The following is a 51,618-nucleotide window of genomic DNA, read 5'->3' on the forward strand; positions in this document are numbered from 1 at the left end:
CCCCCTCCTTCTCCCCCGCACCGTCCTTCTCCCCCGCCGCGGCGCTCGCGGCTCCGGCCGCCCCGAAGGCCCGCAGCGCGCCGATCTGCCACGGCCACGGGCGTTCGATGCCCGGGCGCAGCTGGTCGGCGGTTTCGCGGCCCTTGGTGGCGAACAGGAAATAGGCGATGGCGCAGACGAATACGATCGCCGAGGTGAAGGTGTTCACGCGCAGGCCGAGAATGTGGGTGGCCTCGTCGTCGCGCAGCAGCTCGACGAAGAAGCGGCCGAAGCAGTAGATCGCGACGTAGAGCGCGAACAGTCGGCCGTGGCCGATGCGGAACTTGCGGTCCAGGTAGAGCAGCGCGCCGACGCCGAGCAGGTTCCAGATCAGCTCGTAGAGGAAGGTCGGCTGCACGATGCGGATCGGCGCGCCGGCCGCGGTGCCGTTCATCATGTCCAGGCCGCCGCTGTGGTCGAAGCGCTGGTAGATCTCCAGACCCCACGGCATGGTGGTGGCGCGGCCGTAGAGCTCCTGGTTGAAGTAGTTGCCCAGCCGGCCGATGGCCTGGGCCAGCAGGATGCCCGGCGCGATGGCATCGCCGAAGGCGGGCAACGGGATCCGGTACACCCGGCAGCCGATCCACGCGCCGATGCCGCCGAGCAGCACCGCGCCCCAGATGCCGAGACCGCCCTCCCAGATCTTGAGCGCGTTCATCGGGTGACCGTCGGCGCCGAAGTACTTCTGCCAGTCGGTGGCCACGTGGTAGAGCCGACCGCCGATCAGACCGAACGGCACCGCGAACATGGCCACGTCCAGCACCATGCCGGACTGCCCGCCACGCGCCACCCAGCGCTTCTCCCCCAGCCAGATGGCCGCGATGATGCCGATGATGATGCAGATCGCGTACGCCCGCAGCGGGAACGGCCCGAGGTTCCACACCCCGCGCGGCGGGCTCGGGATATACGCCAGGACGTCAGCGCCGGTGCTTTCGGCAAGGGCTCGTAAGGTCACGAGTCCCCACCGTAGCCGAAACCGACGACGACGCGCCGTCGGAGGTCGACGCGCCGCGACCGGCCGGTAGTTTCGGCGACCGGTCCCGGTAACGCAAGGGATATACGAAAAGACCGGGAACGGAAATCGAAAAGAAAGGGCGCGTACCGAATTCGGTACGCGCCCTTTCGAAAGGTGTTTATTACGAGGAGACCGGGGCCGAGCGGACGCCCTGGGCGAGTTCCTCGGTCAGCTTCCGGACCGCGTCCAGGCCTTCGGCCGCGGCGGACACCAGGGCCGAGCCCACGATGACACCGTCGGCGTAGGAGGCGATTTCGGCCGCCTGCTCGCCGCTGCGGACGCCCAGGCCGACACCGATCGGAATATCGGAGTGGGCGCGGATGCGCGAGCACAGCGCGGGAGCCATGGACGAGACCGCGTCACGGGCGCCGGTGACGCCCATGGTGGAGGCCGCGTACACGAAGCCCTTCGACGCTTCCAGGGTCTTGACCAGCCGCTCCTCGGTGGAGGACGGGGCGACCAGGAAGATGCGGTCGAGGTTGTGGGTGGAGGACGCGACGAACCAGTCGTCAGCCTCCTCCGGGATCAGGTTGGGGGTGATCAGGCCCAGGCCACCGGCCGCCGCGAGATCGCGGGAGAAGGTGTCCACGCCGTACTTGAGCACCGGGTTCCAGTAGGTCATGACGACAGCCTTGCCGCCGGCCTGGGAGATGGCCTCCACGACCTTGAACACATCGCGCACCCGCACGCCGCCCGCCAGCGCCTGTTCGGCGGCGCGCTGGATGGTCGGGCCGTCCATCACCGGATCGGAGTAGGCGACGCCGACTTCGATGATGTCGCAACCGGATTCGACCATGGCGCGGCAGACGTCGATGGAGCCCTGCAGATCCGGGTATCCGGCGGGCAGGTAGCCGATCAGGGCCGCGCGGTTCTCCTCGCGGCAGGCCGCGAAGGTTCCGGCGAGACGGGACTGCTGGCTCACTTGTCTTCCCCCTCGGGCTTGTCGAACAGCCCGAACCACTGGGCGGCCGTGTCCATGTCCTTGTCACCGCGGCCGGACAGGTTCACCACGATGATCTTGCCCTCGCCGAGCTCCCGCCCGAGCTTGACCGCGCCCGCCACCGCGTGCGCGGACTCGATGGCCGGGATGATGCCCTCGGTGCGGCTCAGCAGCATGAGCGCGTCCATGGCCTCGGTATCGGTGATCGGGTAGTACTCGGCCCGGCCGGTGTCCTTGAGGTAGGCGTGCTCCGGGCCGACGCCCGGGTAGTCCAAACCCGCGGAGATGGAATGGGATTCGATGGTCTGACCGTCCTCGTCCTGCAGCAGGTACGAGTACGCGCCCTGGAACGCGCCCGGGGTGCCACCGGTGAAAGTGGCGGCGTGACGGCCGGTTTCGACGCCGTCGCCCGCGGCCTCGTAGCCGATCAGGCGCACGCCCGGATCGTCGATGAAGGCGTGGAAGATGCCGATCGCGTTGGAACCGCCACCGACACAGGCGGTTACCGCGTCCGGCAGCTGACCGGTGTGGGCCTGGATCTGCTGGCGCGCCTCCAGGCCGATGATGCGCTGGAAGTCGCGCACCATGAGCGGGAACGGGTGCGGGCCCGCGGCGGTGCCGAAGCAGTAGTAGGTGGCCTCGGCATTGGTGACCCAGTCGCGCAGCGCCTCGTTGATGGCGTCCTTGAGCGTCTGCGAACCCGTTGTCACACTGATGACTTCGGCCCCGAGCAGGCGCATGCGGGCGACGTTCAACTGCTGGCGCACGGTGTCGACCGCACCCATGTAGATGACGCATTCGATGCCCAGCAGCGCGCACGCGGTGGCGGTGGCGACGCCGTGCTGGCCCGCGCCGGTCTCGGCGATGACGCGGGTCTTGTTCATCCGCTTGGCCAGCAGCACCTGGCCCAGCACATTGTTGATTTTGTGAGAACCGGTGTGGTTCAGGTCTTCCCGCTTGAGGAAGATGCGCGCGCCACCGGCGTGCTTGGCCAGGTTCTTGCACTCGAACACCGGCGAGGGTCGCCCGGTGTAGTCGCGCTGCAGGCGGTCCAGCTCGTCGAGGAAGTTCGGGTCCACCCGGCACTTGTCGTATTCGGCGGTGACCTCTTCGATCACGGCCATCAGCGCCTCGGGCACGTGACGGCCGCCGTAGACGCCGAAGTGGCCGCCCAGATCCGGTTCGTGGCTCTTGTGCAGGATGCCGTCACTGGCCTCCGGTAGGCCGAGAACGTTTTTGCCAGAAAGCTTTTCAGTCTGAGTCATCGCTACTCTCACCGTCCCCGGCGAACCGGCTTCGGGCAGGACGGGTGGGTTCCGGCGGTCACCAGCTCGGCCACCGCGGCACGCGGATCGCCGCTGGTCACCAGGCCCTCACCGACCAGCACCGCGTCCGCGCCCGCACCGGCGTAGGCCAGCAGGTCCGCGGTGCCGCGAATGCCGGACTCGGCCACCCGGATCACTTCGCTGGGCAGGCCGGGGGCGATGCGCGCGAACACATCCCGGTCCACCTCGAGGGTCTTGAGGTTGCGGGCGTTCACGCCGATCACGCTGGCGCCGGCCTGCAGGGCCCGGTCGGCCTCCTCCTCGGTGTGCACCTCGACCAGCGCGGTCATGCCGAGCGATTCGGTGCGGTCGAGCAGGGAGGCCAGCACGTCCTGTTCCAGGGCGGCCACGATCAGCAGGATCACGTCCGCGCCGTGGGCGCGCGCCTCGTGGATCTGATACGGGCCCACGATGAAGTCCTTGCGCAGGACCGGGATGTCCACCGCGGCGCGGACCGCGTCCAGGTCCGCGAGGGAACCGTGGAAGCGACGCTGTTCGGTCAGCACGCTGATGATGCGCGCGCCGCCGTCCTCGTAGGCCCGGGCCAGGTCGGCGGGATTCGGGATGTCGGCGAGCTCGCCCTTGGAGGGGCTGGCCCGCTTCACCTCGGCGATCACACCGATTCCCTCCGCGTGCAACGCGGCCTTGGCGTCACGCGGGGACTTGGCCTTCGCGGCGGCTGCTTTCACGGCCTGGAAATCCAGGACTGCTTCGCGTGCGGCCACATCCGCGCGGACCCCGTCGAGAATCGAGTCGAGTACCGTCATCTGGCTCGAATCCTTTCTGGGGAGACGGACTTGCTGCCTGAGAATCCCCCCAGGCGCTGTCTCACCGCTGCTGATAAAGAGTAAATGGCTATGTTCCCGTGCTTGACAGCGGGGCTGGAACCGGCTGCGCTGCCGCTTCCCCACCCAGCTCAGTGGCGTTTGCCGTGCGATCCGTCGCTACCTGGATCATCGTGCGCGGCAGGCTGATTCGTTTCCTCGTCGGTCGGATCCACGCCCTCGTCGAGCGCATCCCACAGCACGCGGCCCGAAAGCTGCTCCTGCGGGGCGGTCTGTGATCCGGATTCCGCATCGCGGACCCGGGCGTGATGCGCGGCAACCTGCTCGGCCGCCGAGAGCTTCCGATTGGCCGGATTGTCGTACTTTCCGGACATGCGGGGGGCCTCGGCGGACTGCCGGACCAGCAGCAGGCCCGCCGCGAAGGCGGACACCGCTCCGGCCAGGGAGACCAGCGCGGGTAGCGCCGAGGTCGTCACCGCGCCCGCGTGGTCGCCGCCGTGTAGTTCGGCGAGCCGGGTCGCACGTTCGGTTGTGCCGTGGTGCGTGAGGAGGGCGTAGGCGGGGACGGCGGCCATGGCGGACACGACCGCGACGATCACGCCGACACCGCGCCGCCACCAGCCGTGGGTGGCGAAGACCGCCGCGATGGTGGCCAGGAAGACCAGGGCCAGCGGGGTCAGGGGGGCGAACCAGACGCCGCCGTCGAGGTCCTTCGTGCGGGGCAGGCCGTAATCGCTGGTGATCTCGATGGTCGCCCAGTTCATCCGCGAGGACGCCCAGAGCAGGACGGCCGCCAGCGCGAGCAGGGCCACCGCGGCCAGGGGCCGGCGGCGCTTGTCCGGGGCCGCCTCGGCGTCGGCCTCGGCCGCGGCGGCATTCGCCTCGGCCTCGGCCAGATCCGCGGCTATCGCGCGTTCGGCCGTGCCGGCGGCATCGTTGCCCGACGAATCAGGTTGCGCCGCCTGGTTTTCCCGTTCCGTTCCCGGTGCCCGATCGGGGTCCGGATCGCTCATCGGTCCGTACTCGGCCGGTAGGCGCGCACGGTTTCCGCGGCGGCGATCGCCTTGAGGACCGCCATCGCCTTGTTGCGGGATTCGACGTCCTCGTAGTCCGGATCCGAATCCGCGACGATGCCCGCACCCGCCTGGACGTAGGCCGTGCCGTCCTTGAGCAGGGCGGTGCGGATGGCGATCGCGGTATCGGCGTCACCGGCGAAGTCCAGGTAGCCGACCACGCCCGCGTAGACGCCGCGGCGGGTGGGCTCGAGCTCCTCGATGAGCTCCATGGCGCGGACCTTCGGAGCGCCGGACAGCGTGCCCGCGGGGAAGCACGCCTGCACGGCGTCGAGGGCGACCTTGCCGGGCTTGAGGCGGCCCGAGACCGTGGACACCAGGTGCATGACGTGCGAGTAGCGCTCGACGTGGCGGTACTCGGTGACCTTCACCGTGCCGGGCTCGCAGACGCGGCCCAGATCGTTGCGACCCAGATCGACGAGCATGAGGTGCTCGGCGTTCTCCTTTTCGTCTGCCAGCAGGCCCTTTTCGAGCAGGAGGTCGTCCTCCTCGGTGACCCCGCGCCAGCGGGTGCCCGCGATCGGGTGCGTGGTGGCCACGCCGTCCTTCACCGTCACCAGCGATTCGGGGCTGGAGCCGACGATGGAGAACGCGGTGCCGCCGTCGCTGTCCGGGATGTGCATGAGGTACATGTACGGGCTCGGGTTCGACGCCCGCAGCATGCGGTACAGGTCGATCGGCGACCCGTTGTAGTCCATCTCGAAGCGCTGCGAGAGCACCACCTGGAACGCCTCGCCCGCCTCGATCTCCTTGATCAGGCGGCGCACACCCGCGCCGAACTCGTCGGAGGTGCGCTGGCGGCGGAAGTTCGGCTCGGGGCGGTCGAAGACCGAGACGGTGGAGTCGGCGGGGGCGGCCAGGGCGTCGGTCATGCGGTCCAGGCGGGCCACCGCGTCGTCGTAGGCCTCGTCCACGCGCTCGTCGGTGCCGTTCCAGTTGACGGCATTGGCGATCAGGGTGATCGCGCCCTCGTGGTGGTCGAAGGCGGCCAGATCGGTGGCCAGCATCAGCACCATCTCCGGGACCTTCAGGTCGTCGGTGGCGAGTTGGGGCAGGCGTTCCATGCGGCGGACGATGTCGTAGCCGAGGTAGCCGACCAGACCGCCGGTCAAGGGCGGCAATCCGGGCAGGCGTTCGGTGCGCAGCACCTCGAGCGACTCGTGCAGCGCGGCCAGCGGGTCGCCGCCCACGGGAGCGTCGGCGGGGGTCTGGCCGATCCACGCGGCCTGGCCGTCCACGACGGTCAGCGCGCTGGGGCTGCCCGCGCCGATGAACGACCATCGCGACCAGGAGCGGCCGTTCTCCGCGGACTCCAGCAGGAAGGTGCCGGGCCGGTCCGCGGCCAGTTTGCGGTAGGCCGAGAGCGGAGTCTCCGAGTCCGCCAACACCTTTCGGACCACCGGAACCACCCGGTGGTCGGCCGCGAGCGCCCGGAACTGCTCCCGGGAGGTAGTGGTGTCGATAGCCGCGTTCAGAGGCAAACCATGCGCGCCGTGCATTCACCCATCATTCCAGGCCCGCCGATCGGTTCAGAAATCGCACTCGGCGGCCCAGCCGAGGCGGCACCTGCGGCGAATACCTGAAGCGGTCATCACTACACTCGCGGCGGTCGCACGCGGTATCCCCCTTTTCGAGAGGAGTTCAACACAGATGTACCCCTCGCAACCGGTAGCACCGGAGGGTCCACGGCACGCAGCTCCGCAGATGGCCCCGGGCACCATGCCCGGCCAGCCCCCTCGGATGATGAATATGAACACCGGCGGGAAGTACTCCGCCATCGCCTCGTTCGTCACGTATGTGAAGGCCCTGGAAGCGCTCGATCCGCACAGCTTCCCGGACGAGTACGCCGAGCACACCGACCGCATCCGGGAACTCAAGCCGTTCCTCCGCGCGCACGGCATCCTCGACGTCATGGATATCAAGAACCCCGAGGTCGCCGCCCTCATCGGGGTTTGAGCACGAACCGACACCACGTGTCGGGGGTGGTTGGGGCTCCGGGGGACACTCCCCCGGACCCCCAAGCAGATCAAGGAGATTCGGGGGTGTGAATTACCCGCCGAACCCGATGCCACGAGAGCGCTCGGCCCGAGCGGTCAGCCTGGTTCGCGGAGCCGGCGGGCCGACATGTTCACAATCCCCGGTGGACGGATCGCCGACCGAGCAGCCGCAGGCAGGAGTTCGATTGGGACGCAGCGCGGTTACCAATAGCTCGTGCGCGATGAATTGGGTAGGGTGCGGGTTATGAAGGCAGGTCAGCTCGCTCCCAACTTCGAGCTTTCGGATCAATCAGGCACCACACGTTCGCTCGAGTCGCTGCTCGCGGACGGACCGGTGGTGGTGTTCTTCTACCCCGCGGCCAACACGCCGGTGTGCACCGCCGAGGCGTGCCACTTCCGTGATCTGGCAACGGAATTCAAGGCCGCCGGGGCCACTTGCGTGGGGATCAGCGCGGACTCCGTGGAGGTCCAGTCCGGTTTCGCGGAGAAGCAGGGCCTGGGCTACCCGGTCCTGTCCGATCCCGGGGCCAAGGTGGCCGCCGAGTTCGGCGTGAAGCGGGGACTGCTGGGCGCGCTGGTTCCGGTGAAGCGGACGACCTTCGTGATCGACCCGGATCGGACTGTGGCCAAGGTGATCTCGAGTGAGATGCGGGCCAATGTGCACGCCGACGAGGCGCTGAAGTTCCTGCGGGAGCGCGGCTGATGGCGTTCGTGCGGCTGGCGTTCTTCCCCGACGGGACCGAGGCGCACTATCGGGCCCTGGGCGACGCGCTCGGGGATTACGAACCGCCGAAGGGGCGGGTGCTGTTCACGGCCGGTCCGGTCGAGGGCGGCTGGCAGGTCGTGCAGGTCTGGGAGCGCCGGGAACTGCTCGACGAGTTCAATCGGGCCGTGTTCTTTCCGGCCGTCGCCCGCCTGGGCGGGGGCGGATTCCCGCGGCCGCCGCAGGTCACCGACTTCGAATCGGCCGATCTGTTCGTCGCCGAGGGCTGAACGGCGGCGCGGCCGGAGCGTCGCTCCTTCGCGCGCCAGCGAATCGGACATACGCTGGGCCTATGACTACGCCCAGTACCGAGCAGTCGGAGCGAAAGCACTCGAGCTTCGTCACGTGGCGCAATCGAATCATCGCCGCGGTCATCGCGGTGGCGGTGCTGTGGGTGACGTATTTGATTCTGGCGTCATTTCTGCCGCGCTGGTGGGCGCAGCGGATCGGCGAAATGGTCAGCGGGAGTTTCGCAAAAGGGATCTGGTACGGCCTGATAATGGGCGCGGTATGTACGGCTGTGCCACTCTTCTTGTTGCTGCTGGCGGGGCTCCGCTGGCGCAAACGGGGCGGTAGGTTTATTGGCGGTGCCGCCGCGGTTCTTGCACTGGTCACCGCAATCCCGAATTTGTTGACACTGACCATCGTGTGGGGCAACTCGAATGCCGCACACGCCGGGGAGCGTGTTCTCGATGTCGACGCGCCGGGATTCCGCGGGGCCGCGCTGGCGGGTGCGATCGTGGCCGCGGTGCTGTTCCTGGGGGTGGCATTTCTCTTGGTGCGCAGGCGATTCCGCCGTCATCGTGCCGAGAAGCAGCGTGCCGAACAGGAAAAGCCTCGCGTGTCGCCGGAAACCCCGGTTAATCCTCCGGAAGTCGGCGCGAACTGATTCGACGCCGCGACACGCGTGATCGATGTCACGTCATTCAGCAACACCGTGACTGACGAGCGAAATCGTGGCAAACTTTGACGTGCGAGTGACTCGTTCGATGCGGTATCGCAGGCTCACTTACCGTTCCGCACAACGGGTCACTTGGCTGCTACGAGAGGGCGCGCACGGTGACCAAGTGGTTGAATCCCATGGAACAGCGAGCTTGGCGTACCCTTGTCGCGCTCACCACCAGATTGCCCGCCGCGTTGGATACTCAGCTGCAACGTGAGTCCGGGATAACCCATTTCGAATACTTCGTGATGACTCTGCTCTCCGAAGAACCGGGCCACCGGTTGCAACTGAGCGAGCTTGCGCAAAAGGCAAACGCATCGCTATCCCGGCTCTCGCATGTGGTCTCCAAGCTCGAGCGACTCGGCTGGGCGCAGCGCGTCACCATCACCGGCCGGCGTGGGGCGCAGGCGGTGCTCACCGACGCCGGATTCCGCAAGGTCACCGAGGCCACGCCCGGATATCTGGAGTGCGTGCGCGGGCTGGTCTTCGACGGCCTGGACGCGGAACAGACCAAGGACTTGCTCGCGCTCGGCGAGACGCTGGTGGAGCAGCTGGACAAGGGCATGTCCCGCGGACTCGGCCGCTCGGGGCGGCCGATCTCGCACGTCGATCTCAACGGGCACGAACCCGGCTAGAGCAGCGAATCGCCCTGAGACAGTAGGACGTCGGTGTCGAAGCAGGTGTGTGTGCCGGTGTGGCAGGCGGCGCCCTCCTGGTCGACGACCAGCAGTACGGTGTCGCCGTCGCAGTCGAGGCGGACCTCGTGCACGTACTGGGTGTGGCCGGAGGTCTCGCCCTTGACCCAGTACTGCTGGCGCGAGCGCGAATAGTAGGTGCCCTTGCGGGTTTCGAGGGTGCGGGCGAGGGCCTCGTCGTCCATCCAGGCCATCATGAGCACGTCGCCGGTGCTCTTTTCCTGCGCGATGGCCGCGAACAGGCCGTCGGAGTTGCGCTTGAGGCGGGCCGCGATGGCGGGATCGAGGGAGCTCATCGGACGGTGATTCCTTCCGTGCGCATGGCGTCCTTGACCTGGCCGATGGTCAGATCGCCGAAGTGGAACACGCTGGCGGCCAGCACCGCGTCGGCGCCGGACTGCACGGCGGGCGCGAAGTCCTCGACCTTGCCCGCGCCGCCGGAGGCGATGACCGGCACCGAGACCGCGGCGCGCACCGCACGGATCATGGGCAGGTCGAATCCGGCCTTGGTGCCGTCGGCGTCCATGGAGTTGAGCAGGATCTCGCCGACGCCCAATTCGGCTCCGCGCACGGCCCATTCGACGGCGTCGATGCCGGTGCCGCGCTTGCCGCCGTGGGTGGTGACCTCCCAGCCGGACGGGGTCGGGTCCTGGCCCTCGGGCACGGTGCGCGCGTCGACCGACAGCACGATGCACTGCGAGCCGAACCGCTCCGACATCTCGCGCAGCACCTCGGGCCGGGCGATGGCGGCGGTGTTCACCGACACCTTGTCCGCGCCCGCGCGCAGCAGCCGGTCCACGTCCTCGACGGTGCGCACGCCGCCGCCGACGGTGAGCGGGATGAAGATCTGCTCGGCGGTGCGGGTCACCACGTCGATCATGGTGCCGCGATCGCCGGTGGAGGCGGTGACGTCGAGGAAGGTCAGCTCGTCGGCGCCCTGGGCGTCGTAGGCGGCCGCCAGTTCGACGGGATCGCCCGCGTCCCTGAGGTTTTCGAAGTTGACGCCCTTGACCACGCGGCCGGCGTCGACATCCAGGCAGGGGATCACACGCACTGCCAAACTCATTGCTCCACCTCTCCTCGGACCCGATCGGCCGTATCGGCGATCAGGTCCAGTAGTTCCTCGTGCACGCCGGGCGCGGCGGCCAGCACCGAACCGGATTCGATGGTCCAGTCCCGGCCCAGCAGGTCGGTGACCACGCCGCCCGCGGCCCGCACCAGCGCCACGCCCGCCGCGTTGTCCCACGGGTGATGTCCGAACACCACGGCCCCGCCCAGGATTCCCGAGGCGGTGTAGGCCAGGTCGATGCCCGTCGACCCGTACATGCGCTGGCGGCCCGACAGCCGGCTCAGCGCGCCCAGCAGATTGAAGCGGAAGATGCCCGGAATGCGGCCCGCCCCATCGAGATTGAAGCTGCCGAAGCCGATCATGGCGGTGGCCAGCTTGGCCGGGGCCAGCGGCGGCAGCGGGTTTCCGTCCAGCAGCAGCGGCCCGCCCTCGATGGCGGCGTAGCGCTGGCCCAGGACCGGCAGCCAGGTCAGGCCGATCACCGGGACGCCGTCGCGCACCAGCGACAGCAGCATCCCGCACATGGGGCTGCCCGCCGAATAGTTGAACGTCCCGTCGATCGGGTCGAGCACCCAGGCGGTGCCCGAGGTCAGCTGCGGCCCGCCGAATTCCTCACCGTGCACCGGGATTCCGGTGCGCTGCCCCAGCAGCTCGGAGATGGTGCGCTCGAGTTCCAGGTCGAGTTCGGTGGCGAAGTCGTTGCGCCCCTTCTCGACCGCGCTCGGCGCGCCGATGCCCTCGACGAAACGCGGTGCGGCGGAGTCGAGTACCCCACTGGCGATGGTGAGCAGTTCGGCGAGTTCGGCGGCCATCGTGGCTATCGCACCGCGGCGAGCGCTTCGGGCAGGGTGAACCGCCCCGCGTACAGCGCCTTGCCGATGATCGCGCCCTCGACGCCCTCGTCCACCAGCGTCGCGATGGCGCGCAGATCGTCGAGCACCGAGATGCCGCCCGAGGCGATGACCGGGGCCTCGCAGGCATTGGCGACCTGGGCGAGCAGTTCCAGGTTGGGCCCGGTCAGCGTGCCGTCCTTGGAGACGTCGGTGACCACGTAGCGCGAGCAGCCGTCGCGCTCGAGCCGCTCGAGCACCTCCCACAGGTCGCCGCCGTCGGTGACCCAGCCGCGGCCGCGCAGCCGCCATTCGCCGTCGATGAGCTTCACGTCCAGGCCGACCGCGATCTTGTCGCCGTACTCGCCGATGGCGCGGGCGCACCAGTCCGGGTTCTCGATGGCCGCCGTGCCGATATTGACCCGCGCGCAGCCGGTGGACAGCGCCGCCTTCAGCGACTCATCGTCGCGGATCCCGCCCGACAGCTCGACCTTCACATCCAGCTCGCCGATGACCTCGGCCAGCAGTTCGTAATTGGAGCCCTTCCCGAACGCGGCGTCGAGATCGACCAGATGCACCCATTCGGCCCCGGCGTGCTGCCAAGCCAGGGCGGCGTCGCGCGGCGAACCGTAACTGGTTTCGCTGCCCGCCTCCCCCTGAACCAGGCGCACGGCCTCACCATTGGCGACATCGACGGCGGGTAGCAGCACAAGACTCACGCAAGCATCTTATTGGTTACCCTTCGCCCGCCCGGCGTCGGCCTGGCACGTGAGTTCGACGGCTTCCCTCCGCATTCGGTCCACCACGCTCGCGCCGGTGCCGCATGCTGTCCCGGATCGGACCTACGCCAGCCGCGATACCGGATGAAAGGGACCTCTTTGTTACGCAGCGCAGGGATCGTGATGACAGTGCTCGCCGCGGCCGCGGCACTGACGGGATGTGATGAGGCGGTGGGGCCCGCGCCGTCCACGACCGTGGCGGCGCCCACGTCGTCGGCCGCCGCCACCACGACGGCGACACCGGTGCCGACGACCGTGCCTGGGGCGGGGGCGAATGCGGATCAGGCGTGCAAGCCGGATCCGGCGGTGATCAGGAATGCGGCGGCGACCTTGGCGCCGGTGGAGGTGGCGCCCGGGAAGGTGTCGAAGTGGGCGTTGCCGGCGGTGGGGGCGAATCCGACGGTGAACGGGATCTGCTCGGGGTTGTCGGCGGCGTTGATCACCGTCGAAGGGGCCACGGGGAGTTCGCCGATGCAGGTGCTGCTGTTTCACCGGGGTGCGTATGTGGGGACGGCGGAACCAGGGTGGAGCAGCTTCATCTCACCGGATCCCGCGCATGTCACCGATGACAGCGTGGGGTTGCGATACAAGGTGCCGGGCAGTTGCAACGCGTGCGCGGACGCCACCTTCTATTGCGTCCAATACCGTTGGGACGGAGCGAAAATCGTCTCCTCCGGGCGGCCGCCGCGGGTGATCGGGACGACCGTGGAGCCCGGATCGGCCCGCTGCTGAAACGGGTCAGCGCGGGGCGTGCTGTTCCAGGATGCGGGTCAGGAGCAGCACGAAGTTGGCGCGTTCGGCGGTGCTGAAGTCCGGGAGCAGTTCGCGCTGGGCTGCTTCCAGACGGGTGTCGAGGTCCGCGAGATGGGCCCGGCCCGCGGCGGTGAGGGTGAGGATGTTGCGGCGGCGGTCGGCCGGGTCGGGCTCCCGGGTGACGAGGCCACGATCGGCGAGGTCGTTCACCGCCGCGACGACATCACTGCGATCGATCCCGGTCAGCCGCCCCGCCTCGGCCTGACTGAGCGACCCCTTCTCGTCGAGCGTGGCCAGCAGCGCGTAGTGGTAGCGCCGGGACCCGGTGGGCTCCAACGCTTTCTCGGTGCAGCGGTTGGCGATGATCGCGACCTGCCCGACGAGCCGGGTCGGAAGGGCACGCAGTCTGCCGGAAGCCGCTTCGGCCGCATTGTCCATGCAAGAAATCTAGCAAGGCTCGTTGGGAGCACCCACGATCAGGCGGGCTGCGGCCGCGCGGCGAGCGCCGAGGCCCGCGCCAGAATCCGCGCCCGATACCAAGCGAGGGCCGCCGCGGTCGCGAAGACGGCGGTGGCCAACGCCGCGGCGGTGCGCAGCCCCTGTCCGATGAGGAATTCCGTTGCCGCCCGGTTGATCTCGTCGAGGCTGTGGCGGTCCCGCTCGTCGAACAACACGGTCGCGCGCGGCCACTGATAAAGGATCGACAACAGGAACTGCCCCGAGATCAGGAACACCAGCGAGGCCGCGGTCCAGCCCCTACCCGTCCGATACCGCACCGCCACATACGCGGCCGGCAGCGCGCACAGCGTCAGCACCCCGCCCATCGGCCGCATGACATCCCCGACCGCGACCACACTCATGAACTGCTGCGTCTGCGCCAGCGACTCGGGAATATCACGAAAGATATTGGGATACAGCAGCATCGTCTCCGAAGCGGTGGCCGCGAACGCGAAACTCGCGACCACCGCATAGACCCCACTGATCCACAGCGGTACGGCACTGGTTTTCATGGCGACCTCCTGATCCAGTCAGGCTAGGTCGCCACTCCCCGGCAGCGGATCCGGAATCCGCCCGCATTACTGGTCCGGAATCCACCCCGATGAACAGCTCAGGGTCAGATCGAGTCGATCCAGTTGCGGAGGAGGTGGGCGCCTGCGTCGCCGGACTTTTCCGGGTGGAACTGGGTGGCGCTCAGGGGGCCGTTCTCGACTGCGGCGAGGAACGGGACTCCGTGTTCGGCCCAGGTTAGTTTGGCCGGGGCGATTTGGGAGTCGTTGTCGTTCCAGGCCCAGTGTTGGGCGGCGTAGGAGTGGACGAAGTAGAAGCGGGTTTCGGCGTCCATGCCGGCGAAGAGGACGCTGTCCTCGGGGGCCTTGACGGTGTTCCAGCCCATGTGCGGGAGGACGGGGGCGTCGAGGCGTTCGACGGTGCCGGGCCATTCGGCGCAGCCTTCGGTTTCGACGCCGAATTCGACGCCGCGCTCGAAGAGGATCTGCATGCCGACGCAGATGCCGAGGACGGGGCGGCCGCCGGAGAGGCGCTTGCCGATGATGCGTTCGCCGCGCACAGCGCGCAGGCCGGACATGCAGGCCGCGTAGGCGCCGACGCCGGGGACCACGAGACCGTCCGCGTTCAAGGCGGTTTCGGGGTCGGCGGTGATGGTGACCTCGGCGCCGGTGCGGGCCAGGGCGCGGCTGGCGGAGTGCAGGTTGCCGGAGCCGTAGTCGAGCAGGGCGATCTTCTTGGTCACAGCGAGCCCTTCGTCGACGGGACGCCGGTCACGCGCGGGTCGTATTCGACCGCCGCGCGCAAAGCCCGTGCCACGGCCTTGTATTCGGCCTCGGTGATGTGGTGCTGGTCGCGGCCGTAGAGCACCCGCACGTGCAGGGCGATGCGGGCGTTGAGCGCGATCGACTCGAAGACGTGGCGGTTGATGACCGTCGAGTAGGAGGCGGTCGGCGCGACGCTCGGAATGATGGTGTGCAGCATGTGATCCGGCTCGCCGGTGTGCACGCAGTACGGGCGGCCGGACACGTCGACCACCGCGTGCGCGAGGGTCTCGTCCATCGGGATGAAGCAGTCGCCGAAGCGGCGGATGCCCTTCTTGTCGCCGAGCGCCTGGCCCAGTGCCTGGCCGATGACGATGGCGGTGTCCTCGACGGTGTGGTGGGCCTCGATCTCGATGTCGCCCTTGGCCTGGACGGTGAGGTCGAAGCTGCCGTGCTGGCCGAAGGCGGTCAGCATGTGGTCGTAGAAGGGGACGCCGGTGGAGATGTCGGTCTTGCCGGAGCCGTCCAGGTTGAGCTCCACCACGATGCTGGATTCGCGGGTGGTGCGCTCGACGCGGGCGATCCGGTCGGCGGGACGTTCGGTGGTCATCGGGCGATCAGCTCCTCGGACGCCAGTTTCGCGCTGACGCGCAGGAATTCGTCGTTCTCGGCGGCCAGGCCGATGGTGGTGCGCAGGTAGCCGGGGATGCCGACATCGCGAATGAGCACGCCCTCGTCGAGGTAGTGCTGCCAGGCGCGCGGGGCGTCGGCGAAGCGGCCGAACAGCACGAAGTTGGCGTCGGACGGGATGACGTCGTAGCCGAGTTCGGCGAGCGCGGCCATGACCCGGTCGCGCTGCCGCGCCAATTCGTGGACGCTGCCCAGGGTTTCGTCCGCGTGCCGCAGCGCCGCCCGCGCCGCGGCCTGGGTGACCACGGACAGGTGGTACGGCAGGCGCACCAGGAACAGCGCGTCGACGATGGCGGGCGCGGCCGCCAGGTAGCCGAGCCGTCCGCCCGCGAAGGCGAACGCCTTGGACATGGTGCGGGTGACCACCAGCTTGGCCGGGTACTTGTCGATCAGCGTGATCGCGCTGGGGGCGTTGGAGAATTCGCCGTACGCCTCGTCGACCACCACGATGCCGGGCGCGGCGTCGAGGATGCGCTCCAGGTCCGGGATCGGAATGCTGTGCCCGGTCGGGTTATTGGGGCTGGTCACGAACACCACGTCGGGTTTCTTCTCCCCCACCGACATGACCGCGTAGTCGATGTCGAGGGAGAAGTCGCCATTGCGCTTGGCCTCGATCCACTCGGTGTCGATGCCCTCGGAGATGATCGGGTGCATCGAGTAGGAGGGCACGAAACCCAGTGCGCTGCGGCCGGGTCCGCCGAACGCCTGCAGCAGCTGCTGCAGGATCTCGTTGGAGCCGTTGGCGGCCCAGACGTTCGAGACGTCGAGGGCGACGCCGGTCTGGCGGGTCAGGTAGCCGGCCAGATCGACGCGCAACTCGACCGCGTCGCGATCCGGGTAGCGGTGCAGGTCCGCGGCCGCCGCGCGCACGGACTCGGCGACGTCGTCGACCAGAGCCTTGCTCGGCGGGTGCGGGTTCTCGTTGGTGTTGAGCTGAACAGGCACCGTCAATTGCGGTGCGCCGTACGGCTTCTTGCCACGCAGGTTGTCGCGAATCGGCAGGTCTTCAAGGGAGATGCCCGAGCCGGGCACGGTCACAGCATTCACCGCAGCTCTCCGAATCGCGCCTGCACGGCCTGACCGTGCGCGGGCAGATCCTCCGCATTGGCCAGCGCCACAACGTGTCCGGAGACATCCTTCAGCGCCGCCTCGGAGTACTCGACGACGTGAATCCCGCGCAGGAAGGTCTGCACGCTCAAACCCGAAGAGTGCCGGGCACATCCGGCGGTGGGCAGCACGTGATTGGAACCCGCGCAGTAGTCGCCGAGCGAGACCGGCGACCACGCGCCGACGAAAACCGCTCCGGCCGAACGCACCTGGGCCGCGACACCGGCGGCGTCGGCGGTCTGGATCTCCAGGTGCTCGGCCGCGTAGGCGTTCACCACGCGCAGTCCCTGGGCGATGTCGTCGACCAGCACGGTGCCGGACTGCTTGCCCGACAGGGCTTCCGCGACGCGATCGTGGTGCTTGACCACAGCCATCTGCGCGGTCAGCGCCGCGTCCACCGCATCGGCGAGCTCGACGCTGTCGGTCACCAGCACGCTGGCGGCCAGCACATCGTGCTCGGCCTGCGAGATCAGATCGGCCGCCACGTGCACCGGATCGGCGGTGGCGTCGGCCAGAATCGCGATCTCGGTCGGCCCGGCCTCGGCGTCGATACCGACCAGCCCGCGGCACAGCCGCTTGGCGGCGGTGACATAGATATTGCCCGGCCCGGTGATCATGTCGACCGGTTCCAGCTGCGCGCCATCGGTATCGGTGCCGCCGTAGGACAGCAGGGCCACGGCCTGCGCACCGCCGACCGCCCACACCTCGTCGACCCCCAGCAGCTTGGCCGCGGCCAGGATGGTCGGGTGCGGCAGACCGCCGAACTGGGCCTGCGGCGGCGAGGCGACGACGAGCGAGTCCACGCCCGCGGCCTGCGCCGGAACCACATTCATCACGACCGAGGACGGGTAGACGGCATTGCCGCCCGGCACGTACAGACCCACCCGCTCGACCGGAATCCACCGCTCGGTGACGGTGCCGCCGGGCACCACCTGGGTGGTCTTGTCGGTGCGGCGCTGATCGTTGTGCACCTTGCGGGTGCGCTCGATGGCGACCTCGAGGGCGGTGCGCACGGCCGGATCCAGCTCGGCCAGAGCCTTGTCCAGCTCGGCGGCGGGCACGCGCACCGAGGCGGGCCGCACACCGTCGAACTTCAGGCTGAATTCCTGCGCGGCCTCGACGCCCCGATCGCGAATCGCCTCCACGACCGGTCGCACATGATGCAGCACCGAGTCCACGTCGACGCCCCCACGCGGCAGAGCCGCGCGCAGTTCGGCAGCAGTGGGAGTACGTCCGCGCAGGTCCACGCGGGCGAGCTCGATGCGGCTGGTCATAGCGCTGTGCAGTCCTTTGTCTGTGCTTGTTCTTGGGATCCGCGACGCAGTCGAAACCGCGTGCGACCAGCTACCAGCCTATCGGGTCGCCGCCAGCGCTTTACTGCCCGGCCGAGGTCGCGCGCTCGATTGCGGCGCGTAAGCCGTCGGGGGTGAGGTTTTCCACGGTGGTATCGCCGACTTTCACCACGGGGACATGGGTCAAACCGCCGTCGATGGCCTTCTGACTGTGGGAGGCGACGAAACCCGCGTAGCGGCCGGAGTGAATGCACTCGGCGACGTCGGGGCCCGCGACGCCGGAGTCCGCGGCGATCTGGACGAGGGTGTCGTCGCTGAGGCCGGGGCCGCCCTCGGCGGGCTGGTTCTCGAACAGCCGCTTGCTGAATTCGAGCCAGGCGGGCTTGTTCGCCACGGCGACACAGGTTCCGGCATTGGCCGCGCGTGCGGAGTAGTCGTCCTTGGACAGGCCGCCGAGGACGGCGACCGTGTCGTATTCGGCGGAAACCGTGTTCGCGTTGACCATGTCGGTCAGGGTCGGGCCGGTCGTCGCCTCGAACTGGCGGCAGATCGGGCACTGGAAATCGGTGATGACCGTGACGACGGTGGCCGCGCTGCCGAAGTGCAGACGGCCGTCCGGGGTGAAGACCGCGGGTGGGGCGACCGCGGCGGCGGCCTCCTTCTTGTCGTGATCCTTGTGCAGGAAGCTCGCGGTGATGACACCGATGAGCGCGATGATGACGATTGCCGCGCCCACGGAAACCGGGTTGATGATGCGGCGCTGATTCGTCGCTCCCGCGACTTTCCGGCTGCTGCGATTCATGGTTAGCCATAATATTGCTGGCTGATTTTCGGAATGGCTTCGACACTCGAAATCCGAGCGGGGGCCGGGCTGCCTCGGTGCCGTATCGGGGTCGAGTAGGGGCCGAAGATGGGTGCGCTTCCGGATGTGCCGGGTGACGTGGCGTTTCTACTGTTTTCGGCATGGTGGTTGTGCGACGGTCGCGGTGGCGGCGAATTCTGTTGATTCTCGCCGGATTTGTGGCGGCGATAATGCTTGTGCTCGGCAGCGGGACGGTGTGGTTGTACGCGACGGCGGATGTATCCACGGTCGGGACAGTGGATTTCGATCGGGAGCTGACTATTCCTCCGCTTGCGGAATCACGGGTCGATTCGGAGGGGACCAGGGTGTTCGAGCTCGATATGCGCCCGGGGAAACAGGAATTCGAGCCGGGCAAGGTGACCGATACCTGGGGATTCAATGGCGACTATCTGGGCCCCACCCTGCGTGCGAAGCGAGGTGAGAAGGTTCGGGTACAGGTGCGCAATGGGCTCGATCAGGCTTCGACGGTGCACTGGCACGGCATGCATCTGCCCGCGGCGATGGATGGTGGGCCGCATCAGATGGTCGAGCCCGGGGCCACGTGGACGCCGGAGTGGACGGTGGATCAGCCCGCCGCCACGCTCTGGTATCACCCACATCCGCACGGGGCCACCGAAAGTCATGTGCGGCGCGGGCTCGCGGGCATGTTCCTGCTCGATGACGATGCCGCCTCGGCGCTGCCCCTGCCGCACACCTACGGGGTGGATGATCTGCCGCTCATCGTGCAGGACGTGAAGTTCCAGGGAAACCGATTCGCTTCCGGGCGTGGCATGTTCGCGGATGTCGGTTTTCTCGGAGATCGGACCATGGTCAATGGGACGCTCGCGCCGTTTCGCACCGTCGGTGACGAGCTGGTGCGGCTGCGGTTGCTCAATGCCTCGACCGCGCGGATCTACAGCTTCGGGTTCTCCGACGGTCGGACGTTCGCGCTGATCGGCACCGATGGCGGGCTGCTCGAACGGCCCGCCGATCTGAACCATGTGCAGTTGTCGCCGGGCGAGCGGGCCGAGATCGTGGTGCGGATGCGGCCGGGCGAGCGCGTGGTGCTGCGTAGCGATCGGGTCGATGCGGGACTGGATTTCTGGGGGCAGCGGTTCAACGGCGGCGATGACACCTTCGACGTGCTCGAGCTCCGGGCGGCCGGCACGTTGCGCCCATCGCCACGACTGCCCGGTGCCTTGGTCGCGCCGCAGACGGCGAAGGCCGCGGACTCGGTGCGGGAGCGCGATTTCGAGCTCGAGCTCGGGAAGATCAATGGTCGGGCCATGGTGATGGATCGCGTCGACGCCACGGTGGAGCGCGGCAGTACCGAGATCTGGACCGTGCACAACCGCGACGGGATGCCGCACAACTTCCATGTCCACGATGTCCAGTTCGGGGTGGTGGAGGTGAATGGGAAACGGCCGGGCGCCGCGTTGAGCGGGCCCAAGGACACCGTGTTCCTCGCGCCCGACGACACGGTGAAGCTGGTGCTGCGCTTCGACGGGCCCGCCGATCCGAACACGCCGTACATGTTCCACTGCCACCTGCTCTGGCACGAGGATCTGGGGATGATGGGGCAATTCGTGGTCGTCGAGCCGGGTGGACAGGCCGGTCAGCCGACCACCCCGCACGCGCATTCCGGGCACTGACCGCTCGGACGGCGCCCTTCGTCGATTCCTGTCCGAAATAGATTCGACACTCGAAAGTCAAGTCCTTCCGCGGTAAACGACCCGGAAAAATTATCCGCAGCGGACAAGCTGTAGCAGGTATCGGACGTGGGAAAACGGGCACTTTGTAATCCCGGTCACCTTGACCCGGTATTTCGTTCCTTCGGACCATCAGCGCATGAAATTCATCGGCAAGCTCGTGGTTTTCGCCGCCGTGGGTGTCTATGCCCTCGGCTCGGCACTCGGAATGCCGGTCACGAATAAGGCCGCCGCCGATCCGGTCCCCGCCGAGTGCGTCACCGATAACTCGGTGCCGAATCGCTCGACGCTCACCTGCCCGCCCGGAGCGGGCGCCGGATTGCACGCCTACATCCAGTGCCGCGATATCGGCGGCCTGCTGCACACCCGCATCGGCGCCACGCTCGGGGCCGAGGGCGGGGTCTCGGAGGCCGACTGCGCCTCCGGTGAGACCGGACCGGCTTGATCAACTCGATCGAAAGGTTCTCCCATGTCCGCAACGCTGGTACGAACCCGTACGACCAAACGTGGCGCTCGGCAGGCCAGGGACTGCAAGCGCAATCGACGCGGCCTCTACGCCGCGGCCGCCTTCGCCTCGCTGGCCACCGCCATGGTGGGCGGCCAGGCCGGGGCGCAGGCTCCGGCGCTGCCGGTGCCGCCCATCGATCTCGGCACCCGGCCCGCGATCGGTGACGCGCAACAGCCGGTGAATCCGCTCGGGGTGCCGCTGCCGCCGGAGATCGGGGCGGCCGTGCAGGACCTGGGCACCGGGGCGGGACCGAATCTCGGTGCGGCCGTCCAGGATCTGGGTGCGGCCGCGCAGGGGGCCGGGGTGCCGGTGCCGGATCTGGGTGCGCTGGGCCAGAATCTGGGTCCGGCCGCGCAGGGCATCATCGATCAGGCGGTGAACGCGCTGGGCGGCGCGGCGGCCGGGACCCCGGCGCAGCCGGGGCTGGCGCAGCTGCGGGATCTGTTCACACCGCCCGCGCAATCGCCCGGTGCCGCACCGGCTTCCGGCGGCGCGACGGTGGCCGGCGGCGCGCCGTTGGCCGAGGGTGCGACACCGGCGGCCGGGCTGCTCGGCCCCGCCTCCTCCCCGGTGGCGCAGCTGGCCGAGGTGGCCGCGCAGGTGGTCGGCTCGCGAATCGACCTGGGGCAGTTGGGTTCCTGGGCCGATCAGACCTTCCCCTCCGGACCGCTGCGGCAGCCGGTCGAGGATCTGCTGGCATTCGTCGGTCAGGCCCTCGAAGGTGTCGGATCGCGTCGCCGCGACCTGGCCGAGGATCCGGTGACGGCGCTGATCAACCAGGGTCGCGCCCTGTTCGGCTTCCCGAAGGACGCGGTCGGCACCGGTGACCCGTTGCAGCAGCTCGCCGAGACCGTGCGGGACCTGGTCACGAACCCGGGGGCCGGGCTGGACGCGCTCGGCGCGTCGGTGCTCGGCTTCGCGGCGCCGGCCATGGGTGCGCTGGCTCCCATGCTCGGATTCCTCACGCCGGTACTGGGATTGATCGCCGACCCCGGTGCGGCCGCCGCGCCGCTGCTGCACGAGTTGCGGGATATGATCATGGGCACCGGTGTGCGCCGGGATGCCGCGCTGCCATTGCTGGCGTTGCCCATCGTGGGCCTGTTCGCCATCGTGCCGCTGCTGTTCGCCGGTGCGCTCGCGATCGGTGCGATCGGCATAATCGGGGCGCTCGTGGTGGCCGCGATCGTGGCCGCGCCCTTGATCATCGGCGCGCTGGTGATCGGCGGCATCGTGCTCGCGGTGCTGGCCATCCCGGTGCTCGTGGTCCTGGCGATCATCGCGATTCCGGTGGCGCTGGTGGTGCTGCCACTGGCGTTCGTGGCCTTCCAGGTGCTGGCCCCGGTGATCCTGGTGGGCGGCATGATCGCCTTCGCCGCCATCGTGGTGGGCGGGATCGCGCTGGCCGCGGTGTTCCTGGGGCTGGGCGGTACGGCGCTGGCGGGCATTTTCGTGGCGACGCTGGCGGCCGGATTGCTTGCGACGGTGTTCATTCCGTTCCTGGGCCTGATCATCGCGCCGATCGCCTTCTCGGTGATCGCCCTCGGCACCCTGCTGTTCGGGTCGATCGCGCTGGCCGCGGTCGTGTTCGGCACGCTCGGTATCGCGGGTCTGGCCGCGGCCGCGCTGTTCGCGGCGCTGGTGGTGGCGTCGTTCTTCACGCCGTTCGGCCTGATCACATTGCCCGCCTTGGCGATTCTCGGGGTGGCGGCGCTGATCCTGTTCGGCGCGGCCGGATTGGCGGCGGGCGCGGTGATCGGCGCGCTGTTCGTGACCGGGCTGGCGGCGCTGTCGGTGGTCGGCTCGGCCGCCGTGATCGCGCTGCTCGTGCTGGCACTGGCGGCGACGGCGGTGCAGCTGGCCGCCATCGTGGCGCTCTGGTTCGGTGGCGCGGCCGCCGGGCTGATCCTCACCGCCGCCGGGGCCATCGCCGCGGCCGTGGCGGTCGTGGCCGGTCTGATCGCCACCGCCGCACTGGTTTTCGCGCTTCCGGTCGTCGGCCCGCTGCTGGCCCCGGTGTTCCTGGCGGTGCTGGTCGGCCTTCCGGCCGCGCTGGGGCTGCTGTTCCTGTTCGGTGGTCTCGGCTTCGCCGGGTTGCTGCTGGCGTTCTGCACCACGGCGCTGCTGAGCCTGGTGGTGACCTGGGCCTCGGTCACGGTGATCGCGGGCGGGCTGCTGATGCTGCTCATGCCCTACACGATTCCGTTCGTGCTGCCCGCGCTGATCGCCTTCGCCGCCATCGTGTCCGCGGCCGTGATGGGTTTGGCCGCACTCGATTTCGTGTTCACCTTCGCGCCCCTGGTGGTGCTGTTCGCCGGTGCGATCGCGCTCGCGCTGGCGGCGGTCGCGGCGGTGGCCGTGGGCGGGCTGGCCATCAATGTGCTCAGCTTCGGCATGCTGACGGTGACGCTGCTGGGCTTGATTCTCATCAACCCGCCGCTGGCCCTGCTGGCATTGCCGTTCCTGCTGGCCGCGCAGCTGTTCATCGTGCTCGGCGGCATCGGCGGCACCGCGATCGTGGCCGGACTGCTCGGCGGCCTGGTCGCCGCGCTGACGGTGGCGAGCGGAATTCCCATGGCGCTCACCGCTTTACTGATCATCGGCACCTTCGTCTACGCCTCGCTGCTGTTCCCGCCCTTCGCCCTGGTGGCGATTCCGGTGGCGATCGCGGCGACCGTGGCGGCGCTGGCGGCCATCAGCGCGGTCATCGCCGCCGGGCTCACCATCCTGGGTGCGGAGGCGATCGTCGGCACGGCGCTGGCGCTGGCGGTCGCGCTGGCCGCGACGGTGGCCATGATTCCGGTGGGCATCGCGGCGCTGGCCGTAGCCGTGGTGTTCTCGCTGCCGTTCCTGATCGTGGGCCCGTTCGCCCCGATCCTGTCCACCGCGATCTCGCCGATCATCGCGCTCGCGCTGGCCGCGGTGTGGTCGCCGTTCCTGGTGGCCGGGCTGGTCGTCGCGGCGGCGGCCCTGGGTATCAGCGCCTTCGGCCTGCTCGCGGTGCCGCTGTTCGCGCTGACGCTGTTCACCGGACTGTGGGTGGCGGCGAAGGGCCTGGTGCTGCTGGCCTTCCTGGCGACCCTGCCCTTCATCTTCTCGGCGCTCCCGTTCCTGGCCGCCGCGGCGGCGGTGGTCCTGGTGCCGCTGGCCTTGGCGGCCATCCCGGTCCTGGCCCTGGCGGCGCTGGGCGCGGCGGCGGTCGCGGCCGTAGTCGTGGCCGTGCCGTTGCTGGCGGTCGGCGCGGGCCTGGCGCTGGCCATAGGAATTCCGCTGCTGGCCATCGGGATTCCGCTGCTGGCCGTCGGCACACTGGCCGCCCTGGCCGCCTTGGCGGCGGTGGCGATCCCGCTCCTCGCCCTGGCCGCCCTGGGCGCGGCAGCGGCGGTGGCCGCACCGTTCCTGCTGGGCGGCGCGGTGCTCACGGCGGTGATCGGAATTCCGGCGCTGGGCATCGGCGTCCCGCTCGCCCTGATCGGCCTGGCCACCGTGGCGCTGCTCGCGCTGCTGCTGGTGGGCATCCCGGTCGGTGCGTTCCTCGCTGTCGGGCTGGCCGGGCTGGCCGCGGTCGCGGTCGGTGGCACGGCGGTGCTCGGCGTAGGAGCGGGCCTGGCGTTGCTCACCGCGATCGCCGTACCCGCCCTGGCCGTCGCGCTGCCGGTGCTGGCGCTGCTCGCCTTGGCGACGCTGGCGGCGCTGGTGTTGATTCCGCTGCTGCTCCTGCTGGATCCGGCGTTCCGGTCGTACATCATCTCCGCGATCCGGGCCGCGATGGATCCGGGCGCCACCGGTGGCGGTGCGGCCGCGACCGGGACGCAGTTCCTCGACAGCATCACCGATACGGCGAGCCTGGATCAGGTCATCGCCGGGCTGATGAAGCTGCTCGCGCCGGCGAATCAGCCCGCTGCCGCACCGGTCGCGCACGCCGAGATCCCGCTGGTCGGGGCCGAGGCGTCGGACGGGTTGCGGGACAGCGACTCTCGACGGCTGGTCTCTGTCGGAGTCTGACCCATCCACAGAAGCTTCACTCCCCCAATGGAATCCCATCAATCGAAGGAGATCGTCATGAGTATCGAAGCCAATGACCCCACCATCCCGTTCGCCACCGTCGATCCCGCGCTGCACCTGGAGTACCTGTACGGCCCGCAGTGGGCGAGCGTCATGCGGATCGTGGAGCGCGCCGCCCAGCTCACCGCCGAGGAGCGGGAGCGGATGAACGCAGAGGCCGGTAAGCGCATGCAGGACAGCATGAGCGCGCTCACCGGCGGCGGTGCGGGCGGGCTGGCCGGGCTGCTGTCGGGCCTGGGCCAGCAGCAGTCCGCGGATCCGCAGCCGTTGCAGATCGCGAGCGAGACCGCCAAGGAGTTCGGCCGCTCCCGCAATGTGCAGGTGGCGGGTTTGATTGCCGGGCAAGCGGTTTCGGCGACGCCGTCGACGGGTGGCGATATCGCCGGGCTGCTGCAGTCGCTGGGTTCGATCGGCACGCTGACCGTGGTCAGCCAGGCCGTGACGGCCGCCGTGCTGAGCGATCTGGTCGGCCGCGGCCGCTACACCCAGGAGGTCCACGACGCCCTGATGCAGCCGTGGACCGCGGTCATCTCCTGAACCCTTCGACGGCAGTGAGGAGTACGCCATGATCGAGACGAGATTCGCCACCGCCGGTGTCACCGATCCGCTCGGTGGCCTGCTCGACACCCGTTCCGCGCCGGTGGGTTACGGCTACTACGAGGAGAACGCCTCCGACGCCGAGACCCGTGAGCGCTGCCACGTCCCGCGGCGTGGCCCGGTCGGCTGGTGGAACCGCCATCGCACCGCGCGGCTGGGTGTCGGCCTGGCGCTCGCCGCGAATCTGGCCCTCCTGCCCGCGGTGCAGGACGCCGTGCTGACGGGGTTGTCCCATGTCGCTTAGCACGGGCCGGCGGGTGGCGACGGTCATCGTCGGTTGCGCGATGACCGTCGCCGCCCTGGCGGGCTGTTCGCGGCCGCCCGCGGACCCGCCCGCCGCCGACCCGGATACCGCGGACTGCGCCGGCGGCGGCCGGGTGATCGGCGGCCTGCAGGGCGCCTTCACCGCGCTCTCGACCGAACTCAACGGCATCGGCCCGGCCTCCGAGCGCGGTGACCTGGCCGAACTCGGAGCGCACGTGCGGGAGGCGGCACGCCTGGCGGCGCTCATCGACACCGATCTGGACGGCGCGGCGGGTACGATGACCTCGCCGCTGCCCCGGCGAGCCTTCACGGCCGTGGCCGATGCCGGAGCCGCACTGCACGACGCTTTGACGCAACTCGCTCAGACGGTCGAGGCTGGTTCGCCGCAAGCTGCGGTCGGGGCGAGTCCGCCGCAGCAGACAGTCGACTCGGTGCAACGCTCACTACACGCGCTCGACACATCGGTGGAGGGTATGCGGTTGTCCTGTTCCACGGTTTTCGCCGATTCCACGGTCGCGCCGACCGCCCCGGCCGGGCCGCGCGCCCCTGCCGCCCCACGGGTTCCAACTGCCCAGCGGGCCGCGGCCGGGCCGACCCTCGCACCGGTCGCCGGTCCGGGACCGCACCGGTAGGAGGCCGATGCCGGAGCGGGATGCCAAGCCGCCCAACCCTTCCGACTCCGGCGGGGCGGGCGGCCGCGCTCCCGAGGACCGCAGCGCGCCCGACAGTCACGCCGCCGGTGATCCCCGCGCCGCCTTCGCCGCCCGCCTGACCGCGCTGTTCGCGGCGGCGGGCCTGCCGCCGGTGAAACAGGTGATCCGCGCGGCCAATACGCGGCTGCGCCCGGGCTGCACGCCGATCACGGCGCAACGGATCAGCGATTGGCGGCTGGGCAATCGCACCCCCGCCACCTTCGAGGCGATCGTGCCGGTGCTGGAGGTCCTGATCCGGGACGCGCGGCAACGGCCGCCGGACCCCGACACCGACCCGACGCTGCTGGATCCCCGCCGCTGGCAGGCGGATTGGCAGGCGGCGAAGTCGGCCAAGGAGACGGCGGACACCGGCCGCCCGCCGTATCGCGGGATCGCGCCCTACCGCCCCGAGGACGCCGACCTGTTCTTCGGGCGCGCCGCCGCGGTGCAGCGGTTGTGGGATCTGATCGAAGCGGCCGAGGCGGGTCCGGGCCCGGCGCTGGTGCTGTTGCTCGGCGGGCGCGGGAGCGGCAAGTCCTCGCTGCTGGCCGCCGGTGTCCAGGCCGATCCGCGCGGGCGGGTGCCGGTGGTGGTGGCCCCGGGCGAGGACATCGCGGCGGCCCTCGCGCAGGCGGCTCCCGGCCCGCGGCTGCTACTGGTGGACAAGGGCCGCAGGCTGTTCACCCGCTGCACGCCGGAGGTCGCCGATCGATTCCTGAACGAGCTCGCCCGGGTGGCCGGGCCGGAGCAAACCCCGCGCACCACGGTCGTCTTGGCTTGTGACAACGGGGTTCTCACCGCCTTGCGCAATCACCCGGTCACCGCGGCCGCCCTGAGCAACCCGTCGATGTTGCTGGAGCCGATGACGGAAGCCGAACTGCGCGAGGCGATCACGCGCCCCGCCGCCGTCACCGGCCTGAAGGTCGAGGACAGCCTGATCGAGGTGGTGCTGCAGGAGCTCTCGCCGTTCGACCCGCACAGTCCGCTGCTGCTGCCCATGTTCTCCTATGTCCTGCTCGAGACCTGGGAGCACCGTCACGGCCGCACACTGACCCTCGACGCCTACCGCGAAACCGGTGGCGTGCACGCGGCTTTCGCCAAGGGCTGCGAGATCCTGTGGGCGGGTCTGGACGAGCGGCATCAGGCCGCGGTCCGCCACGTGCTGATGGCGCTGACCTTCATCGGTCCCACCTCGACCCAGCGCGACCGCCTCTCCCCCGACGTCCTGATCGAGGAGGCCGAGGACCCGGGCGTCACGCGCGCGGTCATCGCCTGGCTGATCCGCGCCCAGCTGGTGGTCCGCAACAAGGACCGCATCGAACTGGTCCACGACCTGCTGCTCACCGCGTGGCCGCGAATGAGCGAATGGATCGCGGAGGAACGGCAATTCGCGGCGCTGCGCCCGCACATCGAGGCCGACGCCCGCGAATGGGCGCGCCAGGACCGCCCCGCCCAACTCCTGTACTCGCGCACCCGCCTGGAGGACGCCAACACCTGGCTGCGGCGCACCGGCACCCCCAACCGGCTGGCCCGGGAGTTCTTGTCCGAGGCCACCGTTCGCCATCGCCGCCGGGTGCGCCGGGTGCGCACCCTCCAGGTGGCCATCGCCGCGCTCACCCTGCTGGCGGTGGTGCTCGCGGCCGCGCTGCTGGTCGGCCGCGCCTCGGTGGCCGAGGAACGCCGAGGTGCGTGGCTGGGCGAGATCATCGGCGAGTCCCAGCGCCTGGAGCAGATCGACCCGGGTCTGTCGGTGCAGTTGGCGCTGGCGGGGTATCGGATGAACGGCGACGATCCCGCCGCCCGGGCGAGATTGCTGGCGGCGCAGAGCCTTCCGCTGAATCTCGCCTCCACCGAGGCGCATGCCGGACGGGTCGCCAGCCTGGCCGCCGCACCCGCCCGGGGGCTGGTGGCCAGCGGTGGCGGCGACGGCGCGATCCGGCTGTGGGACCTGTCCGACACTCGTGCGATCACCGCCCTCGGCGGCCCACTCACCGGGCATCGGGACCGGGTGGCGGCGGTCGCGTTCGACCGATCGGCGAACACCCTGGCCAGCGCGGGCGAGGATGGAACCATTCGCCTGTGGGACATCGCCACTCCCCGCGAGCCGCGAGCGCTCGGCACCTTCGACCTCGGCAGCCCCGCCACCGCCGTCCGCTATCTACCCGGGGAGCGCGTTCTCCTCGCCGCCGATACCACCGGAGCGCTCACCACCCTCGATGTGTCGGCGCCACAGTCGATTCGGCGAATCACCACCATCCCCGCGCACACCGGACCGATCCACGCGCTCGCACTCGACACCGACCCGGTCCCCCGCGGCGACGTGATCGAGGATCCGGATTCGCCCACGCCGCAGCGCATCGAAAATCCTTCCGCCGGAACCGATCCCGCGCCATCGGACGGCGGCCCCGCCGCACCCGCGCTGGTGGCCACCGCCGGGGATGACGCCACCGTGCGGTTGTGGTCCGCGCGCGAGAGCGGCGAAATGACCTCCATCGGAACCGGATTGGCGGTGCCGGGCCGGGTCGGCGCGCTGGCGCTGGGGCGGAACGGCCTGCTGGCGGCCGGGACCGCGGAGGGGGCGCTGCTCACCTGGGACGTTCACGAGCCCGATGCGCCACGGCCGATCGACCGGGAGACCGACCGGCAGGTGCCGATCCTCGGGCTGGCGCTCGCACATGACGGTGAGGCACTGGTGGCGGCCGAATCCGATGGGGCGCTGCGAGTGTGGGACACCCGGGAACGGGGGCGGGTGGTGCCGACCGGGCTCGTGATCCAGGGCAGCGCCGGATCGATGGGCCCGATCGCGCTGCTCTCCGACACGCGCTCGGTGACGGCGGGTGCGGACGGGCACGTCGTGGTCTGGCACACGCCGCTGGTGCATGTGCCGATGCTGTTCGGCGACGGGCTCACCGATGCCGCGCTGTCGCACGACGGCGGGCTGCTGGCAACCGGGCTGCGCGACGGCCGGGTCCAACTGTGGGAGGTGGGTGATCCGCGGCGGGCGCGGCCGGTGGGCGAGGTGAGCACCGGGCCGCAGGATCGCGTGGGCGTGCGGGTCGCCCTCCATGCGGGCGGTGAACTGCTGGCCACCGGCGGCGAACTCGTCCTGCTCGCGAACAGCGGCGGGGTGGCCTCGGGCGGCGAGCAGACGGCCTCCGGTGGTGTGCGGCTGTGGGATGTGCGTGACCGCGCGCATCCCCGGCCGTTCGGGCCGATCCTGCCCGAAAGCCGCGGCGACGTCGTGATTTTCGGCCCGGATGATCGCCTGGTGGGCGGTGGTGCGACGGGCACGCTGCGGGTGTGGAACGTCGCCGACCCGGCGAATCCACGCCCGGTGGGCGCCCCGCTGTCGGGATCGGATCGGGAGCTGCGGACCGCCGCGATCGCGCCGTCGGGCACCGTGGTCGCCGCCGCCGATGACCTGGCCCGGATTCATCTGTGGGACTTGGCCGATCCCGCGCATCCGGCCCATCGCACGGTCGACGCGGGAGGCGCGAATGTCGAGGTGCTGCGCTTCACCCCGGACGGCGCCCACCTGCTGGCGGGCGATGACGCGGGCATGATCCGGTCCTGGCGGGTCGCCGATCCGACCCGCCCGCACGAGTCCCTCCGCGCGCACGTCGGCGCGGTGCGCACCCTGGATCTGGATCGGGACGGGCGCCGCCTGGTCTCCGGCGGCGACGATCGCACGGCCCGGCTCTGGGATGTCTCCGACCCGGAAGCCATTTCGGCGGCGGGCGCGCCGCTGTCGGCGCCGGTCGGCTGGAGCTGGTTCGTGTTCCTCCTGCCCCGGGATCAACGCCGTGTGTTCGCGGTGGGCGATCAGAACTCCGCGCTGTGGTTCGCCGATCCGGAGACGGTGGCGGCGCGGCTGTGCGCCGCCACCGGTGAGCGGATCGGGGAATCGTTGTGGCGGGAGATGTTTCAGACGGTGCCTTTCGTGCGGTCCTGTCCGTAGCGGGTGGCGACCAGGTGCTGCTGGACGAAGGTCCACGCGTTCTGGGTGACGAAGTAGAGCAGGATGGCGATGGGCATGAAGGGGCCGACCAGGAGGGCTCCGGCGGGAAACACCCACTGGGACAACGAGTTCATGATCCGCGCCGAGGAGGCCGCCGCACCCTCGGCAGGCTGGGTCTGGCGGGCGATGGCCGCGCGAGCGGTGAAATGGGTGGCCACCGCGGCGATGACCATGAGCGGAATAGCCACGGCGGCAATGGTTCCGAACGCCGATCCGGCGTCGGACAGGGTTCCGGCCAACGGTGCGCCGAAGAGTTTGGCGTCCAGGAACGACCGCACCTGGGTGGAGTTGAAGACGTAGTTCTCGGTGTGGCCGGGCTGGAACGACCGCAGCACGTGGTACAGGCCGATGAAGACCAGCGTCTGCCCGATGATCGGCAGGAATCCGGTCAGCACATTGACGCCGTTCTCCTTCTGGAGTTCCTGCATCGCCAGCGCCTGCTTCTCGGTGTCGCCGGCGTGTTTGCGTTTGATCTCCTGGATCTGCGGCTGCATCTCGGCCAGCGCGCGGGAGAACTTCAACTGGGCCATGAACGGGCGGATCAGCAGCGCCCGCAGGGTCAGGACCAGGAAGACGATGGCCAGCACCCAGGCCAGGCCACTGGTCGCGCCGAGGATCGACGCGAAGGCGGTGTGCCACAACCACAGGACGGCGGACACGGGATAGTAGATGAAATCGAGCACGGAGTACCTCGCTGCGCAGCACCCGCACACCGGGTGCGGGCGAAGGGAATTGGGGATAGCGAAGAACCCGACCGTGCGCTCCGGTCACGAGAACCGGTGCGGCGCGGTCAGGCCGCGAGGACTCCGGGTGCCCGCGGGCGGGGACGGCCCGCCGCGTCGGGATTGCTCTGCCGCAGGAAGGTGCCCCGGCGGCGCTTCCCGGCCGATTCGGCCGGACCGGCGGATGCGGCCGCAACCAGCAGCGGCCCGCGCGCCGACAGCACCGCCGCGGTGACCGCGACCACCGCGGCCGCACCCAGGACGATCAGCGAATCAGGTGTCGCCGCGGCCAGGAAGACCACGGCGAACGCGGACACGACGAGCGCGCACACCAGCAGCGCCGTCGATCGAATCCGCGTAACCATGCGTCCGACAGTACCCAAGATCTGATATCCGGGCACAGCGTGTGCCTCATGACACCGTTGTCGCGGACACGCTCGTGCCCCGCGGCGAGACCGCGGGGCACGAGCGTCGCGCACTGCTACTCGGCGACGAGGCGCTTGATGATCATGGGCTCCGCGACGATGCCCTCCAGGACGCTGGCCACGTGCTGGAAGTGCTCGGTGGCGAAGTGCTTCTCGAGGGCGTCGGCGTCCACCCATTCCTCCACGACGACCATGTGGGTGGGGTCGTTCGGGTTGGTGAAGGGCTGGTAGGTGATGCAGCCGGGTTCGGCCAGGGACGGCTCGATCATGGCTTCCAGGGCGGTGCGCAGGCGGTCCTCGTGGCCGGTGGCGGCGCGCAGTTCGGCGACGACGTGCAGGGTCATGGTGTTCTCTCCTCGAATTGTCGGATGGGTGTTGCTATTTGGATGGTGGGTAGGTCAGCGGCCGATCGGGCCCTCGCCCGCACCGGTGGCGCGCAGCGCCGCGGCGATGGCGTCGAGGTCGGCGGGAGTCAATTGCAGTGTGGCACCGTCGATCCAGCCGTCGACCTGCTCGGGGTTGCGGGCGCCGACAATGGCGCCGGTGACGCCGGGCCAGGTCAGGGTCCAGGCGATGGCGACCGCGGAGACCGTGGTGTGGTGTGCCGCGGCGATCGGCCGCAGCGCCTCCACCAGCGCGAGGTTGGCGGCGAGTTCGGTGGTGAACTCCGGGAATCCCTTGCGCCAGTCGTCATCCGGCAGATTGGCGACGCGTTCGGCGGAGAACGCGCCGGTCAGCAGGCCGGAGTGCTGCGGCTGGTAGATGATGCCACCGGTGTGATGGGCTGCCGCCCAGGCCAATTCGTCCGCCGCCTGTCGCTTGATCAGCGAGAACTGCGGCTGAATGGCGTCGACGTGGGCGATGGACTCGGCGATCTCCAGTTGCGGCACATCGTGATTGGACAGCCCGATGGCCCGCACCTTGCCCTCCTTCACCAGGTCGGCCATGGTCTGCCAGTATTCCTCGAGCGGCGTCCGCTGTGCGTCGGCCACCCCGTCGGGATCCGAGAAGTCCAGCGAGGCACCGGTATCGGGCCAATGCACCTGGTACAGGTCGATGCGCTCGACGTCGAGCCGCCGCAGCGAATCCTCGACCTCGCGGCGCACGCTGTCGGCGGCCATGATGCGCTTGGGCGCGGCGGCGCGGTCGTTCTCGTCCCAGACCAAGCCGGCCTTGGTGAAGACGTAGGGCCGGTCGGCCTCGGACAGTCCGGCGATCGCCTTGCCGACCACTTCCTCGGAGTGCCCGAGCCCGTAGACCGCGGCGGTGTCGATCCAGTTCACACCCGACTCGACGGCGCGGCGGATGGTGGCGATGGAATCGGCGTCGTCCTGGGCGCCCCAGGTGTAGCGCCAGCCCGAACCGCCGATCGCCCACGCGCCGAATCCGATCCGGCTGATGTGCATATCGGTGGTGCCGAGCTGTGCCGTGGGCAGGGTGGTCTTTGCTGTGGGCAGGGAGGTCATCGTGTGCTCCTCATATATCTTTCGCCGTCTGTCGCGGCGCTGAGCACTACTTTCGTCCGGTGGCGGCGGGGTAAACAGTGCGGCGCTTGCCTGGGCACCGCATGACCAGGATGATCCGCACCCGGTTCTTGGTTAACTGGAGTCATGACCTTGGACCGCCGCGCCGAACTCGGTGAATTCCTGCGCTCCCGCCGCGCCCGGCTCAGCCCCGAGGAGGTGGGCCTGGTCGATCACGGCGCTCGCCGCCGGGTTCCGGGCCTGCGCCGCGAGGAGCTGGCCCTGCTGGCCGGTGTCAGCGTGGATCACTATGTGCGCCTGGAGCAGGGCCGCAGCCTGCAGTTCTCGGAGTCGGTGCTGGACGCGGTGGCGCGGGCGCTGCGGCTGAATCAGGTTGAGCGCGACCATCTTTACCTGCTGGCCCGCCCGTGGTCGGGCGAGGAGCCGCCCGCCGCGCAGGAGGTGCGGCCCGGTCTGCGCCGCCTGCTCGACGCCGCCCACGATGTGCCCGCCTATATCGTCGGCCGCGGGGTCAGCGTGCTGGCCTGGAATCGCCTGGCGGCGGCCCTGATCACCGATTTCGGCGCGCTCGCCCCCGAGCAGCGCGACTTCCTGCACCTGGTCTTCCTCGACGAGGGCGCCAAGGACCTCTACGAGGACTGGGACGACAAGGCCGCCGACACCGTCGCCTATCTGCGCGTGGACGCCGCCCGCAATCCCGGCGACCCGCGCATCACCGCGCTCATCGACGAAATGAACGCCAAGAGCCCGGAATTCGCGGAACTGTGGGAGCGCCACGAGCTCAAGGACAAGACCCACGGCCGCCACATCTACCGCCACCCCGTCGTGGGCCGCCTGGACCTGGGCTACGAAACCCTGCGTCTCCCGGACGATCCCGATCAGGCGCTGGTCGCCCACCACGTCGAGCCCGGCTCCCCCAGCGCCGACGCCCTGCGCATGCTGGCGTCGCTGTCCGCGGAGCCCGCCGACCACCGCTGACCACGCCAGGCGTGTAACGCAAAGCGCCGCACCGGATTCCGGTGCGGCGCTCTTCGGTCTTCGACCCTACTTGGTGTCGCTGTCGATCTGCAGGTTGCCGTTGCCCGGATCGATCACCCGCAGCGTCACCGACTTGTTGGCGCCGCCCTTGGTGGTCAGGCTCGCCAGCGAGATGTCCACCGAGCCGTCGGCATTGTTGCTGTCGTTGCCGCGCGCGCCCTCGATGGTGGAGTAGCGCTGGATCGGGTTGGCGGTCCAATAGCTCTGGAACGCGGACAGACTGCCGTACACCTGCTGCGCGGCGGGCGTGAGCTTGTTCCACGCCTCCTGGTAGCGCTGCGAGGTCAGGGCGTCGTAGAACTTGTCCACCGCGTCCGCGCCATTGCCGACGCTGACGGTGGCCGCGCTCTTGGTCTGGCCCAGACCCGGCGGCGTGCCCTTGGCCGCGCTGGCCGAGACCGACGCCTTGGTGGTGCTGCCGCTACCGCCGCCGGAGGTGTTGCTGGAACCGGAGTTGCTCAGCAAACCGAACGCGATGCCGCCGGCGACCACGACGACCGCGACCAGCGCGATCCAGATCAGCTTCTTGCGCGAGCCCGGCTCCGATTCCGGTTCCGGCGCATAGTGATTGCGCGTCGGCGGCCCGGCGTGCATGGGCGGGCGGGGCGGCGGGGTCTCCAGCAACTGCGCCTGGCTCAGCGCACCGGTCGGAATGTCGGCATTGGCCGCGGGCCGCCGCTCCATCTGCCGGGTGTTGGGACGTGCGTTGCGCTGGGCCGCGCCGGGCGGCGGGGTGGCCGGGCCCGAGCGGCGCGCGGCCAGCACGCGGGTGGCCTCGGCATCCGGGCCGATCTCGGCGAACTCAGCCATAATGTCGCGGACATCGGTCATGCTCGGCCGGTCCTCCGGCTCGAAGCTGAGCAGCGACAGCAGCAGATCCGACAGCGGTCCGGCATTGCGCGGCTCGCTGATCTGACCGTTGGCGGCCGCGTACAGCAGCGCGAGCGGATTCGGGTTGGTGCCGTAGGGCGGTTCGCCCTCCAGCGCGTGGAAGAGCGTGGCGCCCAGGGCGAAGACGTCGGCGGCCGGGGTCGGTTCCGCGCCGCGCGCGACCTCGGGGGCGAGGTAGGCGGCGGTGCCGGAGATCAGCCCGGTGGCCGTGAGCGTGACGTCGCCCTTGGACTTGGCGATGCCGAAGTCGGTGATCTTCACCGCCCCGTTGTCGCCGAGCAGGATGTTGCCCGGCTTGACGTCGCGGTGCACGATGCCGGCGCGATGGGCGGCGATGAGCGCGCTTGCCACCTGTTCGCCGATCCGGGCGACCTGCGGCAGCGGCAGCGTGCCCTGCGCGGACAGCACCACGGCCAGGCTCTGCGACGGCAGATACTCCATGACCAGGCACGGGTCGCCCTCGTGCTCGGTGATGTCGAACACGACGATGGCATTGGGATGCTGGAACCGGGCCGCGTTGCGGGCCTCGCGGGCCGCGCGCTGCCGGACGATGTCCTTGTCCGCATCCGACAGGCTCGGCTGGGTGATGATCTGCTTGACCGCGACGGATCGTTCGAGCCGCTGATCCACGGCTCGCCAGACGACACCCGTGCCGCCGCTACCAATCCGTTCGACCAGGCGGTAGTGCCCTGCGATCACTTGGCCGGTTTCGATGGCACTACTCCGAAGTTCTCCGAGACGACTGTGACAGTGCGGTTGCCCGCGCGTTTCCCCGCACGAGTGTAGCGGGCAACGCGCGGATCGCCGACGTCAGCGTGAGATATGAGCGAGATCTCGGTGAGATCTATGCCGCATCCGGGTGATGTTTACGTGACCCGATAGCGGAAATCCCTGGTCGGAGTGCGTCTATGACGAGGCATAGACCAAACGGTTTGGTGTGTGTTCGCTCCCGCACACCCGAGGGCTTCAGCAACTTTTCACCGCCGCTGACCCTCACTCCTTCTCCGCGAGCCACTCCGCGCGCACGAGTCGCGCCGCATCGGCGGCGTCGAGCTCGATATCGAAGACCTCCGCGAGCACCTTCGGTAGCTCAGCTACCTCCAATTCGCGTGTTTCCTCCGTTCCGTCCGGATAGGCGGTGATCCAGGTCGTGCCGTCCAGGGTCTGGTGCACCTCCGGCAGGAAGCGCTGCACGAACGGCCGCATGGTGAACGGCGAGCGCGGCGAGGTCGACACGTAGTGGTTGCCGACCGCGAAATCGATGCGGTACTGCGGGGTGGTGGCGAAGGTGTACCGGTCCACGAACCCGTCCTTGCCGAGCTGGTACAGCGTCCACAGCTCGCCGCCGACCGCGTCGGTCTCCAGCTCCAGCCGGAAACGCCATGCGCCCGCGCTGAATTCACCGCGGCCGGGGGTGAGTTCGATCGGTTCCAGCGGGCCCCGGCCGAATCCGACGTCGCAGAGCCAGAACCGGTCGTCGTCGCCGGCCTTCACCCGCAGCAGGGCGTGGGTGGCCGGGCGCAGATTGGTGGCGCCGAGCGTGACCCGTCCGGACATGGCGGTGAACTCGAAGCCGATCCGCTCCAGCGCGGCCGCGAACAGGCCGACGTTCTCGTAGCAGTAGCCGCCGCGTCGCCGGCGGATCATCTTGTCCTGCAGGGTTTCCAGGTCCAGGGGCACGCCGCGGCCGAGCATGATCTCGAGATTCTCGAACGGGAAGCTGGTGGTGTGGGCGCGCACCAGTTCGCGCAGCGTGGCCAGGGTCGGCGTGCGCGCACCGGTGAAGCCGATCCGGGCCAGGTAGGCGTCGAGGTCGAGTTCCTCGCCCGCCCAGGTGTAGGTGGGATCCACCGGTGTCGTCATCGCTGCCTTCCCGTCATCGTCGATCGAACGTCCGATCTTGTTCGATCAAACGTCCAGGCCGTTCGAGTCCATCAACCGGGGTCGGCGTGAATCTGTTCCGAGCCCTAGCTGACGGCGTTCACCAGGGTCGGCAGACCCTCGCGGTAGGTGGGATAGCCGGGCTTCCAGCCCAGTTCGGCCCGCGCCTTGGCATTCGAGACGCGAATCGAGAAGTCCAGCATCTGGGTGGCGGCCAGGGGCGAGGCCAGCCGCAGCACCCGGGCCGGGAGCCGGCGGGGCGGGCGCGCACCGATGGTCTCGGCCATGGCGTCGAACATGGTTCCCCAGGTGATCGGTTCGTCGTCGACGATGTTGTAGGCGCTGCCGGGGGTGCCGTGTTCGAGGGCGGCCACGGTCGCGGCGGCGGCGTCCTGGACGTGGACGAAACTGGTGTGGGCGGTGACGGTGTTGGGCAGCGGGAACATGCGCAGCTTCAGCGCGCGCACGAAGGAGTCGGAGGCGCCGGGGCCGTAGAACAGGCCGTAGCGCAGGGCGATTCCGTCGATGCCGGACGCGCGCCAGGCGGCGGATTCGGCCTCGTGCAGCGCGCCGATGATGGCGTCGTTGACATCGCCGGGAATGCGGCCGAACGGCTCCTGTTCGGTCACCGGCTCGGGTCCGTGATCGCGCAGGCCGTAGCCGAGGATCAGCGATTGGGTGAGATACCTGCGCGCCCCGGTCCTTTCGGCCAGTTCCACCAGGTGCTTGCTGCCGATCTCGCGTAAGGCGTTGGTGCGCAACAGCCCCGGCGCGTGATAGTGGGTGGGCGGCGAATACCGGTAGGCGGTGAGCTGGTGGATCACCGCGTCGGCGGTCAGTCGCTCGGTGGCGCGCAACAGCTCCGAACGGTCCATCACATTGGCGACCAGCGGGGTGGCCCCGAGCGAGCGCGCGATCTCCGCGCCGCGTCCACCCCTGGTCAGCGCGTACACCTGATGCCCGGACGCCCGTAGCGCGAGGACCAACGGCCGCCCGATCGCCCCTGTCGCACCGGCCACCACGACCTTCATCGCTTTTCACCTGGTCTCACACAGCACCTCGTCTCACCGCGCCGAACACCCTTCGAGCCTAATGTCCCAGACGGAATGCGTCAGGGGGTGGACACCACGGGGCGCGGACCATAGCGTGAATTCATGATCGCGCTGCTGGACCGGCTGCGGCTGTTCACCATTCGCGAGTTCACCACGCACTGGGGGCGGACCGTAGCGTCGATCGTCGTACTGACCGTGTGCTCGGCGTTCCTGGTGGCCGTCATCGGCATCTCGGGATCGCTCACCGGATCGATCGAGAAATTGACCGCCGGACTGGCCGGCAATGCGGCACTGGAGATCTCGGGTGTCACCGATGCCGGATTCCCGCAGCAGGTGCGGGCCGATGTGGCGGGGGTGCCCGGTGTCGCCGCGGCCGTGCCCATGTTGCGGGCCAGTGCCGGACCGGATTCCGATCGGCTGCTGGTGCTGGGCGTGGATTCCTCGAGCACGGCGCTCGACAGCGATTTGAAGGGCGCGGTGCGGGGCGATGCGCTGGCGAGCCTGCTGAGCGTGCCCAATGGTGTATTGGCCGGGCCGGGAACGGGATTCACCAAGGGTCAGCAGGTCCAGCTGGGGCCCGCGCGGATCACCATCGCCGCGGTGCTCGAGGGCAAGCAGCTATCCCAGCTCAATGGCGGGCACTATCTGGTCGCCCCGCTGCCGGTGGCGCAGCGCATCACCAACCGGGTCGGGCAACTGGACTCGGTGCTGATCGTCGCGCAGCCGAATACCGATGCGGCGCAACTGGCTTCCGCGCTCACCACCGCCGTGGCCGGTCGCGCGCTGGTCTCCACGCCGAGCGCCCGTGCGGCGCAGACCGGTAATGCCGTGGTGATGGTGCGGTTCATCGCCTCCATGGGCGCGGGGCTGGCCTTCGTGGTGTCGGCGTTCCTGATCTACAACACTATGAGCATGGCGCTGGCCGGGCGGCGGCCGGTGATCTCCATGCTGCGGGCCATCGGGGCGCGGCGGCAGACCATCGTGCGGGACGTGCTCGCGGAGGCGATCGTGTTCGGCGTGGTCGGCGGCGTGCTCGGGGCGGGGCTGGGCGTCCTCGCCGGGCGGTATGCGATCAGTCTGCTGCCGGGTGCGTTCACGCAGATGATGGAGGCGCGGCTGCAATACCTGCTGCCCTGGTACGCGATTCCGGTCGCCGTGCTGGCGGCGACGCTGACCAATGTGGCGGCCTCGGCGGTGGCGGCCCGGCAGGTGTATCGGGTCGCCCCGGTGGAGGCGCTGGCCCCGGTGGGGGCGTCGCGGGCGGATGTGGTCTCGACGCGGCTGCGGGTGGCGGCGGCGCTGCTCGGGGTCGTGCTGGTGGCCGCGGCGCTCATCATCCAGCGTGCGCACCTGGGCCTGTTCGCCGCGGCCGCACTGGGTTTCGCGTTCGGCGCGGAGATCGTGCTGGCCTTCGCCTGCGCGGGACCGATCGTAGGGGCGGCCGCGGCTCTGGCCCGGCGACTCGGCCCGGCGGGTGTGCTGGCGGGGGTGAACATCGATCGCGCGCCGCGCCGCGTGTGGGCGACGCTCATGACCGTGACCATCGCCGTGGGCATGACCATCACCATTACCGGCGCGAACGCGGACGCGACCCGTTCTGCGCGTGAGAGTTTCGCCTCGCTCGCCGACACTGACGCGTGGGTGAGCATGAGCGCCGAGGACATGATCCCCACCACGCTGCTGCCCGACGACTTCGTCGACCGGGTGTCGGCGGTGCCCGGTGTCGGGCGCGTGGTGCAGGAGCAGCTGGCCTTCGCCACGCTCGCGGGTACGAAAGCCCTTGTCTACGGGGTGGATACGGGTAGCAACGACTCGACGTTCCATGCCCTGGACGCCGAGCACCAACGCCGTCTGCTGGCGGGCGAGGGCATCGTGCTGTCCCGGGATCTGGCTCGCACCCTGGGGGTTTCGTCCGGCGACGAGCTCGGCGTGCAGACGCCCACCGGTGAGAAGCGCGTTCGAGTGCTCGAGACGATCTCGCACTTCTCCGGCGCGGGCGGTACCGCCGCCATCAGCCTGGTGCTCATGCGGGACTGGTTCGCCCGCCCCGGATCCACCACCTTGCAGGTCGATGCCGCGCCCGGAGTGGATGCGAACCAAATGATCTCGGCTGTCCGAGCGGCACTGCCTCCGGAGGTCCACGTGTACGCGGGCACGGCCGCGCTGGACGGCATCAGCGAGGCCATGCAGGAGGGCCTGGTGCTGTCGCGGATCATGCTGGTGATCGTGGCGTTCATCGCGGCCATGGCGCTGCTCAACACCCTGACCCTGGCGCTGCTGGAGCGACGCCGGGAGCTGGGCATCCTGCGGGCCGTGGGGTCGAGCCGCCGCTTCGCGCTGCGCATGGTGCTGGCCGAGGCGGCCGCCATCGGCGTTGTCGGGGCCGGGCTCGGCGTGGTGTTCGGACTGGTGGATCAGTACTTCTATTCGCTGCTCGCCACCGACATGCTCGGCATCGACGTCACCTGCCGTCCCGGCCCGCTGCTGGCCGTATTCACCGCTGCCGCACTGGCTTTGAGCCTGCTCGGCTCGATTCCGCCCGCCCTGCGCGCGGCCCGGCTCAATATCGTGGACGCGGTCAGCGCCGACTAGCGGTCACGTCCACGACAGGGTGCGCACCAGCGCGTCGAGAGCCGCCGGATACGCACCGTCCGACGGTGAGCCGTAACCGACGACGATCGCCTGCGGGCGGTGCTCGGTTCCGGCCGGGGACCACCACATATCGGACAGGCCGTGAATGGCCAGGCCGTATTCGGTTGCGCGGGTGAGTACTTCGGCCTCACTCAATCCCGCGGGTTCGAGCCGGACCAGCGCGTGCAGCCCGGCGGCGATCCCGCTGAGGGTGAAGCCGGTGAGGGGGCGGCCGGCGCGGGATATGAGGCGGTCCGCGAGCAGGTCTCGCCGTCTGCGGTAGCGCAGGCGGCTGGAGCGGATGTGCCGGTCGTAGCCGTGCGAGGTGATCAGCTCCGCGAGCGTCAGCTGCCCGAGGGTCTCCGAGTGATGGTCGGCGAGCAGCTTGGCCTCGGTGACCGGTCCGACCCAGCGCGGCGGCAGCACCATCCAGCCCAGGCGCAGGCCGGGACCGAGGGTCTTGGAGGCGCTGCCGAGGTAGACGACGTCGTCGGGCGCGATGCCCTGGATCGCGCCGACGGGTTGCCGGTCGTAGCGGAATTCGCCGTCGTAGTCGTCCTCGATGACCAGGTGCCCGGCCCGCGCCCAGGCCGCCAGCTCCTGCCGTCGCGCGGGGCTCAGCGTGGAGCCGATCGGGAATTGGTGGCTCGGGGTCACGACCGCGGCGTGTACGCCGTCGAATTCGGCGGTATTCAGCCGATCCACTTGCGCGCCATCCTCATCGACCGGCAGCGGCACGACGGTCGGCCCGGAGCCGCGCACGGCGGCGTGGAATTGCGTGATGTAGGGGTCCTCCATCGCCATCACCGGGTTGCCCGAGGCCGCGAGCACCCGGCCCATCAGGCGCAGCGCCTGCTGCACGCCGGTGGTGATGACGATCTGGTCCGGGGTCGCCAGCACTCCGCGGGTGCGCCCCAGGTATTCGGCCAGCGCCGTGCGCAATTCGATCCGGCCGCGCGGGTCGCCGTATCCGAACGCGTCCCGCGGTGCGCGATCCAGTGCCGACCGCGCGGCCCGCAGCCAGGCGGTCGTCGGGAAGCGGCTCAAGTCCGGACTGCCCGAACGTAGATCGTGACGTATCGAAACCGGTTCGGCCCGACGGTGATTCGTGCTGTGCGACGCGGCGACCGCACCCGCGGTGCGCGCCACCCGGGTCCCGGATCCCTGCCGGGCCACCAGGTGCCCCTCGGCGATCAACTGGTCGAACGCGGCGCTGACGGTGCCGCGCGAGACGCCGAGCTCGGCGGCCAGCGTCCGGGTCGACGGCAGCCGCGTCCCGGCGGCCAACCGCCCGTCCCGGATCGCCTCGCGCAGCGCACGCTCCAGACCGTCGCGGCGACCCGCGCCGGAATCCACGGTCAGATGCAGATCGACGTCCAAAGTGGACCAATAATCGGCCATCGAATTGGCTCCCGACATAGGTCCATTATGTCGATACGGTTGTTCCATGACAACGAACACCACGAATTACGTTCTCCCCCAGACCCGCCTCGCCATCGACGATCTCGCCCCCAAGGTCGCCAAGGCCATGAACGGCCTCGAGCGCGCCGGGCAGGATTCCACCATCGAGAAGCCGCTGCGCGAACTGGTGAAGCTGCGCGTCGCCCAGATCAACGGCTGCGTCTACTGCATCGACATGCACTCCCGCGACGCGGTCGCGGGCGGCGAGGCCTGGCGCCGGATCAGCCTGGTCTCGGCCTGGCGTGAGGCGCCCTTCTTCACCCCGCGCGAGCGCGCCGCGTTCGCCCTGGCCGAGGCCATGACCCGGATCGCCGACGGCGAAGTGGGCCAGGACATCTGGGACGAGGCCGCCGCCCGGTTCGACGAGAAGGAGCTCGCGGATCTGGTGTGGGACATCGCCATCATCAACACCTGGACGCGGATCGGGGCCACGGTGCGCCCGTGGACGCTGTCCGGCGACGCGAATTCGTAAGTCCGCCAGCACAAACTGAAATCAAGGAGATTGTCATGTCCGACGTCGTCATCACCTACTGCAAGCCGTGCGGATACCTCAAGCACGCCCGGGCCGCCGCGGAGGCGCTCGGCACCGAGCTCGGCGTCACGCCGGAACTGGTGCCCGGCAAGGGCGGAGTGTTCCGGGTCGCGGTCGACGGCACCGTGGTCGCCGCCAAATCGCGGCAGGGCTTTCCCGGCCCCGAACAGATCGTCAAGGCCGTCGCGGAATCCCTCGCCTGAGGCGAAATCAGGCCGCGCACTTGCTGTTCGGCGGGGCGGGTGGAGCAGTGTTGATGCCCGCCCCGACATCGATCACGTAGTCGGGATCGCCGCCCAGCGGTTCGGTCCCGAGCAGCAATCGCTGCACCACGCAACCGGATTCGAAGAACACCGGATTGATCCCGTGCTCGCCCGGGACGATCCGGCCGTCCAGATCGCGGCCGCTCACCACCGTGTACATGGACACGGGTTTGCGCGCGAACTGCAGCGCGGCCCGCATCTCGAGCGAACTGGTGTACGGCACCACCGCATCCGCGGTCCCGTGCACCAGAATCGCGCGCTGCACACCGATGCGGTTGGCCATGAGCACCGGGGAGCGGTCGATAAAGGCCTGCAGGCAGGTGATCGGCGTGCAGCCGCCCGCATCGCGCTCGATCTCGGGCCGCAGGGACTTTCCGGCCAGACCGGCTTCGATCCAGGCCGTGACATCACCGGCATGCCCGAAGGTGTCGACCCAGTAGTCGTAGGTGCCCGGCGGGGCGTAGGCGGCGGCCAGGCCGCTGGTCACGCCGCCCTGACTCCAGCCCCACAGCACGGTCGGACCGATGCCGGGATGCTCGCCGCGGTACCACTGGGTGGCGGCGAGGGTGTCGCGCCATCCGGCCCAGACGTTCCACTCCCCCGGCCGCCACACGCTCGTGTCGGAGCGCTGGTCCATGGTCACCAGGGCCGCGCCGGTGTTCTTGACGATCGAGCTCATGTACTCGGGGAAGTCGCTCGCGCTGCCGTCGTGGCCGTGCACGGCCACGATCAATCCCCGTGGCGCGCCGCCGGGTTCGTAGACCCGCCCGGTGGCGGTCTCCCCGTCGACGGTCAGACTCACCGGTCGCATCGACACGCCGTCGTCGGGAGTGCTCCACGCCGCCGGCGCCGCGGCCATTGTCGCCGCGACCAATCCGACGACCAGACTGGTCGCCCGCAAACTTCGCCACCGAGCACCCACCTTCGGCATCCTCGCACGTGTGCGGCCTCCCATGGCGCATTCACGCCGTGCGCGCCGCGCCGACCGGATCCCCGGCAAACCCCACCTGGTTGCTGAATCCGCAGTAGAGTTTGCGGGCCTCCAAATTCGCAGTAACCCCAGATATCCACCGGCCGCCGTCGAATCCGCAGGCACTCCATGTCCGTCGATGACACGCGCGCGCCCGAGGAGGCGAGTTGATTCATGGTTGACGTCCCCGTCATATCCACTGCCGAATTGATCGATGAATTGAATGGTTCGTCCGCACGCCCCGGAGCGGGCCTGCTATCGGAACTGGTCGCGCACCTACGGAAGAATCGCACGGTGCTGCGCGAGCGCTGGGCCCAGCGCATCACCGCGGCGAAACTGCTGACCGCCATGACCTCCGACGAGATCTTCTCCGAGGCGACCTCGGTGTACGAGAACTACGTCGAGGTGCTGGAGACCGGTAGCGTCGAGGCGCTGCAGAATTACGCGCGCAACCTGTCCGAGCGCATCATTCCCCGCGGGGTGGAAACCGACGAGGTGCTCGGCATCGTATTGCTGCTGCGAGACGTGCTGGCCCGCAGCCTGTTCGAGAAATACCAGTCCGATTTCGATCTGCTCAATCGGATTCTGGACGCCTACGAGCCCGCGGCGAATCGGATCGCCAATACCGTGGGCGTCAGCTTCGTCGAGGAGCGCGAGCGGATCATCCGCCAGCAGCAGGAGGCGATTCGCGAGCTGTCCACGCCGGTGCTGCAGGTGCGCGAGCAGTTGCTGATCCTGCCGATCATCGGCGTGCTGGACGGGCAGCGGGCCAGTCAGCTGACCGAGCAATTGCTGCGCGCGATTCGCGACAATCGCGCCAAGGTGGTGGTCATCGACATCACCGGTGTGCCCACCATCGACGCCGTGGTGGCCAACCACCTGGTCAAGACCGTCGACGCCTCGGGCCTGATGGGCGCCAGCGTCATCATTACCGGGCTGTCCTCCGAGATCGCCCTGACCCTGGTCACCATCGGCCTGGATCTGTCGAAGATGAACGCGGTCGGCGATCTCCAGGGCGGCATCGAGGAGGCCGAACGGCTGCTCGGCTACGAGGTCAGTCGCGCCAACGAACCCAAGTAGCGAGGTTCCCGGGTGACGCGGCGCGGGTGGTCGCGTTACCCCCGAGGATTCGCTTGGCGTCGGCTAGGATTCGCCCATGCGTTCGATCGACGTCGCGGAGCGGCGGGCACGACTCGGGGTACGGCACCGGCTGGCCGCGGGCACGCGCACCGACGATGTCGACGAGGTGGTGCGGTCGATGGTGGTGCTGCACGCCACCGATCCGGCGACGGTGTACCTGTCGGTGGCGGCGCGCGGGATCGCGAGCGAGCCCGGGCATGTGGAGAAAGCGCTCTACGACGATCGGACGCTGCTGCGCATGCTGGCCATGCGGCGCACCATGTTCGTCGCGCCCGTCGACCTGGTGCCGGTGCTGCAGGCCTCGACCGCGGATGCGTTGGCGCACAAGCAGCGCAAGACCTACGGGCGGTACCTCGAACAGGCCGGGGTGGTATCCGGGAACCTGTTGACGTGGTGGAACGAGGTGGAGGCCGAGACGCACGCGGCGCTGCTGGCCCGCGGCAGCGCGACCGGCGCGCAGCTGAGCAAGGATGTGCCGCGGCTGCGGACGCAGGTGGATACCGCGCCGGGCAAGCCGTATTCGAAGCCGACCAATATCACCACCTGGGTGCTGGTGACGCTCGGCTGCGAGGGGCGGATCGTGCGCGGGCGGCCCAATGGCAGCTGGGGCAGTAGCCAATACACCTGGGCTCCGATCGAATCCTGGCTGCCGGAAGGGATTCCGGCCATGCCCGCGGAGGAGGCGCGCGCGGAGCTGGTGCGGAAGTGGTTGCGCGCCTTCGGGCCCGCGCCGGTGAGCGATATCAAGTGGTGGACCGGGTGGACGCTCGGGGAGGTGCGCAAGGCGCTGGCGCTGGTGGACACCGCCGAGGTGGATCTCGGCGGTGAGACCGGGCTGGTGCTCGCGGACGATCTCGAACCGACGCCGACGCCGGAACCGTGGGCCGCGCTGCTGCCCGCGCTCGATCCCACGCCGATGGGCTGGCAGTCGCGCGACTGGTATCTGGGTCCGCATCAGCCCGCGCTGTTCGACCGGAACGGGAATGTCGGGCCGACCATTTGGTGGGAGGGCCGCATTGTCGGCGGGTGGGCGCAGCGGTCGGACGGCGAAATCGTCTGGCGGCTGCTCGAAGACGTCGGTTCGGACGCTGAGAAGGCCATATCGGCCGAGGCAGAACGCCTGCGGGCGTGGTACGGCGACGTGCGCCCGATCCCGCGTTTCCGCACGCCGCTGGAGCGTGAGCTCACCGCCTGATCGATCCGTGATCGGCACGCCGAACCCGCTTCCCGGCTGAGTGTCAGGAAATTTCTGCGGGCCTACCGGTTGGCCGACTGTTACTGTCGGAACAGTACGTTTTGCACGGTGTTGGTTTTTTGCACAGTCCGGGCTCGGACACGGGGAGTCCATGGGTCCGGTGGTTCTCTCGGAGTGTGTCATGGCTTTCTCGAATCGGCTCGTTTCCCCGACCTCCCCACGCACCGATCCGGCGGCAGCGGCGCCCGCGCCGCGAAACGAGCTGTGGGGCGAGGCTTTCCGAGATTCGGCGCTGGGCATGTGCGCGGTGCTGGCGGCCATCGACGGGCGCATCGATCCCGCGGCGCGCATGCGGATCGCGCAGATGGTCGGCGCGCACGAGGTGCTGGGCCGCCAATCCACCGACGACCTGCGAAACCTGTTCGAGGACAACTGCGCCCGGCTCATCATGGATCCGGCGTTCGGGCACGCCTATGTGATGGCGCAGATCGCCAAATCCACCGAGCAGCCCGAGCAGGCGCGGGCGGTGGTGCGGATCGGCTTGATCGTCGGGCGAATCGACGGCGAACTCGACGCACACGCGCTCACGGTGATTCGCGAGGCTTGTCAGGTATTGCGCTTGGACCCGCACGAATTCGGTGTGTAAACCCCTCTGGCTTTTGCTGGACAGTGACCGGCGGCGGCCCGCATGCTTGGAGCGTTTAATGCCTAGCGAGGGGATTCACTCTGCATGGCGATTCAAGGGTTCCTCAATATTCTGCTCGACACCGTCCACCCGAATCGGGGGTGGCGTTACTGCGCCTGGTGCGATGGCTCCGGGGCCGCAGGCTATTCCGCGAACGGGTCCGTCATTCTCTGCACGGGCTGCGGCGGCATCGGCTGGGTGGTCGATCCGCCGGTCTATCGGCGCTGAGCTGCGCGATTTTCAGCGCTGAGCAGGGCGTTCGTCCCCGGCCGAGTGGCACGCCGGGGACGAGTCGGACGAGCTACATATCCAGTCCGAGATCAAGCACTCGGACCGAATGCGTGAGCGCGCCCACCGACAGATAGTCGACGCCGGTGCCCGCGTAATCGGCCGCCATATCGAGCGAAAGTCCGCCCGAGGACTCGAGTTTGGTGCGCGGCGACCGAGTATTGCGGCGCTGCACCGCCGCCTGCGTGGCCCACAGCGGGAAGTTGTCCAGCAGTACCAATTCCACGTCCTCGGCGAGCACCGCGTCGAGCTGCTCGAGGCTGTCCACCTCGACCTCGCACTCGATGTCCGGATTCAGTTCCCGCACAGCACGCAGCGCGGCAACCACCGAGCCCGCGGCCACCACATGGTTGTCCTTGATGAGCGCCGCATCCCCCAGCCCCATCCGGTGATTCACGCCGCCCCCGACCCGCACCGCGTACTTCTGCAGCGCCCGCAGCCCGGGCAGCGTCTTGCGGCTGTCCCGGATCCGGCATTCGGTACCGGCGACCGCGTCCGCCCACTGCGCGGTGGCGGTCGCGATTCCGGACAGGTGGCACACCAGATTCAACATGGTCCGCTCGGCGGTGAGCAGCCCGCGTGTCGGCGCGACCAGACTCAACACCTTGTCCCCCGGCTGCACGCGGGTGCCGTCGGCGACGCGAGCGGTAACTTCATAGTTGCCCGCACCCAGCACCTCGTCGAGCACCAGCAACCCGACATCCAGCCCCGCGACGGTCCCCGGCTGCCGAGAAGCCATGTCCGCCTTGGCCACCGCGTCCTCGGGCACCGTGGCCATCGTGGTGATGTCCGGCCCGTACCGCAGATCCTCCTCGAGGGCCGTACGGATGAGCGCGACCACCGCGTCGCGATCCAGCCCAGCGTCGAGAGTCATGACTACACTCCTTCTTCGATGACTATTGCCGTGTCAGTGGCGAATTCGCTCATGACGCGGCGGAGATCACGGCACGCCCCCAGGACGGCGGCAAGATTCCGTCGGTGACCAATTTCGGGCGGCCATCGGAGCCCAGGCGAATCGCGGTGCTGCGCCGCGACTCCTCCTGCGGCTCCGGATAATCCGACCGGGTGTGGCAGCCGCGGCTCTCGGTCCGCGCCGCCGCCGCGACCAGCAGCGCCCGCGCGGTCAGGGTGAGCGCGGAATCCTCCAACTCTCGAATGATCGCCGCCGATCCGGCCACCGGATCGTCGCTGGTGGAACCCGATGCCCGCTCGACGGTGATGTCCGGGGCGGCGTTGTCGGAGATCAGGCCGACCATGCGAAGGACGGCGGCGCGGAGGCCGTCGCCGTCGCGGACGACTCCGGCGTGTTCGGTCATCAGCTCCTGCAGCAGTTTCCGATCCGCGCGCGGGAAGCGCAGCGGGCCGACCTCGGTGATCGGCGCGGACATGCCGCGGCGTTCGGCGGCGGCCACGCCGACGCGCTCGCCCACCACCAAACCCTCGAGCAGGCTGTTGGAGGCGAGCCGGTTCGCACCGTGCAGGCCGGTGCGAGCCACCTCACCGGCGGCGTACAGGCCCGGCACGTTGGTACGGCCGTGGGTGTCGGTGCGGATGCCGCCGCACTGGTAGTGGGCCGCGGGGGCGACCGGGATCAGGTCGACGGTGGGGTCGATGCCCGCGGCCAGGCAGGAGGCGGTGATGGTCGGGAAGCGTTGGGGGAAGCCCTCGATCGAGCGGGCGTCGAGGTAGACGTGGTCGGTGCCCAGCTCCTGCATGCGGGCCGCGATAGCGCGTGAGACGACGTCGCGCGGAGCGAGATCCCCGCGTGAGTGCACCCCGGCCGTCACCGAATTGCCTTCGGAGTCAACGAGAATCGCGCCCTCACCGCGGACCGCCTCGCTGATGAGCGGGCGACGGCCGAGGCCACCCGGCGTGAACAGCACCGTGGGATGGAACTGCAGGAATTCGAGATCGGAGACCAGCGCACCGGCCCGCAGCGCCAGCGCGATGCCGTCGGCGGTGGCACCGGACGGATTGGTGCTGCACGCGTACAGCTGGCCCAGGCCACCGGTGGCCAGCAGGACCGCGGGGGCGTGCACGATGCCGAATCCCTTGTCCGACACCGCGATCACTCCGCGCACGCCTTCCGGACCGGTCACCACCTCGAGCACCGCGGCCCCGAACACGACCGGCATACCCGCGGCGTTCAGCGCGCGCTGCACCTCGGCCCCGGTGGCGTCGCCGCCCGCGTGGATGATGCGGCGGGTGCTGTGGCCGCCCTCCCGGGTGCGCGAGACCTCGCCGTCGCGGCCGAGGTCGAACACCGCACCGAGGTCGGTCAGGACGTCGACCGCGTGCCGGCCGCCCTCGACGATGGAGCGCACGGCATCCTCGTCGCAGAGTCCGGCTCCCGCGACCACGGTGTCGTGGACGTGGGATTCCACCGAATCCCCGTGCGGCGCGACGACGGCGATGCCGCCCTGCGCGTACTGGGTGGAGGTGTCGGTCGGTCCGCCCTTGCTGAGTGTCAGCACCCGCAGGCCCTGCCGGGAGGCGGTGCGGGCGGCGGTCAGACCGGCCACGCCGCCGCCCACGACCACTAGGTCCGCCTCGGCTTCCCAGGTGATGGAAATCGATGTGTTCACCATGTGCTCATCCCTCCCCTGACGGGGTGGGCGTGGCTATTCGCCGCCGCCCGGATTGCCGATCTCGATCATGCGCTGCACCGAATTGCGGGCCAGGGCAGCGGTTTCGGGGTCGACGTGGACCTCGTCGCGGTTCTCCACCAGGCAGCGGAGCAGGGCGGCGGGGGTGATCATCTTCATGTACTGGCAGGAGGCGCGGTCGTTGACCGGCTGGAAGTCGATGCCGGGGGCGGCCTTTCGCAGCTGGTGCAGCATGCCGACCTCGGTGGCGACCAGGACCTGGTTGCTCTTCGCGGCCTTGGCGGCGTCGATCATGCCGCCGGTGGACAGGATGTGCACCCGGTCGGCCGGGAACTCGCCCGCGCCCGCCAGGTAGAGAGCCGAAGTGGCGCAACCGCATTCGGGGTGCACGAACAGTTCGGCGTCGGGGTGGGTGCGCGCCTGCTCGTTGAGCTCGTCACCGTTGATGCCGGCGTGCACGTGGCATTCGCCCATCCAGATGTGCATGTTCTCGCGGCCGGTGACGCGCTTGACGTGCGCGCCCAGGAACTGGTCCGGCAGGAACAGCACCTCGCGGTCCGGGTCGATGGAGGCGACCACGTCGACGGCGTTGGACGACGTGCAGCAGATGTCGGTCAGCGCCTTCACCGCGGCGGTGGTATTCACGTAGGAGACCACCAGCGCGTCCGGGTACTCCGCCTTCCAGGCGCGCAGTTCGTCGGCGGTGATGGAGTCGGCCAGCGAGCAGCCCGCGCGCTGGTCGGGGATGAGCACGGTCTTCTCCGGGCTCAGGATCTTGGCCGTCTCGGCCATGAAGTGCACGCCGCAGAACACGATGGTGTCCTCGGGGGCCTCCGCGGCGATGCGGGACAGCGCCAGGGAGTCGCCCACGTGGTCGGCGATGTCCTGGATCTCCGGGAGCTGGTAGTTGTGCGCCAGGATGGTGGCATTGCGCTCGCGCGCCAGTCGCTTGATCTCCGCGGCCCACTCGGGGGTGGCCTCGACACCGCTGAATCCCGACGGCCCGTCCACGATGCGCTCGGTCAGCGTCATCGTCGCGCCCACTGCTGCAGCCATGGCATGGCTCCTTCTCTCATGCGGCCGGCAACTTCGCCGATTCGCATCCAACAGGTTTTCGACTTAGAATCGAAAACGTGGCCCATCGTAGCACCATCCACGAAACGCTTACCGCGGTGTTCCAGGTTCGTCGCTTCCCCGACACCGTCCGTGCAGGTGAGAGCCCTAGCGTGGGTGGGATTGCGCTCTCGGACCGCTGCCCGCCCGGTCATCACACCGAACTCGCGGTGTTGTTGTGGGAACGCGCGCTCGACCCCGCCAAGGGCACCTGGTCACTTCCCGGCGGCCGCCTGCGAGACGACGAGGACCTGGATACGTCGGCGGCGCGGCAGCTCGCCGAGAAGGTCGATGTGCGCGAGCTGACCCACCTCGAACAGGTGTGGGTCTTCAGCGATCCGGACCGCGTGCCGGGCGACCGCCGCATCGCCTCGGCGTATCTGGGCCTGGTTCCCATGACCGCCGAACCGGTCCTCCCCCACGACACCCGCTGGCATCCGGTGTCGAACCTGCCGGACATGTCCTTCGACCACGGCACGGTCGTCCGTCATGCTCGAAATCGCTTGGCCGCCAAGCTCTCCTACACCAACATCGCCTTCGGCCTGGCCCCCGCCACCTTCACCATGTCCACCCTCCGCGAAATCTATTGCGCCGCCCTGGGTTACGACGTAGACACCACCAACCTGCAACGAGTCCTGACCCGCCGCAAGGTCATCACCCCGACCGGCGAAACCTCCTCCCCCGGC

The 51,618-nt window shown here is 69.4% G+C and carries 52 protein-coding genes; 22 read left to right on the forward strand and 30 right to left on the reverse strand.

Annotation, left to right across the window (positions count from 1 at the left end; translation table 11 throughout):
- From lgt to ACAM49_RS12540, 6 genes are all read right to left on the reverse strand, one after another.
- Nucleotides 1-994 (reverse strand): prolipoprotein diacylglyceryl transferase (gene lgt / locus ACAM49_RS12515; RefSeq protein WP_369635637.1); only part of this gene is annotated, 994 nt, incomplete at its 3' end.
- 181 nt (nt 995-1,175) lie between these two features.
- The gene (gene trpA / locus ACAM49_RS12520; RefSeq protein ID WP_369635638.1) at nt 1,176-1,976 is read right to left on the reverse strand and encodes a tryptophan synthase subunit alpha; all 801 of its coding nucleotides are present in this window, start codon (nt 1,974-1,976) and stop codon (nt 1,176-1,178) included.
- A complete protein-coding gene (trpB, locus tag ACAM49_RS12525) occupies nt 1,973-3,259 on the reverse strand; it encodes a tryptophan synthase subunit beta (protein ID WP_369635639.1) in 1,287 nt (428 codons plus the stop codon). Before trpB ends, trpA begins: the two co-directional genes overlap by 4 nt.
- Before the next feature lie 8 nt (nt 3,260-3,267).
- Complete coding sequence (gene trpC / locus ACAM49_RS12530) at nt 3,268-4,086, reverse strand: indole-3-glycerol phosphate synthase TrpC (RefSeq protein WP_369635640.1); 819 nt, start codon at nt 4,084-4,086, stop codon at nt 3,268-3,270.
- 149 nt (nt 4,087-4,235) lie between these two features.
- On the reverse strand, nt 4,236-5,117 hold the full coding sequence (locus tag ACAM49_RS12535; RefSeq protein WP_369635641.1) for a TIGR02234 family membrane protein: 882 nt from the start codon (nt 5,115-5,117) through the stop codon (nt 4,236-4,238).
- A complete protein-coding gene (locus ACAM49_RS12540; protein ID WP_369635642.1) occupies nt 5,114-6,676 on the reverse strand; it encodes an anthranilate synthase component I in 1,563 nt (520 codons plus the stop codon). Before ACAM49_RS12540 ends, ACAM49_RS12535 begins: the two co-directional genes overlap by 4 nt.
- Nucleotides 6,677-6,920: 244 nt before the next feature.
- On the opposite strand from ACAM49_RS12540, the gene ACAM49_RS12545 reads away from it, so the two are divergent.
- The 5 genes from ACAM49_RS12545 to ACAM49_RS12565 all read left to right on the forward strand — a co-directional run bounded on the left by ACAM49_RS12545 (nt 6,921) and on the right by ACAM49_RS12565 (nt 9,515).
- Nucleotides 6,921-7,133 carry a hypothetical protein gene (locus ACAM49_RS12545; RefSeq protein ID WP_369635643.1) on the forward strand — a complete coding sequence of 71 codons (213 nt, stop codon included), beginning with the start codon at nt 6,921-6,923 and terminating at the stop codon, nt 7,131-7,133.
- A 285-nt stretch (nt 7,134-7,418) separates the two neighbouring features.
- Nucleotides 7,419-7,877 (forward strand): peroxiredoxin, encoded by a 459-nt coding sequence (locus ACAM49_RS12550; protein ID WP_369635644.1) that lies wholly within the window; start codon nt 7,419-7,421, stop codon nt 7,875-7,877.
- Nucleotides 7,877-8,167 carry a hypothetical protein gene (locus ACAM49_RS12555; RefSeq protein ID WP_369635645.1) on the forward strand — a complete coding sequence of 97 codons (291 nt, stop codon included), beginning with the start codon at nt 7,877-7,879 and terminating at the stop codon, nt 8,165-8,167. Before ACAM49_RS12550 ends, ACAM49_RS12555 begins: the two co-directional genes overlap by 1 nt.
- A 62-nt stretch (nt 8,168-8,229) precedes the next feature.
- On the forward strand, nt 8,230-8,826 hold the full coding sequence (locus ACAM49_RS12560) for a permease (RefSeq protein WP_369635646.1): 597 nt from the start codon (nt 8,230-8,232) through the stop codon (nt 8,824-8,826).
- 191 nt (nt 8,827-9,017) lie between these two features.
- Entirely contained in the window at nt 9,018-9,515 is a 498-nt protein-coding gene (locus ACAM49_RS12565; RefSeq protein ID WP_369635647.1) for a MarR family winged helix-turn-helix transcriptional regulator, read from the forward strand.
- Here the strand turns inward: ACAM49_RS12565 and hisI are convergent.
- From hisI to ACAM49_RS12590, 5 genes are all read right to left on the reverse strand, one after another.
- Nucleotides 9,512-9,871 carry a phosphoribosyl-AMP cyclohydrolase gene (gene hisI, locus ACAM49_RS12570; RefSeq protein WP_326313522.1) on the reverse strand — a complete coding sequence of 120 codons (360 nt, stop codon included), beginning with the start codon at nt 9,869-9,871 and terminating at the stop codon, nt 9,512-9,514. The two genes, ACAM49_RS12565 and hisI, sit on opposite strands and share 4 nt — an antisense overlap.
- A complete protein-coding gene (gene hisF, locus ACAM49_RS12575; RefSeq protein WP_369635648.1) occupies nt 9,868-10,641 on the reverse strand; it encodes an imidazole glycerol phosphate synthase subunit HisF in 774 nt (257 codons plus the stop codon). Before hisF ends, hisI begins: the two co-directional genes overlap by 4 nt.
- A complete protein-coding gene (locus ACAM49_RS12580) occupies nt 10,638-11,456 on the reverse strand; it encodes an inositol monophosphatase (RefSeq protein ID WP_369635649.1) in 819 nt (272 codons plus the stop codon). Before ACAM49_RS12580 ends, hisF begins: the two co-directional genes overlap by 4 nt.
- Before the next feature lie 5 nt (nt 11,457-11,461).
- The gene (gene priA, locus ACAM49_RS12585; protein WP_369635650.1) at nt 11,462-12,193 is read right to left on the reverse strand and encodes a bifunctional 1-(5-phosphoribosyl)-5-((5-phosphoribosylamino)methylideneamino)imidazole-4-carboxamide isomerase/phosphoribosylanthranilate isomerase PriA; all 732 of its coding nucleotides are present in this window, start codon (nt 12,191-12,193) and stop codon (nt 11,462-11,464) included.
- 341 nt (nt 12,194-12,534) lie between these two features.
- A complete protein-coding gene (locus ACAM49_RS12590) occupies nt 12,535-12,711 on the reverse strand; it encodes a hypothetical protein (protein ID WP_369635651.1) in 177 nt (58 codons plus the stop codon).
- Between the two features lie 13 nt (nt 12,712-12,724).
- Between ACAM49_RS12590 and ACAM49_RS12595 the strand changes: the two genes are divergently transcribed.
- Entirely contained in the window at nt 12,725-12,985 is a 261-nt protein-coding gene (locus ACAM49_RS12595) for an LppP/LprE family lipoprotein (RefSeq protein WP_369635652.1), read from the forward strand.
- A gap of 6 nt (nt 12,986-12,991) precedes the next feature.
- Here ACAM49_RS12595 and ACAM49_RS12600 read toward each other — a convergent pair whose 3' ends face one another.
- The 7 genes from ACAM49_RS12600 to ACAM49_RS12630 form a co-directional block, all read right to left on the reverse strand.
- Nucleotides 12,992-13,444, reverse strand: a complete 453-nt coding sequence (locus ACAM49_RS12600; protein WP_369635653.1) for a MarR family winged helix-turn-helix transcriptional regulator — start codon at nt 13,442-13,444, stop codon at nt 12,992-12,994.
- A 38-nt stretch (nt 13,445-13,482) separates the two neighbouring features.
- A complete protein-coding gene (locus tag ACAM49_RS12605; protein ID WP_369635654.1) occupies nt 13,483-14,016 on the reverse strand; it encodes a hypothetical protein in 534 nt (177 codons plus the stop codon).
- Nucleotides 14,017-14,120: 104 nt separating this feature from the next.
- The gene (gene hisH, locus ACAM49_RS12610) at nt 14,121-14,756 is read right to left on the reverse strand and encodes an imidazole glycerol phosphate synthase subunit HisH (protein WP_369635655.1); all 636 of its coding nucleotides are present in this window, start codon (nt 14,754-14,756) and stop codon (nt 14,121-14,123) included.
- Nucleotides 14,753-15,385: an imidazoleglycerol-phosphate dehydratase HisB gene (hisB, locus tag ACAM49_RS12615; RefSeq protein WP_040807186.1), complete on the reverse strand. Its 633-nt coding sequence runs from the start codon at nt 15,383-15,385 to the stop codon at nt 14,753-14,755. Before hisB ends, hisH begins: the two co-directional genes overlap by 4 nt.
- Nucleotides 15,382-16,512: a histidinol-phosphate transaminase gene (locus ACAM49_RS12620; RefSeq protein ID WP_369635656.1), complete on the reverse strand. Its 1,131-nt coding sequence runs from the start codon at nt 16,510-16,512 to the stop codon at nt 15,382-15,384. Before ACAM49_RS12620 ends, hisB begins: the two co-directional genes overlap by 4 nt.
- Nucleotides 16,509-17,846 carry a histidinol dehydrogenase gene (hisD, locus tag ACAM49_RS12625; protein ID WP_369635657.1) on the reverse strand — a complete coding sequence of 446 codons (1,338 nt, stop codon included), beginning with the start codon at nt 17,844-17,846 and terminating at the stop codon, nt 16,509-16,511. Before hisD ends, ACAM49_RS12620 begins: the two co-directional genes overlap by 4 nt.
- A 100-nt stretch (nt 17,847-17,946) precedes the next feature.
- Nucleotides 17,947-18,666 (reverse strand): DsbA family protein, encoded by a 720-nt coding sequence (locus ACAM49_RS12630; protein ID WP_369635658.1) that lies wholly within the window; start codon nt 18,664-18,666, stop codon nt 17,947-17,949.
- Between the two features lie 365 nt (nt 18,667-19,031).
- Here ACAM49_RS12630 and ACAM49_RS12635 point away from each other — a divergent pair, with 365 nt between their 5' ends.
- The 7 genes from ACAM49_RS12635 (at nt 19,032) to ACAM49_RS12665 (ending at nt 30,495) form a co-directional block, all read left to right on the forward strand.
- Complete coding sequence (locus ACAM49_RS12635) at nt 19,032-20,357, forward strand: multicopper oxidase family protein (RefSeq protein ID WP_369635659.1); 1,326 nt, start codon at nt 19,032-19,034, stop codon at nt 20,355-20,357.
- Between the two features lie 196 nt (nt 20,358-20,553).
- Nucleotides 20,554-20,859 carry a hypothetical protein gene (locus tag ACAM49_RS12640; protein ID WP_369635660.1) on the forward strand — a complete coding sequence of 102 codons (306 nt, stop codon included), beginning with the start codon at nt 20,554-20,556 and terminating at the stop codon, nt 20,857-20,859.
- A 24-nt stretch (nt 20,860-20,883) separates the two neighbouring features.
- On the forward strand, nt 20,884-24,924 hold the full coding sequence (locus ACAM49_RS12645; RefSeq protein ID WP_369635661.1) for a hypothetical protein: 4,041 nt from the start codon (nt 20,884-20,886) through the stop codon (nt 24,922-24,924).
- Between the two features lie 57 nt (nt 24,925-24,981).
- Nucleotides 24,982-25,521 carry a hypothetical protein gene (locus ACAM49_RS12650; protein ID WP_369635662.1) on the forward strand — a complete coding sequence of 180 codons (540 nt, stop codon included), beginning with the start codon at nt 24,982-24,984 and terminating at the stop codon, nt 25,519-25,521.
- Nucleotides 25,522-25,549: 28 nt separating this feature from the next.
- Entirely contained in the window at nt 25,550-25,825 is a 276-nt protein-coding gene (locus tag ACAM49_RS12655; RefSeq protein WP_040807177.1) for a hypothetical protein, read from the forward strand.
- Nucleotides 25,815-26,477 carry a hypothetical protein gene (locus ACAM49_RS12660; protein WP_369635663.1) on the forward strand — a complete coding sequence of 221 codons (663 nt, stop codon included), beginning with the start codon at nt 25,815-25,817 and terminating at the stop codon, nt 26,475-26,477. The genes ACAM49_RS12655 and ACAM49_RS12660 overlap by 11 nt, the downstream gene beginning before the upstream one ends.
- 7 nt (nt 26,478-26,484) lie before the next feature.
- Entirely contained in the window at nt 26,485-30,495 is a 4,011-nt protein-coding gene (locus ACAM49_RS12665) for an NACHT and WD repeat domain-containing protein (RefSeq protein ID WP_369635664.1), read from the forward strand.
- Here ACAM49_RS12665 and yidC read toward each other — a convergent pair.
- From yidC to ACAM49_RS12685, 4 genes are all read right to left on the reverse strand, one after another.
- Nucleotides 30,462-31,238, reverse strand: a complete 777-nt coding sequence (gene yidC / locus ACAM49_RS12670) for a membrane protein insertase YidC (RefSeq protein WP_369635665.1) — start codon at nt 31,236-31,238, stop codon at nt 30,462-30,464. The two genes, ACAM49_RS12665 and yidC, sit on opposite strands and share 34 nt — an antisense overlap.
- Before the next feature lie 107 nt (nt 31,239-31,345).
- The gene (locus ACAM49_RS12675; protein ID WP_369635666.1) at nt 31,346-31,642 is read right to left on the reverse strand and encodes a DUF6412 domain-containing protein; all 297 of its coding nucleotides are present in this window, start codon (nt 31,640-31,642) and stop codon (nt 31,346-31,348) included.
- 116 nt (nt 31,643-31,758) lie between these two features.
- Nucleotides 31,759-32,046 carry a putative quinol monooxygenase gene (locus tag ACAM49_RS12680; protein WP_369635667.1) on the reverse strand — a complete coding sequence of 96 codons (288 nt, stop codon included), beginning with the start codon at nt 32,044-32,046 and terminating at the stop codon, nt 31,759-31,761.
- A gap of 54 nt (nt 32,047-32,100) precedes the next feature.
- Entirely contained in the window at nt 32,101-33,168 is a 1,068-nt protein-coding gene (locus ACAM49_RS12685; RefSeq protein WP_369635668.1) for an aldo/keto reductase, read from the reverse strand.
- A 144-nt stretch (nt 33,169-33,312) separates the two neighbouring features.
- On the opposite strand from ACAM49_RS12685, the gene ACAM49_RS12690 reads away from it, so the two are divergent.
- Nucleotides 33,313-34,164, forward strand: a complete 852-nt coding sequence (locus tag ACAM49_RS12690) for a helix-turn-helix transcriptional regulator (protein ID WP_369635669.1) — start codon at nt 33,313-33,315, stop codon at nt 34,162-34,164.
- A gap of 66 nt (nt 34,165-34,230) precedes the next feature.
- Here the strand turns inward: ACAM49_RS12690 and ACAM49_RS12695 are convergent, their stop codons facing one another.
- The 3 genes from ACAM49_RS12695 to ACAM49_RS12705 form a co-directional block, all read right to left on the reverse strand.
- Nucleotides 34,231-35,814, reverse strand: a complete 1,584-nt coding sequence (locus ACAM49_RS12695) for a protein kinase (protein ID WP_369635670.1) — start codon at nt 35,812-35,814, stop codon at nt 34,231-34,233.
- Between the two features lie 294 nt (nt 35,815-36,108).
- Nucleotides 36,109-36,978, reverse strand: coding sequence for an arylamine N-acetyltransferase (locus ACAM49_RS12700; protein ID WP_369635671.1), 870 nt, complete (start codon nt 36,976-36,978; stop codon nt 36,109-36,111).
- A gap of 104 nt (nt 36,979-37,082) precedes the next feature.
- Nucleotides 37,083-38,027 (reverse strand): NAD-dependent epimerase/dehydratase family protein, encoded by a 945-nt coding sequence (locus ACAM49_RS12705; RefSeq protein WP_369635672.1) that lies wholly within the window; start codon nt 38,025-38,027, stop codon nt 37,083-37,085.
- A gap of 123 nt (nt 38,028-38,150) precedes the next feature.
- Here ACAM49_RS12705 and ACAM49_RS12710 point away from each other — a divergent pair, with 123 nt between their 5' ends.
- Nucleotides 38,151-40,640 (forward strand): FtsX-like permease family protein, encoded by a 2,490-nt coding sequence (locus tag ACAM49_RS12710; RefSeq protein ID WP_369635673.1) that lies wholly within the window; start codon nt 38,151-38,153, stop codon nt 40,638-40,640.
- Between the two features lie 3 nt (nt 40,641-40,643).
- Here the strand turns inward: ACAM49_RS12710 and ACAM49_RS12715 are convergent, their stop codons facing one another.
- A complete protein-coding gene (locus ACAM49_RS12715) occupies nt 40,644-42,098 on the reverse strand; it encodes a PLP-dependent aminotransferase family protein (RefSeq protein ID WP_369635674.1) in 1,455 nt (484 codons plus the stop codon).
- A gap of 28 nt (nt 42,099-42,126) precedes the next feature.
- Between ACAM49_RS12715 and ACAM49_RS12720 the strand changes: the two genes are divergently transcribed.
- The gene (locus tag ACAM49_RS12720) at nt 42,127-42,612 is read left to right on the forward strand and encodes a carboxymuconolactone decarboxylase family protein (protein WP_369635675.1); all 486 of its coding nucleotides are present in this window, start codon (nt 42,127-42,129) and stop codon (nt 42,610-42,612) included.
- A gap of 35 nt (nt 42,613-42,647) precedes the next feature.
- A complete protein-coding gene (locus ACAM49_RS12725; protein ID WP_369635676.1) occupies nt 42,648-42,875 on the forward strand; it encodes a SelT/SelW/SelH family protein in 228 nt (75 codons plus the stop codon).
- A 7-nt stretch (nt 42,876-42,882) separates the two neighbouring features.
- Here the strand turns inward: ACAM49_RS12725 and ACAM49_RS12730 are convergent, their stop codons facing one another.
- A complete protein-coding gene (locus ACAM49_RS12730) occupies nt 42,883-43,857 on the reverse strand; it encodes an alpha/beta hydrolase family protein (protein ID WP_369635677.1) in 975 nt (324 codons plus the stop codon).
- Between the two features lie 222 nt (nt 43,858-44,079).
- On the opposite strand from ACAM49_RS12730, the gene ACAM49_RS12735 reads away from it, so the two are divergent.
- From ACAM49_RS12735 to ACAM49_RS12750, 4 genes are all read left to right on the forward strand, one after another.
- Entirely contained in the window at nt 44,080-44,985 is a 906-nt protein-coding gene (locus ACAM49_RS12735; protein WP_369635678.1) for an STAS domain-containing protein, read from the forward strand.
- Between the two features lie 76 nt (nt 44,986-45,061).
- Nucleotides 45,062-46,240, forward strand: a complete 1,179-nt coding sequence (locus ACAM49_RS12740; protein WP_369635679.1) for a winged helix DNA-binding domain-containing protein — start codon at nt 45,062-45,064, stop codon at nt 46,238-46,240.
- Nucleotides 46,241-46,421: 181 nt separating this feature from the next.
- The gene (locus tag ACAM49_RS12745; RefSeq protein WP_369635680.1) at nt 46,422-46,886 is read left to right on the forward strand and encodes a tellurite resistance TerB family protein; all 465 of its coding nucleotides are present in this window, start codon (nt 46,422-46,424) and stop codon (nt 46,884-46,886) included.
- Between the two features lie 84 nt (nt 46,887-46,970).
- Entirely contained in the window at nt 46,971-47,153 is a 183-nt protein-coding gene (locus tag ACAM49_RS12750; RefSeq protein WP_369635681.1) for a hypothetical protein, read from the forward strand.
- A 73-nt stretch (nt 47,154-47,226) separates the two neighbouring features.
- Here ACAM49_RS12750 and nadC read toward each other — a convergent pair whose 3' ends face one another.
- Genes nadC through nadA form a run of 3 tightly spaced genes read right to left on the reverse strand, consistent with a single transcriptional unit; the run spans nt 47,227 to nt 50,875 of the window.
- A complete protein-coding gene (gene nadC / locus ACAM49_RS12755; protein WP_369635682.1) occupies nt 47,227-48,087 on the reverse strand; it encodes a carboxylating nicotinate-nucleotide diphosphorylase in 861 nt (286 codons plus the stop codon).
- A 49-nt stretch (nt 48,088-48,136) separates the two neighbouring features.
- The gene (locus ACAM49_RS12760) at nt 48,137-49,801 is read right to left on the reverse strand and encodes an L-aspartate oxidase (RefSeq protein WP_369635683.1); all 1,665 of its coding nucleotides are present in this window, start codon (nt 49,799-49,801) and stop codon (nt 48,137-48,139) included.
- Between the two features lie 33 nt (nt 49,802-49,834).
- The gene (nadA, locus tag ACAM49_RS12765) at nt 49,835-50,875 is read right to left on the reverse strand and encodes a quinolinate synthase NadA (RefSeq protein WP_369635684.1); all 1,041 of its coding nucleotides are present in this window, start codon (nt 50,873-50,875) and stop codon (nt 49,835-49,837) included.
- A 77-nt stretch (nt 50,876-50,952) separates the two neighbouring features.
- Here nadA and ACAM49_RS12770 point away from each other — a divergent pair.
- Nucleotides 50,953-51,618 (forward strand): NUDIX domain-containing protein (locus ACAM49_RS12770; RefSeq protein ID WP_369635685.1); only part of this gene is annotated, 666 nt, incomplete at its 3' end.

The organism is Nocardia sp. JMUB6875 (assembly GCF_041154655.1).
Lineage (GTDB): Bacteria > Actinomycetota > Actinomycetes > Mycobacteriales > Mycobacteriaceae > Nocardia.

Excerpts from the sequence above, each read along its gene's own strand:
- ACAM49_RS12555 (WP_369635645.1), top strand. The coding sequence starts at position 7,877 with ATGGCGTTCGTGCGGCTGGCGTTCTTCCCCGACGGGACCGAGGCGCAC.
- ACAM49_RS12535 (WP_369635641.1), bottom strand. The coding sequence starts at position 5,117 with ATGAGCGATCCGGACCCCGATCGGGCACCGGGAACGGAACGGGAAAAC.
- trpC (WP_369635640.1), bottom strand. The coding sequence starts at position 4,086 with ATGACGGTACTCGACTCGATTCTCGACGGGGTCCGCGCGGATGTGGCC.
- ACAM49_RS12660 (WP_369635663.1), top strand. The coding sequence starts at position 25,815 with ATGTCGCTTAGCACGGGCCGGCGGGTGGCGACGGTCATCGTCGGTTGC.
- ACAM49_RS12665 (WP_369635664.1), top strand. The coding sequence starts at position 26,485 with ATGCCGGAGCGGGATGCCAAGCCGCCCAACCCTTCCGACTCCGGCGGG.
- ACAM49_RS12735 (WP_369635678.1), top strand. The coding sequence starts at position 44,080 with ATGGTTGACGTCCCCGTCATATCCACTGCCGAATTGATCGATGAATTG.
- nadA (WP_369635684.1), bottom strand. The coding sequence starts at position 50,875 with ATGGCTGCAGCAGTGGGCGCGACGATGACGCTGACCGAGCGCATCGTG.
- ACAM49_RS12630 (WP_369635658.1), bottom strand. The coding sequence starts at position 18,666 with ATGAATCGCAGCAGCCGGAAAGTCGCGGGAGCGACGAATCAGCGCCGC.
- ACAM49_RS12700 (WP_369635671.1), bottom strand. The coding sequence starts at position 36,978 with ATGACGACACCGGTGGATCCCACCTACACCTGGGCGGGCGAGGAACTC.
- ACAM49_RS12645 (WP_369635661.1), top strand. The coding sequence starts at position 20,884 with ATGTCCGCAACGCTGGTACGAACCCGTACGACCAAACGTGGCGCTCGG.
- ACAM49_RS12750 (WP_369635681.1), top strand. The coding sequence starts at position 46,971 with ATGGCGATTCAAGGGTTCCTCAATATTCTGCTCGACACCGTCCACCCG.
- ACAM49_RS12580 (WP_369635649.1), bottom strand. The coding sequence starts at position 11,456 with ATGGCCGCCGAACTCGCCGAACTGCTCACCATCGCCAGTGGGGTACTC.
- ACAM49_RS12540 (WP_369635642.1), bottom strand. The coding sequence starts at position 6,676 with ATGCACGGCGCGCATGGTTTGCCTCTGAACGCGGCTATCGACACCACT.
- nadC (WP_369635682.1), bottom strand. The coding sequence starts at position 48,087 with ATGACTCTCGACGCTGGGCTGGATCGCGACGCGGTGGTCGCGCTCATC.
- trpB (WP_369635639.1), bottom strand. The coding sequence starts at position 3,259 with ATGACTCAGACTGAAAAGCTTTCTGGCAAAAACGTTCTCGGCCTACCG.
- ACAM49_RS12705 (WP_369635672.1), bottom strand. The coding sequence starts at position 38,027 with ATGAAGGTCGTGGTGGCCGGTGCGACAGGGGCGATCGGGCGGCCGTTG.
- ACAM49_RS12715 (WP_369635674.1), bottom strand. The coding sequence starts at position 42,098 with ATGTCGGGAGCCAATTCGATGGCCGATTATTGGTCCACTTTGGACGTC.
- ACAM49_RS12720 (WP_369635675.1), top strand. The coding sequence starts at position 42,127 with ATGACAACGAACACCACGAATTACGTTCTCCCCCAGACCCGCCTCGCC.
- ACAM49_RS12605 (WP_369635654.1), bottom strand. The coding sequence starts at position 14,016 with ATGAAAACCAGTGCCGTACCGCTGTGGATCAGTGGGGTCTATGCGGTG.
- ACAM49_RS12680 (WP_369635667.1), bottom strand. The coding sequence starts at position 32,046 with ATGACCCTGCACGTCGTCGCCGAACTGCGCGCCGCCACCGGCCACGAG.
- ACAM49_RS12725 (WP_369635676.1), top strand. The coding sequence starts at position 42,648 with ATGTCCGACGTCGTCATCACCTACTGCAAGCCGTGCGGATACCTCAAG.
- ACAM49_RS12710 (WP_369635673.1), top strand. The coding sequence starts at position 38,151 with ATGATCGCGCTGCTGGACCGGCTGCGGCTGTTCACCATTCGCGAGTTC.
- ACAM49_RS12545 (WP_369635643.1), top strand. The coding sequence starts at position 6,921 with ATGAATATGAACACCGGCGGGAAGTACTCCGCCATCGCCTCGTTCGTC.
- ACAM49_RS12650 (WP_369635662.1), top strand. The coding sequence starts at position 24,982 with ATGAGTATCGAAGCCAATGACCCCACCATCCCGTTCGCCACCGTCGAT.
- ACAM49_RS12595 (WP_369635652.1), top strand. The coding sequence starts at position 12,725 with ATGCAGGTGCTGCTGTTTCACCGGGGTGCGTATGTGGGGACGGCGGAA.
- ACAM49_RS12565 (WP_369635647.1), top strand. The coding sequence starts at position 9,018 with ATGGAACAGCGAGCTTGGCGTACCCTTGTCGCGCTCACCACCAGATTG.
- hisD (WP_369635657.1), bottom strand. The coding sequence starts at position 17,846 with ATGACCAGCCGCATCGAGCTCGCCCGCGTGGACCTGCGCGGACGTACT.
- ACAM49_RS12745 (WP_369635680.1), top strand. The coding sequence starts at position 46,422 with ATGGCTTTCTCGAATCGGCTCGTTTCCCCGACCTCCCCACGCACCGAT.
- ACAM49_RS12600 (WP_369635653.1), bottom strand. The coding sequence starts at position 13,444 with ATGGACAATGCGGCCGAAGCGGCTTCCGGCAGACTGCGTGCCCTTCCG.
- ACAM49_RS12690 (WP_369635669.1), top strand. The coding sequence starts at position 33,313 with ATGACCTTGGACCGCCGCGCCGAACTCGGTGAATTCCTGCGCTCCCGC.
- hisB (WP_040807186.1), bottom strand. The coding sequence starts at position 15,385 with ATGACCACCGAACGTCCCGCCGACCGGATCGCCCGCGTCGAGCGCACC.
- ACAM49_RS12560 (WP_369635646.1), top strand. The coding sequence starts at position 8,230 with ATGACTACGCCCAGTACCGAGCAGTCGGAGCGAAAGCACTCGAGCTTC.
- hisF (WP_369635648.1), bottom strand. The coding sequence starts at position 10,641 with ATGAGTTTGGCAGTGCGTGTGATCCCCTGCCTGGATGTCGACGCCGGC.
- ACAM49_RS12640 (WP_369635660.1), top strand. The coding sequence starts at position 20,554 with ATGAAATTCATCGGCAAGCTCGTGGTTTTCGCCGCCGTGGGTGTCTAT.
- ACAM49_RS12740 (WP_369635679.1), top strand. The coding sequence starts at position 45,062 with ATGCGTTCGATCGACGTCGCGGAGCGGCGGGCACGACTCGGGGTACGG.
- ACAM49_RS12685 (WP_369635668.1), bottom strand. The coding sequence starts at position 33,168 with ATGACCTCCCTGCCCACAGCAAAGACCACCCTGCCCACGGCACAGCTC.
- hisI (WP_326313522.1), bottom strand. The coding sequence starts at position 9,871 with ATGAGCTCCCTCGATCCCGCCATCGCGGCCCGCCTCAAGCGCAACTCC.
- ACAM49_RS12675 (WP_369635666.1), bottom strand. The coding sequence starts at position 31,642 with ATGGTTACGCGGATTCGATCGACGGCGCTGCTGGTGTGCGCGCTCGTC.
- ACAM49_RS12655 (WP_040807177.1), top strand. The coding sequence starts at position 25,550 with ATGATCGAGACGAGATTCGCCACCGCCGGTGTCACCGATCCGCTCGGT.
- ACAM49_RS12760 (WP_369635683.1), bottom strand. The coding sequence starts at position 49,801 with ATGGTGAACACATCGATTTCCATCACCTGGGAAGCCGAGGCGGACCTA.
- ACAM49_RS12550 (WP_369635644.1), top strand. The coding sequence starts at position 7,419 with ATGAAGGCAGGTCAGCTCGCTCCCAACTTCGAGCTTTCGGATCAATCA.